Genomic DNA, 56,775 nt, shown 5'->3' with positions numbered 1-56,775 from the left:
CGGCTGCGCTGACCGCCGAACCCACGCGACCATCGAAGGAGCCGCCGGAGATGAGCAGAACCAGAACCAATCACCAGGTGCGCCTGGCCGCACGCCCCGTGGGCGAGCCGCGGCCCACCGACTGGGAGCACGTCGAGGAGCAGAGCGGGCAGCCGGGCGACGGGGAATTCCTGGTGCAGGTGCTCTGTCTGTCGATCGACCCGGCGATGCGCGGCTGGATGAACGCGGGCAGGTCCTACATCCGCCCGGTGGAGATCGGCGAGGTGATGCGCGCCGGCGCGGTGGGAAGGGTCGTCGCCTCCCGGCACTCCGGGTTCGCGGTCGGCGACCATGTGTCGGGCTCGTTCGGCGTGCAGGAGTACTGCGTGTCGGACGGCCGCGGCGTGATCAAGGTGGACCCTGCGGCTGCCCCGTTGCCGACGTATCTCGGCGCTCTCGGCATGTCGGGTCTGACGGCCTACTTCGGCCTGATCGACATCGGGCGTCCCGAGCCCGGTCAGACCGTCGTGGTCTCCGGAGCGGTGGGGGCGGTCGGCAGCGTCGTCGGACAGATCGCCAAGATTCTGGGCTGCCGGGTCATCGGCATCGCCGGCGGCGAGTCCAAGTGCCGCCTGGTGGTCGACGAGTTCGGGTTCGACGCCGCGATCGACTACCAGAAGGACGACGTTCGCAAGGCGCTGCGCGAGCACGCCCCCGACGGCGTCGACGTGTACTTCGACAACGTCGGCGGTGAGGTTCTGGACGCCGTGTTGCTGCGGCTGGCGCGCGGTGCCCGCATCGTCGTCTGCGGAGCGATCTCCCAGTACAACAGCACCAAGCCGCAAGGCCCCGCCAACTACCTGTCGCTGCTGGTGAACCGCGCCTCCATGACGGGCATGGTGGTGTTCGACTACGCCGACCGGTACGCCGAGGGCATCGCACAACTGGCCACGTGGCGGGCGGAGGGCCGGCTGAAGTCTCTGGAGGACGTGGTGTCGGGTCCAGTGGCGGCGTTCCCCGAAACCCTGATGCGGCTCTTCCGTGGTGAGAACCACGGCAAGCTGGTGCTGAAGATCGCGGACTGACCGGGCAGAGGGAGGGAGAAATCCGGTGAAAGCACTGAGCTACCACGGCCGTCACGACATCCGCTACGGGGATGTCCCCGACCCGGCCGTCACCAACCCCACTGATGCGGTCATCCAGGTCACCACGGCCGGCATCTGCGGCAGCGACCTGCACATCTACCACGGCAATCCGTTCAGCCCGGAACTGGGCTACACACCGGGACACGAGGGCGTCGGCGTGGTGGTCGACACCGGCAACCAGGTCACCCGCTTCAAGCCCGGCGACCGGGTTCTGGTGCCCGCATCGGTCGGCTGCGCCCTGTGCCGGTCGTGCGCTGCCGGGTTCACCGCCCGGTGCGAGCGCGCCAAGTCCAGCACAGAGCTCTGTTACGGGGTCAGCCCGCAGCTTCAGGGCAGCCAGGCCCAGACCCTCGCGGTGCCGTACGCCGATGTCAATCTGGTGCACCTGCCCGAGGATGTCTCCGACGAGGCCGCCGTCGTCCTGACCGACAACGCCCCCACGGCCTGGTACGGCTGCCGCCGTGCCCGCATCCGGCCAGGTGAGACCGTCCTGGTCATCGGCCTCGGGCCCGTCGGTCTCATGGCCGCCCAGTCCGCCTTCGCGATGGGCGCCGCGCGGGTGCTGGGCGCGGATCTGGTCGCGGAGCGCCGCGCCTTCGCCGCCACTCTGGGTGTCGAGCCGGTCGAGGGCGAGGACGCGCGAACGGCCATACGGGAGATGACCGGCGGTCGCGGGCCGGACGCCGTGGTGGAGGCCGTGGGCTCGGACGCCACCATCGAACTCGCCCTCAAGTCCGTCCGGCAAGCGGGCCGGGTCAGCGTCATCGGGGTCAGCCAGAACAAGGCGTTCCCCTTCCACATGGGGCTGGCACAGGTCAAGGAACTGGAGTTCGCCATCGGGCTGTGCTCGGTGCACTACGAACTGCCGCCCCTGATCGCCCTCACCCGTGCCGGCCGGATCAAGCCGGAGGTGGTCGTCTCCCACCGCTTCGCCCTCTCCGAAGGCCCGACGGCGTACGAAGTGTTCGCCGACCGCTCCGACGGCGTCCGCAAGATCCTCCTCGACCCCACCCGCTGACCCCGTTCCACGAGGGACGACAAGGTTCCATCCCATAAAGGCACTTCCTGGCGCGGGTGAACTGCCCATGCGCGACTGACGCCGTACGATCGTGTCGCCACGGATCACTGGTCGCTGGTCACTACGAGGAGACAGGAAGGCTGATGATCTTCATCACCGCCAAGTTCCGAGTCCGTCCCGAGCACGCCGACCGGTGGCCGGACATCACCGCCGACTTCACCGAGGCCACGCGCCGGGAGCCCGGATGCCTCTGGTTCGACTGGTCGCGAAGCGTCACGGACCCCACGGAGTACGTCCTGGTCGAGGCCTTCCGCGATGACGAAGCAGGCGCTGCCCACGTGCAGTCGGCGCACTTCAGGGCCGCGCAGCAGACGTTGCCGCCCCATCTGATCGAGACACCCCGCATCGTGAACGCGAACGTTCCGCAGGACGACTGGTCGCTGCTGGGTGAGATGGCAGTTCCCGAGCAGGGGTAGGGCGGGCTCCCCCAGTTTGACCGGCGTTCAGATCCGGGCGGCGGGACGCGGCTTGGCCCGATCAGCCGAGCAGTTGCGCGCTGCTGACCGGTTCGCGCCGCTGTTGTCCATTGATGCGGTGCCGCTCGATGGACGAGCGCCGGTACACCTCCTGCCGCACCCGCTGGATCTCGCCGATGGGCCGGTGCTCCTCTCGTGAACGCCACGGTGTGATCGACGTGGCGTCGGCGGCCGCCACGTTGTCGTCCCCGCCGATGTCCTGCCGCGGGAGGTCCACCCGGGCGACCGTCACCCAGGGAGACAGCTCTTCGGGCCACTTCACAGAGGTGTTGTCCACCGGCATGCGAACCAGATCGGTGTTGAGCTGCACCTGGAGCTCGAAGGAGTGGTCGCGCTCCGTAGCCTCGGCAACCAGGGTGCGACGGAACGCCTCGTTGTCCGCCCGCACGTCCACGATCTGGTGGGTGAGGGCGGCCAGGGACTCGGCCGTCGGCACGGTGCGGATCTTTGCGATGTGGTCGCCGTATCGGAAGGCACCCATGCTGTTGTAGGTGTACGACAGCAGGTTCCTGCGCGGGACGGTGGTGAACGAGAGCATGGCGAACAGTTCGTCCCACAGCCAGCCGTCGGGATCGGTGAGCGTGCCCCGGCGGGTCAGGAACTCCGCCATCCAGGTCTTGCGGCGGGCGGGGTTCGCCAGGCCTTCCGGCAGCTCCGCGAACAACTCCTCGATGACCATGTAGTCATAGGCGGTGTTCGCGAAGAAGACCTCGTTGTTGATCAGGTTGAGGTCGAAGGTACCGGTGTCCGGTTCGTCGGCCAGCAGTGAGGGGCCGGGGACCCCGAACAGCTTGATGCCCATCCCGCACGCCGCGCCGAGCTGGTGGTCGGGACGCTGGTGGCCCAGACCGTTGGAGTAGCGGACGACGGCGTCGTACACGGCGGGCGGGCGAAGATGCCCTGCCCGTGGAAGCCCGGGTTGTCACCGACCGTGACGGTGGCCTTGAGGAGGCCGTAGGTCTTTCCGTGGGCGGTGCGGACGGCGCGGCCGACGGCCTCGCGCTCGACCGAGGCGCCGGTGCGCTGCGCCACCTGGGCGACCACTGCGTCCAACTCCTGTTGATAGGTCGGACGTTCGGCGGGGCGGTAATCCTCGTAGCGGACGGGATCCATGGTGCTGCCTCCCTGTGATGGTGCTGTTGATCCCAAACGCTAGCCAGCAATTAAATTGTGCACAATATAACTTGCTGTGATGAATCACACGCCGGCGTTTCGTCGGCTACGAGCGGGGCGGTCCCGTGTGTCAGGGCATCGGGCTTCAGAAGGCAGAGTTGGTGATCCAGTTGGCCAGCAGGTCCTCGTCTCCGTCGTGAGCGAGGGCCTCTACTTCGTAGGGCAGGCGGCCGTACACGAGCAGGAGCAGGTCGGCCGCGGTTCCCCGGACGGTCGCGTCAGCGGTGTCCGCGGTCGGGTGGGCCGTGTCCAGTCCGAAGCCGTCGGGCCGCAGGCGAACGAGCCAGGCATCGTCTCCGTCGGTCGTGCGGAAGCGGATGGTCTTGTCGGGGCCACGCAGGTTGGCGACCTTGGGGGCGAAGAAGGTGGCGAAGGGCAGGTTGACTAGGAACTCGTCGATCCCGTCGACTGCGAGCGGACCGTCGATGGCGGGACGGAGGCCGAGTGCGAGCTCGGCGTCGGCCCGGTGCAGCAGGGTCTCGAAGAGCATGCGGCGTGCCCAGAAGCGGGCGTGCTGGTCGGCGCCCCACGCCCACATCGGCAGGTCCGGGTCGGTGGCTGCGAAGGCGTCCGCGGCCACGGCCGCGCTCTCGGCCAGCCAGTCGGCGTATCCGTCCTCCCGCTCCGGGAGCCGCAGGTCCACCTCACGCTTGCGTGGGGGTTCCTGGATGCGCGCCCGCAACAGGGCCGAGAACCAGCGCTGGACACTGCCTGTGTGCTTGACCAGGTCGGCGAGCGTCCAGCCGGGACAGCTGGGCACCGCGGTAGCCAGGTCGGCGTCCTTGACCGCTGCGACGAACCGGGCGGTCTCCGCCGCGACCGCGGTGCGGTGATCGACGGGTGTGACAGCGGTTGCGTGGGCGATGTGGTCGGGCGTGTTCATCGTGACATACCTTTCGGAGAAGCTGCGGGGTCAGCCTGACGGCTGACCGAGGACGGCTCGAGAAGGGCTCATGACCTTCGTCGGGACGGGCTTACGAGGTGCATGCGCCGACTTGATTCCGGCGAGCGTAACGGCGACCACCAGGCCGAATCCCACTCCGGCTGAACCCGTCCGGTAGGCAGGACGAGTCAGCGTCATTGCCGTCAGCTGGAGTTAGCAAGATCCTCCTCTTCCCTGCCCATAGGTCCGCCACCGCGGCGATCTCCGCCCGGGGACCACAACAACCCCGAAACGTGACCCACAGCAGACTTACAGGCATCCCAACCAGTCGGTATGGTGCGCCGCCTGAACCATTCTTCCCCATTCACCTGACGGATCCGAGCCGTAGTGGAAGGCCAGGCGATGACATACGCCGACGAGAACAGGCACTACCCACCATCAGCACCTACGGGATGGCCGCTGCCGCACCCCGAGCCCCATGGGGTCCGCCCGCAACAGGAGACGTACGGGCAGAACCCGTGGCCGGAGCCGCAAGGGCACGACGCCCGGCGATACAACTCGTACGTGCGGCAAGCCCCTTGGGACGACCCCTACACACACGAGACTCATCGGCACGACGCCGACCTCGCCGCTCTTCGCTCGGCCTACCGCCTGCTCCGCCGCACCTCCACGCTCACCGCGCTCGGCTCCTTCGTGGTGTATGTCGTGCTGTCCTGCTATGCGCCCGGCCTCATGGGATCCAAGATCGCCGGAGAGCTGAGCCTGGGCATGGCCCTGGGCGTCCTCCAACTCGTCGTCACCTTCGCGGCGGTCTTCTGGTACGGACGCAGCGCACAACGCTCGGTGGATCCGTTGGCCCGCGCCCTCAGGGAGCGGGCGGTCCACGGCGGCCCAACCGCAAGGGTGGCGAGATGAACGACTTCAGCTCCGGGACGCAGGCCATCGTCCTGGTTCTGTTCACCACGCTGGTCACCGTCACGCTGATGATGTGCGTGATGGCGGGGCCGGACCGCGACGACCTGACGAACTTCTACACCGGGTACCTGTCGCTCACCCCGCTCAAGAACGGCCTTGCGATCGCGGGCGACTACATCTCAGCCGCGACGGTGCTGAGTACCACCGGCATCATCGCGCTCGCCGGATACGACGGCTATGTCCTGGCGGTCAGCACCGCTCTGTCCCTGGTGCTGCTGATGTTCCTGCTGGCCGAACCGCTGCGCAACGCGGGCAGGTTCACCATGGGCGACGTCCTGGCCCGCAACATACCTGGACGGGCCGTGCGTGTCGCAGCCTGCGTGGTGACGCTTTCGGCGACCCTGCCCTTCCTGGTCGTCCAGCTCTCCGGAGCCGGGTCGCTGCTCACCTTCATCCTGGACATTCCGCACGTGGCGGGCGTCAGGACGGCATGCATCGTCATCGTCGGCACACTGATGATCATTTATGCGGCGATCGGCGGTATGAGGGGCACCGCGCTCATTCAGATGATCAAGATCGTGATCCTGCTCGGCACCAGCATCGTCGTCGCCGCTCTCGTACTCAACCGCTTCGACTGGAGCCCCGGCGACGTCCTCAGGGCCGCCCAGCACGGCAGCGGCGCGGGCCCCGCCTTCCTCCAGCAGGGCCTTCAGCTGGGTACCTCGGCCGTTGACCGGCTGGACTTCGTCAGTCTCCAGATCACCGTGGTCCTCGGTGTGGCCTGTCTGCCCCACATCACGATGCGTCTGTACTCCGCGCAGGACGTGCCGGCCGTGCGTCGCTCCATGTCGTGGGCGGTCGGCACGGTCACCACGTTCTGCCTGCTCGTGATCATCATGGGTACGGGTGCGGCGGCCCTGGTCGGATCGCGGTACATCACCGCGGCCGACCCGCACGGCAGAACATCGGTGCTCATGCTGTCGCAGGTGCTCGGCGGTACCCCCGACTCCGCGGGCGGGACGATCCTCTACTCGGCCGTGGCGGGCATGGTGTTCATCACCCTGCTGTCGTCGGTCGCGGGTATGACCCTGGCCGCGGCCTCGTCACTCGCCCACGACCTGTTCGCCCATGCGGTACGGCGGGGACAGGCCGAGCCGCGTACCGAGATGACGGTTGCGGCGTGGACGAGCGTGGCCGTGGGAACCGTCGCCATCGGGCTCGCCACCATGGTGCAGAACTGGGACGTCGGCGTGTTGACCACGCTGGCCATCTGCATAGGAGCCTCGGCGGTGGCACCCGCGCTCACCTACTCCCTGTTCTGGCGAGGGTTCACGCGCACCGGCCTGCTCGCCACCCTCTACGGCGGCGCGGCCTGCGCGTTGCTGCTCATGGTCTTCTCGAAGGCCGTTTCAGGCACGCCGTCGGCCGTCTTCCCGGACGCCGACTTCGCCCTGTTCCCCATGCAGTCCACCGGACTTGTCTCCATCCCGTTCGGCTACCTCGCGGGCTGGCTGGGCAGCCGCCTCGACCACTGGCGCCGCGCCGCCGACAGTCGCGAGCACCGGCGGCTGTACGAGGAGAACGAGGCACGGCTGCTCGCCGCAGTCGAATGACCACGGCGGCGCGGGCGGCCGGCTCCAGGCGGCCTCCCGCGTCGGCCGCAGCCTGCGAAGGTCAGCCGGGCGTGCGGCTCAATGGTTTTTCGGTCCACACGGTCTCGCCCTCGCGGGTGTAGCGGGGGCCCCGGCGTTCGGTCATCTGAGCCACCAGAAACAGACCGCGCCCGCCCTCGTCGGTGGTACGGGCACGGCGCAGGTGGATGCGGGTGCGGGTGATCAGCAGTACGACGTCGTCGCTGGGGGGCGGGGCACAAGCGCGTCGACCACCAGGTAGGCCGAAGAGCCCAGCGACACCGCCAGAATCGCCCCAGCGGACCAATCGCCCGCTGGGGCGTCACGGTCTCGCCCGGCAGCCGCGGGTCGCGAGCGTGGCGGCATGTCCCATGGCGTCGGTTCCACGGGACCACCCAAATCCGCAGTGCGTGTGGATGCGGATTCGGCTTACGCCGGAATTAACACTGGAGCAGAGATATCCGCCTCTTCTCGCCCGTTTGTATGCGGAGGTGCTCTGCGTGTTTCGTAGCGATGCGGCCTGCGGTACGCGACCATACGCGGGTCTGAGTGCTCGACACCAGCGAAAGAAAGCCCGGTCAAGAGCAGTAGTCAGTAGAAGGAAACACGGAGACAGGAAGAAGGACGGGCATGTCCGGCAGCGAAAGCGAGAACCCAGCAATCCCCTCCCCTACTCCCACGCCGACTCGGCCCAGGACGAACCGGGACTGGTGGCCGAATCAGCTGGATCTTCAGATTCTCCATCAGCACTCGTCCCGCTCCAATCCGATGGACGAGGACTTCGACTACGCGAAAGAGTTCGCAACCCTCGACCTCGACGCGTTGAAGCGGGACGTCTTCGAGGTGATGACGACGTCTCAGGACTGGTGGCCTGCCGACTACGGTCACTACGGGCCGCTCTTCATCCGGATGAGCTGGCATGCCGCCGGAACGTACCGCATCGCAGACGGCCGGGGTGGCGGCGGCAGCGGAGCGCAGCGCTTTGCCCCGCTCAACAGCTGGCCGGACAACGCGAGCCTCGACAAGGCGCGCCGTTTGCTCTGGCCGGTCAAGCAGAAGTACGGCCGGAAGATCTCGTGGGCCGATCTGCTGGTCTTCGCCGGCAACTGTGCCATGGAATCAATGGGATTCAAGACGTTCGGGTTCGGCTTCGGGCGCGAGGACGTCTGGGAGCCCGAGGAGATCTTCTGGGGTCCCGAGGACACATGGCTCGGGGATGAGCGATACAGCGGCGACAGAGAACTCGCCGGTCCTTTCGGTGCCGTGCAGATGGGGCTGATCTACGTCAATCCTGAGGGGCCCAACGGCAACCCGGATCCGATGGTTGCCGCCAGGGATATTCGCGAGACATTCGGGCGCATGGCGATGAATGACGAGGAGACGGTTGCGCTCATCGTCGGCGGCCACACCTTCGGCAAGTGCCATGGTGCGGTCGACGCCGGATACATCGGCCCGGAACCCGAGGGAGCCCCCATCGAGCAGCAAGGTCTCGGCTGGCGTAACACGTACGGCAGCGGCAAGGGCGCGGACGCGCTCACCAGTGGGCTCGAGGGCGCATGGACCACCGAGCCGACCAAGTGGGACAACGGGTACCTGGACAACCTGTTCAGCTACGACTGGGAGCTGACGACGAGCCCCGCTGGTGCGAAGCAGTGGACTCCCACGGATCCCTCGGCCAGGGGCACCGTGCCCGATGCTCATGATCCGTCGAAGAAGCACGCTCCCATGATGCTGACGACGGACCTCGCGCTGAAGCTGGATCCGGTCTACGGGCCGATCGCGAAGAGCTTCCATGAGAACCCGGACAGGCTGGCGGAGGCGTTCGCCAAGGCGTGGTACAAGCTGCTGCACCGCGACATGGGACCCGTCTCGCGTTACCTCGGCCCGTGGATTGCCGAGCCGCAGCTGTGGCAGGACCCCGTCCCCGAGGTCGATCACGAGTTGATCGGGGACGAGGACATCGCTGCCCTCAAGGCCAGGATCCTCGCCTCGGGGCTGTCCAACTCCCAGCTGGTCACCACCGCTTGGGCGTCGGCGGCGAGCTTCCGCGGCACCGACAAACGCGGCGGGGCGAACGGGGCACGGATTCGACTGGCACCGCAAAAGGACTGGGAGGTCAACAACCTGCCCGAGGTGGCTGAGGTGTTGCAGACCCTGGAGCGGATCCAGCAGGACTTCAACGCCTCACAGACCGGTGGAACGAGGGTCTCACTCGCTGATCTGATTGTCCTGGGCGGTTGCGCGGCCGTCGAGCAGGCCGCGAAGAACGCCGGGCACGACATCACGGTTCCGTTCGCACCGGGGCGCACGGACGCCTCGCAGGAGCAGACCGACGTGGAGTCGTTCGCCGTACTCGAACCCAAGGCAGATGGGTTCCGCAACTACCTCCGTTCGGGAGAGAAGTTGTCGCCGGAGACTCTCCTGCTGGACCGCGCCAACCTGCTGACGCTGACTGCTCCCGAGATGACGGCTCTGATCGGCGGCATGCGGGCCCTGGATACCGGATTCAAGCGAGCCCCGCACGGTGTCCTCACCGACCGGCCGGGGACATTGACCAACGACTTCTTCGTCAACCTGCTCGACATGGGCACGGAGTGGAAGGCGTCCACCTCGGAGGAGAACGTTTTCGAGGGTCGGGATCGCATCACGGGCGAGGTCAAGTGGACCGCCACCGCCGTCGACCTCATCTTCGGTTCGCACTCCCAGCTCCGCGCCGTCTCGGAGGTCTACGCGTCCAAGGACGCGGGAGAGAAGTTCGTGCGTGACTTCGTGGCCGCGTGGGACAAGGTGATGAACCTCGATCGGTTCGACCTCGCCTGAACCGGATGTCCCGGTCGGGGCAGTGACGCGGGGTTGCCCCCTCTCTGGCACGGCTTCAAGCGCCGAGGTCCACCGTCGCGTCGCTGACCCATGCGTCGCCCAAGGCCTGGTCGTCATCGTTGGCCCGCGCCTCGACGATCCGGTCCCAGTGGCGCGCGTTGAGCGTGCGGAGCTCGAGCTCGGCATCCGAACCTGACCGTGGGCGCCGGTGTCGGGGCCACCGGCGCCCACTCACCCCTGCCCGAGGTGGCTGGTGGGCGACTGCTCAGCAGGCGTCAGGGGACCAGGATGAGACGGATCGGGTCGCCGATCTTGTTCTCCAATCGGTTGACCGCGTCGGCGGCGTCGGCCAGCGGGATGTGGTCGGTGATGGACGGGGCCAGGTCGAGGCGGCCGCCCGCGGCCAGCCGCACCAACTCGGTGACGGACTCCGGGGTGCCGCCGTAGTGCCCGCGCACCTGCTTGCCCAGGTAGTTGAAGGTCAGGCCCTCGGTGATAGTGAGCGGCCGCGGCGTGATGCCCACCAGGATCAGGGCGCCGCCCAGACCGAGCACGGACGCGGCCTGCTCGCGAACGGCGGGCACGCCGGCGCAGTCGAAGGCGAAGTCCAGACCCCGTCCGCCGGTGGCCGCGCGGACCTGCTCGGCGAAGTCGGGGGCGGTCGGATCGAGTGCGAGGTCCGCGCCGAAGGCCAGGGCGCGCTCGCGGGCGCCGGGCAGCGGGTCGACGGCGATGACCGGCGCGGCGCCGACCAGGCGGGCGAGGCGCACGTTGTGCGCGCCCACTCCCCCGACGCCCCAGACGCCGACCGCCTGGGCGGGGCGTACGCCTGCGGTGGTCACGACGGCGGCGTAGGGGGTGGAGACCGCGTCGGGGATGATCGCGGCCTGGTCGAAGGGGAGGCTGTCGGGGATGGGGATGAGGGTGTCCTCGCGGGCGAGGGTGTACTGGGCCCAGCCGCCGTCGTAGTCGATGCCGGCGGTGAGCATCTGAGTGCAGGGGCGGCGACGCACGCAGCCGGCGCACTGGCCGCAGGTCTTGCCGGCCTCCAAGGTGACGCGGGTACCGACGGTCAGGCCTCGCCTGAGGTCGGGGCCGAGGGTGTGGATGACACCGGAGACCTCATGGCCGACGGTCACCACATCGGAGGTGGCGAACAGTGGGACGAGAGAGCCGTCGATCAGGTGGACGTCCGAGAGGCAGACGCCGGCGGCCTTGACCTCGACGAGGACCTCGCCCGGGCCGGGTACGGGGACGGGGGCCTCTTCCACCACGAACTTCTTGCTGTCCAGGTGGAAGCGTCCGGCGAGCATGGTGTCCATGAGGATCTGCTTTCTGTGAGCGGCACCCCCGCCGGCGGTTCGCGCCGATGGGTGCCGGGGTGTTCCCTCGTGGGTGTGGGTGTGAGGGTGGTGCCGGGAGGCGTACGGCCAGGGAGGGGTGCCGCACGCCTCCCGGTGTATGGGGGTCAGGCGAAGACGTCCTGCTGGTAGCGCTCGTCGGCCTCCAGCTGGGCCAGCCACTGCTGGGCGGTCTCGTCGTCGCTGCCGGTGTACCGGCGGTGGATGGCGGCGAGGGCCTCGCGCACCGCGGGTGCCATACGGCGGCCGTCACCGCAGACGTAGACGTACGCGCCGTCCTGGAGTGCCTGCCAGACGCGGTCGGATGCGGCGGTGATCGCGTCCTGGACGAACCGGGCGGGGTGGCCGGCCACCGCGGAGAAGGCGGTGTGGACTCGGGCGGTGCCGGACAGCTCCCACATCTCCATCTCGTCGCGGTAGAAGTAGTCGTGCTCCGGGTGTCGGCAGCCGACGAAGACCTCGGACCGGCCCACCTTCGTGCCGTTCTCGTGCTGCCGGGCGCGCTCCTCCAGGAAGCCGCGCAGCGGCGCGATGCCGGTGCCGGGGCCGATGAGGATCAGCGGCGTGGCCGGGTCGGCCGGCGGGGCGAAGGTCGGCGAGGGGACGCGTACGTAGCCGTAGAAGATGTCTCCGGGCTCGAGGCGTGCGACGTAGGAGGAGCAGGTGCCCCGGTACTGGCCGTCGCCGGACAGGGCGGGGCCTTCGAGGAGGCCGACGGTCAGGCGCACCTGGCGCGGGTTGGCCAGCGGGGAGGAGGAGATGGAGTAGAAGCGGGGGCGGATCGGGCCCATCAGGTCCAGGAAGACGGCCAGCGGCAGTTCGATCGCCGGGAAGCGCTCCAGGAGGCCCAGCACCGAGATGCGCTTGCCCAGGATCTCCTTCTGGTACCGCTCCTGGGCCTCTTCACTGTCGGCCGTGTACGCCTCGAGCTGCGGCTTGGTCCAGGGGCACTGGGTGTGCTCGGCCAGGGCGTGGATCTGGGAGCGGGTCGCCACGTCCTGCAGTTCCAGGAACTCGGTGAACAGCAGGCCGGCGGTGACGGGCGTGCCCACCGGCAGATGGGTGCGGCCGCCCGCGGGCTGGTCCAGCCGGAGCGCCTGGTCGCGGTCGACGCCGAGGCGCGCGAGTGCGCGGTCGACGAGGGCGGGCTCGTTCTTGGCGAAGACGGCCAGGTGGTTGCCGGTGTCATAGGTGACGCCCTCCGGCAGCTCGACGGTGAGGGACTTCGCGGACGGGCGCGGCGGTTCGATGCTGAAGTCCCACAGCCCGGTCGCGTCGGCCACGAGTTCCTCGTTGGCGACCACGGTCAGGGGGTAGGCCTGCTCGGAGACGATGGCGGGGCGTACGTCCGCCTCGGTGAGCAGCTGCACCTGGTAGCGCGGGGCGCCGTCGTCGGAGGTGTCGGCGGCGTACTCCTCGGCGAGGGTGGCCCACAGGGTGTCCATCCAGCGGGTGGCCATGCCGTCGAAGTCACCAGCGGCGTCGGCGATGCCGCGCTCGATGACGGGGGTGGCACCGGCGGCCAGCAGACCCTCCTCGATCCGCTTGGGGAAGGCCTGGTAGGTGGCCACCCACTGGGTGTTGCCGGCGCCCAGCAGCGCGAATCGCACGTTGGAGAGTGAGCCCTCGGGCAGTCCGGCGGCGAGCAGGTCGTCGAAACGCTGGGCGCTGTCGGGTGCCTTGCCGTTGTAGCTGGCGGCGACGACGACGAGCAGGCCCTCGGTGGGCAGGTTGTCGCCCAGCTCGTCCAGGCCGACCAGGGTGGTGCCGAAGCCGGAGCGCTCACCGCGGTCGGCGATGGTGCGCGCCAGGTCCTCGCAGGAACCCAGACTTGAGCCGTAGGCGACGGTGAGGTTGACCCCGACACCGCTGACCGCGCTCTGCGCCCGCGCGTCGTCGGTCTGCGGGGCCGCGGCGCCGAAGACGGTCCGCTGGTGCTCCTGACGGCGACGGACGACGAGTTGGAAGTCGCCGGGCTTACGCGTGAGCGCCTCCCGTACGTCCATCTTGTAGTCGTCGGTGTCGGAGAACTTGAACTTCTGCAGCACCAGCGCCAGAGCCAGGCGGGCCTCGGTGAGCGCGAACTGCCGGCCGATGCAGGCACGCACGCCGTTGCCGAACGGCTTGTAGGCGTGCGGGTGTTGCTGGGCCCGGTTCTCCGGCAGCCATCGGTCGATGTCGAACTCCTCCGGCCGCTCCCACGCCTTGGGGTGGGAGTGCAGTGCGCCCATGAGGATGTTCGCCCGCGTTCCCTTCTTCAGCTCATAGCGTCCGCCGATGACGGTGTCCTCCAGCGGAGCCTTGGCGATCAGCGGGATGGGAGCCCACAGGCGCAGGGTCTCCTCCAGGATCCGCGGGATGACGTCCAGCTGCATGATCGTGTCGTAGTCCGGGACGGTGTCGCCGGGCAGCAGCCGGTCCACCTCGGCGTAGGCCTGGGCCAGCACGTGCGGGTTGCGCATGAGCGAGTACGTGGCGAACGACAGCAGGCCGCTGGTGGTTTCGTGGCCGGCGATCAGGAACGTCACCACCTGGTCACGGACGTTGTCGTCCGCCAGCAGCTTGCCGGTCTCCGGGTCGGTGGCCTCCAGCATCAGGCCCAGCAGGTCCTCCTCACCGCTGCCCTTCCCCTCGCGGCGCTCCTTGATCACACTCTCGACCAGGTCCTGCATCAGCTGGATGTTCTCGCGGTACTTCCTGTCGTCCGTCTTGCGGAGCTTGGTCATCATCGGCAACTCCTGCGAGCGCCGCATCGACTCGATCAGCGCTTCCAGCAGCGCGTTGAGGAAGGGGTGCAGCTCCTCCTTGTCGAAGGACCGGAACCGGTAGCCGAACCCCGACAGGGCGATCGTGTCCAGGGTGAGCCGGGTGTAGTCGTCGGTGATGTTGACCGCCTGGCCCTCCCGGCGCTCCCACTTGCCCGCCAGGTTCTGGGCGATCTCCAGCATCTGCCCGTAGTAGGCCTTCATGGCCCGCTGGCTGAAGGCCGGCAGGAGGACACGGTGCGCCATGCCCCATTCCTCTTCGTGCTGGTGGGCCGTGAACAGGCCCGCGCCCGTGAAGTCCCGGACATGGTTCAGCGGCGTCTTCTCGATCTGCTTGAAGAACCGCATCTCGTCGCAGACTTCGGCCACCAGGTCCGGGTCGTAGACGAAGACCTGCTCGATGCCGGCGATGTCCATGCCGTAGATGCCCTCGGGGAACTGCTGGGACAGCTCGCCGAAGTACGCGACCGGGTTGGTGCCGGGGATCTGCGGCGTGTGGCCGAGAAGAGGTATCCCGCGCGGGGACCGGATGGGACGCAGGTCGGTCACGGGTTGCGTGGTCATGACTTGCTCCTTTGTGCGGAGAGAGGCGAAGGGCAAGGGCGCTGTTCGATGCCGGGGAAGCCGCGGATGGGCGGCCCGGGCGGCCCGCTCCCCCGGTTTCCATACACCGTATGGAACTGCCTTCAGTGGTACCATACGGCGTATGGAAACTCCAAGAAAGGCTCCTCGGGGGACGAGGAAGAGGGACGTGCCGCTCACCGAGGACGGCATCTACGCGATGGCGCTGCGGCTCATCGACGCCGACGGGGTCGAGGCGCTGACCATGCGCAAACTCGCGACCGCGCTGGACGCGAACCCGATGTCGCTCTACCACCACGTGCCGAACAAGGACGCCGTGCTGAGCGGCGTGGCGAGAACGGTCGGCGCCCAGTTCCGCACCGCGACCCGGGAGGACGTTGGCTGGCAGGACCGCTTCCGCCAACTCGCCGAGGACTTCCGCACGTTGGTGCACCGCCACCCCGAGCTCATGACCTACTCGTTCGGGCGACCGGAGTTCATCCAGTCCGAAGACCCCTTCTGGATCGGGCTCACCACCGTGCTCGAGGATGCCGGGGTACCGCAGCAGGAGACCCCAGAGGTCGCCGCTCCCGTCTGCGCCGCCGTACTCGGCGTGCTGATCGCCGAAATCAACGGTTCGCTGCACAGGTGGTCGACTCTCCCGCCGGCCGCCCCCGCTGCCCCCGCTGCCGGCGATGGCGAGCGCGCGGACACAGGCCCTGAGGGCAGCCGGATGTTCCAGCTGGCGCTGGAGATGATCATCACGGGACTGGAGAGCCGGCTCGCAGCCGAACGTGCCGACCGGGACAGCGGTGCGGGCCAATGAGCCCGGCGCACCTTCAAGCGGTCGAGGCGCAGGGGGCGAGCGGTGGCAACGAGCCCACCGATGGCGGGACATGGCCGAGCGGAGCCGCAACCGACAAGAGACGGACGACCGAGGGCACGGCCGCTTTCGGCGAGCGGGTGAGCATGCCTGCGGGTGAGGCGTCCGAACGCGTGGAGAGACTGCGGCCGCGGTACAGCCGGTTGACTGCGGACCGGGAGAGGGACATCTACGAGGCTGTCCTGACCCTGCTGCGGGAGGTCGACTACGACGCGCTCACCATGGACGACGTCGCCGCCCGGGCCAGGGCGAGCAAGGCGACGTTCTATCGCCGATGGCAGGGCAAGCCACGGTTGGTGGCAGCGGCATTGCGACACCGCACGCCCATGCAGGGCGACGCCCTCGACACGGGGTCCCTGGCGGGCGATCTGCACGAGGTCGCCAGGAGGGCGAGTGGCGCCGCCCGCCAGGAGGACGTCGCCCTGCTGCGGGCGCTCAGCAGCGCGACGCGTGCCCATCCTGACCTGGCGGACGCCGTGTACGAGAGCAGGATCAAGCCCGAGCTGGAGAGGATGCGCGCGGTGGTCGGCCGCGCCGTCGACCGTGGCGAGGTGGCCGCGAACAATCCGGCGCTCGGTTTCCTGCCTCACCTCATCTGCGGGGCGATCCTCGCCCGACCGGTCGTCGAACGCGCCGAAGCGGACGCCGAGTTCCTCAGCCGCTACGTGGATGCCGTGGTCCTGCCGGCGCTGCTGAGGGCCGACGTCCCCTGAGCCAGTTCTAGGTACCCCGCGCCCTCCTCCCTACCGAGCCGCCCGTGACGGGCGGGCACGGGGCTGCGGCAGCGGCAGCGGCCAGCCGCTTGGCTCGGTCAGACGTCACTTGCAAGGCCCAGGTCGAACGCCTCGGCCTTGTTGCTGTCGGGAGTGACCGTCGCAGACCGCCCCACGGAGGCCCGGAGGAGGCACCGGTCACGGGCGACTCACAGCGACCTGGCTTAGCGGCCACGGCCAGGCACGACCATCGCCCCCCACTGGCAACGCGCAACGCCTGGGCACCAGAATCACGTCATGGACGCGGGACTTGCAGGACTCCTCGGTGGCGTCATCGGCGCCGCGGTCGGCGCAGTGGGCGCTACGGCATCCGCATGGATCACCGGAAGGAAGGCAGAGCAACAGGCCGAGATCCAGGCCGAGACGCAGTTGAGGCAAGCCCGGCTTCAGATCGATACTGAACGGACTCGCGCTCTTCGCGAATCGCGCAAGAGTGCCTACCTGGCCTTCGCCGAATGCTGTCACCTAGTACACGGAACGCTGAGCGAAGCGAGCATCAAACTTGGAGGCATCGAAGCAAGCGACCCTCCCGAGGAACGCGAAGAGCGCCGCCAAGCCGCCCGCCGCCTCTGGAACGAAGCACGAACTCTGCACCGCCAGCTCGACCGCCTTCAGCACATCGTTTTCGTGGAAGGTCCCAGCGAGATGGGCACTGCCGCCCAAGCGGCAACAGGTGCGTTGGTGCCGTATTTCGCCGCAGTCATCGACTGGCTGCACGCGGTTGACAATGAAACAGAAACGACGCAGCACGGGGCAGAGGGGGATCGAGCGCACATCGAGGCATACGACAAGCTCCTGAAGTTCCTTTATGCCGCTGCCGATACCACCTTGCCCGACATCCAGGACCGGTGAGCCTGGGGTATTCCGGCAGTTTCAATAACCGACTGCGGCATTAGCACCAACGGCTCCGGCTTCGGGCCGAAGTCGAAGCAGTCGAAAGCGAACAGGCAGGCCCAGGCGCGCGGCGAACACCTCCTTGCGGTCATCGATGCCGAGCCCCGGACGGAGGGCTCAGCCCGTCACCGTCGGCCTCAGGCTCTCGCGGTGGGCCCGGTTGGTGGCCATCAGAACGTCGAGTGCCTCCCGGGTGCGGACGAGCTCTTCGATGTGCGCGGAGAGCCGTTCGCGCTCCTCGGCCATCCGTTCCAGCGCGGCATCGGACGTGGCCTCGCTGGGTGAGTCGACACATGGCAGGAGTTCGGCGATGGTCCGGCTGGACAGGCCTGCGGCGTACATCCGCTGGAGGAATGTGACCCGCTCGACATGGCCCTCCGTGTAGTGCCGCTGCCCGCTGGTGCTGCGGGTGCTGGTGAGCAGGCCCTGTTCCTCGTAGTAGCGCAGGGACCGGACGCTGACTCCGGCCCGTGCCGCGAGCTCGCCGATTCGCATGCCGCCCTCCCTGTTGTGATCCGGGGCACAACCCTTGCCTCTGACGTCAATGTCAGGTTTTAGCGTAACCGTCGTGCCCGGGACCAGGGCACGACGCATTACGCGGGACAGACGAAGGAGACATGACGTGACGACCCTTTTCACCGGCTATCGGCTCGGCGACCTGGCGCTGCCCAACCGGGTGGTGATGGCCCCGATGAGCCGGGTCCGGGCCGCCGCGGGCGGTCTGGCGACGCCGTCGATGGCGCGCTACTACGCCCAGCGGGCCACGGCCGGCCTGATCGTCACCGAGGGGGTGCAGCCGAGCCTGATCGGCCAGTCCAACCCGGGCACTCCGGGGCTGCACACCGACGACCAGGTGACCGCGTGGCGCACGGTGACCGATGCGGTGCACACCAACGGCGGCCGTATCTTCGCCCAGATCATGCACGGCGGGCGGGTGTCACATCCCGAGACCACCGGGATGCGGCCCGTCGGACCCTCGGCCGTGGCGGCGGTCGGCGAGGTGTTCACCCCCAGCGGGCGGCAGCCGGCGCCGACTCCGCGTGCCCTGGACACGGCCGAAGTGCCCGAGCACGTCCAGTCGTACGCGGATGCCGCGCGCCGGGCCGTGGACGCCGGCTTCGACGGTGTGGAACTCCACGGCGCCAACGGCTATCTGATCTCGCAGTTCCTCTCCTCCAACGCCAACCTGCGCACGGACCGCTACGGCGGCTCGGTGACCAACCGGATCCGGTTCGCCGTCGAGGCGGCCGCCGCGACCGCCGAAGCGGTCGGCGCGGACAGGACCGGGATCCGTCTCTCCCCGGGTGGCCCCTTCTGGGGTATCGAGGAGACCGAGGTCGCCGAGCTCTACGCCGCCCTCCTGACCGAGCTGTCCCGGCTGCGTCTGGCCTACGTCCACCTCGAAGCCACCATCGATGAAGAGACGCTTCTCGGTCTGCGCCGGTCCTGGCCCGGCACCCTCGTGATGAACCCGGTGCTGCCGATGGGCCCCAAGCAGACCGGCCGCGCCGAGGCGGACCACTGGCTCGGCCTGGGAGCCGACCTCATCAGCTTCGGTCGCGCCTTCATCGCCAACCCCGACCTGGTGGAACGGCTGCGCACCGGCCTCCCGATCGCTCCCGCCGACGAGGCGACGTACTTCGAAGGCGGCGACAACGGCTATCTGACCTACTCGGCGTACCAGCACTCGGCGTGACACCGATGAGGCGGTGAGGCTCGTCCGGGAGACCGCTCGGGCCAGCTCGACGAACACCGCCGCCCCGTTGCCTCGCGATGACCGGCTGTCCGTCGGGAGCCGATTCGCGAGGTCACGGGGGCGGAAGTGGCAGACGTGGCGCTTGAGGTGCTGGATGGTATGCCATGGGAACGGCTGGAGTCGGGGCTCAGGCACAGCCCGGTCAAGGAGATTGCTCCGACCCCGAGGGCGGGGCGCTGACCCACTCCCGGAACTTCGGCGACGGCACCACGTCCACGCAGGCCGACCCCAGCCACACGTACACCACCGCGACGGGCGCCACGTCCTCGGTGGGTCATGGTCAGGCGTGGCGGCGTGGGATGCGCTGTCTGCCCCTCCGTTCGGACCACCGCTGGGGGGCTTTTCCAGTGATTTGCAGCGGACTCGCGCAGATCGCGCGGGCTGCGGCGGGTACGCGGTTTGCGCGGAATGCGACCCCACGATCCATGAGGAGATCAGCCATGTACGCAGTGGTTCGGCGGTACGAAGGGGTGACCGATCCGGCTGAGGCGGGACGCCGGGTGAACGACGAGTTCGTGCCGCTCCTGCGCCAGGTCCAAGGGTTCGTGGCCTATTACTGGGTCGATGCCGGGAGCGGGGTGATGCTGTCGACGGGTGTCTTCCAGGACCGGGCCGGCGCCGAGGCGTCGACCGACAGGGCGAAGGAGTTCGTACGGGACCGCCTTGCGGCTCTGCTCCCCAATCCGCCCCAGGTCACGGCCGGGCAGGTAGTGGCGCACTCGTAGGGAGCCACAGCAGTCACGGCACGGGTTTCCCGCCGGCGATGTCCGCACGATCCCCACGACCTGGTGACCGAGACGCTCTGGAGGCGAATGTGGCAGTGAGCCGGTTGGGTCTGGTGGTGCACGGTGGGCGCGCGGAGGCCGTGGACGCGGCCGGTGTGGTCCGGGCCTGGTGCGAGGGGCACGCCGTACGGTGCACGGACATCGACGTGTGGCACGACGGCGGGCGGCACAACGCACGTGAGGAGGTCGAGGCCGCGGGCGATCCCGACCTCATCGTCACCCTGGGCGGAGACGGCACCTTTCTGCGCGGTGCCAGGCTGGCCGCCGAGAACGACGCCCTCGTCCTCGGGGTCGACCTGGGGCGGGTGGGATTCCTGACGGAGGCGTCGGCCACCGAAATGCCGTCCGCGCTGGACGCGGTGCAGGAGGGTCGCTTCCATGTCGACAGCCGCATGCTTCTCGCCTTGCGCGCCTCGCGCCGTCTGGAGGTGCCGCCGGGCATGGAGGCCCTCATGGAATACGGTCGTGGCCCCCTGCTCCCTCCCCCGCGGGTACGCTCCGACTGCCGGATCGACGACGAGTGGGGCGTCCCGCTGGAGGTGACCGCGCTCAACGACGTGGTGTTGGAGAAGCTGGCCAGGGACCGTCAGGTCTCGGTCGGGGTCTACGTCTCCGGCAGACTCCTGGCCTCCTACTCGGCGGACGCGCTGCTGGTCGCCACGCCGACGGGCTCGACCGCCTACAGCTTCGCCGCCGGTGGGCCCGTCGTCTCGCCGCGTGCGGAAGCTCTCGTCTTCACACCGGTCGCCCCGCACATGGCGTTCGACCGGTCCGTCGTCACCGCCCCCGACGAGCCTGTCGGGCTGCGCATCCTGGAACGATCGGGGCAGGCCGCCGTGAGCATCGACGGCCAGCTGCGCGGCGTCCTGGGGCCGGGAGACTGGATCGGCGTGTACGCTGCACCGCGCCGGCTGAGGGCCGTACGGCTGGGGCCGATGGATTTCTACGGCCGGCTGCGTGAGCGGATGAATCTGACCGACGCGCCGGCCGCGGTCGCCGACGGATCGCCCGCACCGCTGTGGTCGGTGACCACAGCTCCGCCCGAAGACCTCGCTCATCTGGCCCTGTTGACGACCCCGGAGGGGCCGTCACCGCTTCGGTGAGCGTTCTGCCGCTCTACTCGGGTCTCTACTCGGGTCCAATACTCGGGTCCCTACTCGAAGAACTTGAGACTCCAACCGGTGTTCGTATTCGAACCCGGGACGTTGGCGCGGCTGTACGTGGTGCCGCCCCACCAGCAGAACGTGCCGGTGTACCAGTACCGGTTCTCCCACGCGTACGGCGTTCCCTTCGGCACCGCGTGGAACATCAGGGGGAACCTCGGCCCGGCGGGCGGACTCGTGGCGATGTCGCCGTCGAGGAGGACGAAGCTGTGGTGGCCGGGGCCGTTGACATACAGGGTCGGGTCCCAACCCGGCATCATCGTGGCGCGGTTGGAGCCGAACAGGCAGCCGTTGGACTTGTACCAGTCCCACACGTACGTCGGGTCGCCTCCGGCGCGCAGTCGCAGGTCGGCCAGGCAGTACTGCTCGCTCCAGCTGCCGTTGGCGGAGTACACGATGTGCAGTTGCCCGTTGGGGTCCTTGATGGCCTCAGGAGCCTCGTTGATGAACGGGTTGCCGACCACCCGCTCCCAGCTCTCCCGAGGCTGCGAGATGACGTGGCGCGCACCGGTCGGCGTGGTCGGGCTGCTCATGCGGGCGATGTAGAGGTTCTGCTCGACGTTGGTGTCGCCGGCCCAGCCGGACCACGCGAACCAGCGCTGCCCGTTGAAGGTGAACAGGGTTCCGTCGATGGCCCACTTGTCGTCCGGGAGGGCGAGCTCGGTCTCGGCCGTGTATCCGCTGTCCGGACTGCCGGAGTTGATGACGTACATACGGTGATCCGGTCCGCGGCCCGCCGAGAAGTAGATGTAGTAGCGGCCACCGTCCCGCACGATCTCGGGGGCCCAGACCTCGCCGAGGTTGCGGGTGTCGGACCAGACCTGCCGGGCGGGAGCCGTGGCCAGAGCGTCCGTTGACGGAGCTTGACGCACGACAATGCCGCCACCGGCCGACTGCGCCGAGACATAGGTGCCACCGACCCGGAGCACGCTCGGGTCCGCGGCCCGCAGACTCGTCTGTCCCGCCTGGGCCGGATCAGCGGAGGTCAGGGACAGCACGGCGGCGAGGATGCCGGACAGCACCAGGGCCGCGGCGCCGGGGACGCGGCGAGAAGGCTTCATGGTCACCTCGACGTGACGCTTTACATCGATGGAATAGCGCTTCACAGCATTGTTCTCGGTCCCGGACATGTCAATGGCGTCGTACCCAGTGCTCCAAGTCGCCGATGAGAGATGCTCGATGAGGTCCACCGACGGAGTGGCGCGTGAGGTCTGGACAGCTGTCGAGGGGCGTGCTGTCATTCCGCTGTCGCAGGATTTCCATCGTTGAAAGAGCCGCCCGACCGCGCCCGTACCGGTGTTCCGGTGTTCGGTGTTCCGGTGTTCCGCCGTACCCGCGGGGCCTGGGTTTCCAGATGACCGGTCCCGGTCCGCGGCCTCCGTGCGAGGAAAGGTTCGATGACAAGACAACAAATCCGCCCACCGCTCAGAGTGTGGGCGCTGCTGGCTGCGGCCGCTCTCGTCGTGCCGCCGAGCGGTCTGGCCGCCACCGCGTCGGCAGCGGAGCCGACCGGCAGCGCCTCACTCCTCTCCACCGAGGCTGCTGACATCGAGGTGCACGGCCTGAAGGGCGAGTACTTCAGCATGTCGGCCCCGGGCGCCCGGGACTTCGCCGACCTCGGTGGCACGTTGCTCGACCCGCAGATCAACTTCTCCGGCCTGACGAGCACCTTCCAGGAGCTGACCGGCAAGTCGGAGCACACGACCGCCCGTTGGACGGGCCGGATCGAGGCTCCGGCCACCGGCGACTACACCTTCTACGCCATCGGTGACAACGGCTTCCGGCTCTACATCGACGGCCGGCCGGTCATCGACCACTGGGAGCCGGACTGGGACAAGGAACAGACCAGCGCCGCGATCCGGCTGACCGCCGGCGAGAAGCACGACTTCCGCCTGGAGATGTTCCAGGACTTCGGCGGTTCCAACATGTTCCTGCGCTGGGCCGGCCCGGACCTGCCCAAGCAGCTGGTGCCGATGTCGGCGTTCACTCCGCCCGAGGGTTTCGAGGTCTACCCGGTGGAGCTGTCCGTGGCCGCGGACGGACGGCGGCTGCGGGCCCGGTTCGAGGGCAGGGTCGGTGACCTCCAGGCGGTCAAGGACCACTTGAAGGTCGAGGCCGACACCACGGCCATGCCCCTGAAGTCGGTCACCGTCGCTCCCGGGGACCGCAACTCCCTGCTCGTGACGCTCGCCGAACCCATTCAGAAGAACCAGCAGGTGAGGGTTGCCTACGACGGCGAGGGCGGCCTGACGTCCGGCGGCGAGACCGTACCGAAGGTCATCCGCTACGCCGACAACGCCTCCGCCCACCGGCTCACCACCAAGTGGGGCGACAGGGTCGACAAGAGGAACCCGCTGCCGGAGTACCCGCGTCCGCAGCAGGTGCGCTCCAAGTGGGCGAACCTCAACGGCTCCTGGCAGTTCAGTGGTGCCGAGGCGGGCGAGCAACCGGCGTTCGGCAAGAACCTCGACGAGAGGATCGTCGTGCCGTACCCGGTGGAGTCGCAGCTCTCCGGGCTGGAGCGGCACGAGGACCACATGTTCTACCGCAAGCTGGTGAACGTCCCCGAGGACTGGAAGGTCGGCAAGGACGGCAAGGGCAACCGGCTGAAGCTCAACTTCGGCGCCGTGGACTACCAGGCACGTGTCTTCGTCAACGGCACGAAGGTCGCCGAACACACCGGCGGTTACGACGCGTTCAGCGCCGACATCACCGACGCCCTGAAGGGCTCCGGGCCGCAGGAGGTCGTGGTCGCGGTCACCGACACCGGGGGCGCCGACCAGCCGATGGGCAAGCAGTCCACCAATCCGGGCGGCATCTTCTACACCCAGTCGTCGGGCATCTGGCAGACCGTCTGGATGGAGCCGGTCGCCAACGCCGCGATCGATAACGTTGTCACGACGCCGGACATCGACACGAGCAGCTTGGCGGTGACGGTGGAGTCGGACAATGCCTCCGCCGGGGCCCGCGTCGAGGCCGTCGCCCGCGACAAGCGCGGCAATGTCGTCGGCAAGGTCAGCGGGCCGGCCAACCAGCAGTTGCGGCTGCCGGTGGCGAACCAGCACCTGTGGAGCCCGGACGACCCCTACCTCTACGACCTCGCCGTCAAGCTCACCGACGGCAGGTCGGCCGACAGGGTCGGCAGCTACTTCGGTATGCGCGAGATGGGCATCGAGAAGGTTGGCGGCTTCCGGAAGTTGGTGCTCAACGGCAAGCCGGTCTTCTCCCTCGCCACCCTCGATCAGGGCTTCTGGCCGGACGGCCTGTACACCGCGCCGAGCGACGAGGCCCTCGCGTTCGACCTGAAGGCGCACAAGGAACTCGGCTTCAACGCCGTACGCAAGCACATCAAGGTGGAGCCCGCGCGCTGGTTCTACCATGCGGACCGGCTCGGCCTGCTGGTCTGGCAGGACTTCGTCTCCGGCAACATCACCAACGAGACCGGGCGGCGCGCCTTCGTCGACCAGGGCCGGGAGATGATGCGGGAGCACCACAACGCGCCCTCCGTGATCGGCTGGACCGTCTTCAACGAGGGCTGGGGCGAGTGGGACCGCACGGAGACCGGCAAGATCGCCGAGGCCGTGAAGGCGGCCGACCCGTCCCGTGTCGTCAACGCCCACAGCGGTGTCAACTGCTGCAATTCCAAGGGTGATTCAGGCAAGGGCGACATCCTCGACCACCACGACTACAACAACGAGGACCCGCCGTTCCCCGACCACCGGGCGGCGATGGACGGCGAGCACGGCGGCTTCACCCTGCGCACCCCCGGGCACATGTGGCCGGGCGCCCCGACGGTGATCTACAGCGGTGTCACCGACAAGGAGGCGCTGACCCGCAAGTACGTCGAGAACACCGAGCAGTTCTATCTCGACCAGGCCGGAGCCGAGCTGTCCGGCTCGGTCTACACCCAGATCTCCGACCTGGAGAACGAGCTCAACGGCCTGTACACATACGACCGTCGGGAGATCAAGGTCGACCCGGTCAGGGTCCGTGAGGTCAACCGCAAGATCATCGCCGCCGGTGCCGCCGCGGGCGAGCGGCAGCCGCTGAAGGGCGGCGGGCACTGGGCCCTCGATGAGGGTAGTGGGACCACGGCGAAGGACGACGGTCCGAACGCCAAGGCCCTGACGCTCAGGGAGGGCACCGCCTGGACTCCCGGTGTCAGCGGCAGCGCGCTGAAGTTCGACGGTCAGGGCCAGTACGCCGAGAGCGACGGGCCGGTGCTCGACACCACTGGAAGCTACTCGGTGTCGGCGTGGGTCCGGCTGGACGAGCTCCCCGGCAACTACGCCACCGCGGTCAGCCAGGACACCCGGCGCCAGGCCAGCCCGTTCTATCTCCAGTACGGGCAGGGCGCGTTCGCCTTCAGCACTCCTGGGGAGAACCGCGCCCGCCTGGTGGCCACACCGGAGAAGGGCCGCTGGTACCACCTGGTCGGCGTCCGCGACGGCGCGAACAACACGATCAAGCTGTACGTCGACGGAAAGCCGGCGGCGACCGCCACCGGCGGAGCGGCCTATCCCAGCACCGGTTCCCTGGCCGTCGGCCGCGCCCAATGGGGCGGCGATGACACCGACTTCTGGAACGGCGCGGTCGACGAGGTCCATGCCTATGACAAGGCGCTCTCCGCAGAGGAGGTGAGCGCGCTCTACACGGACGAGAAGCCATAGCGGCAGCGTCAGCGGCGGCGCGGCGCGCGGGGCCCCGGCGGGACGGTACTCCTCCGCCGGGGCCCACGCGGTTCGCCATCCCCTGGTCACGGTGCAGGTACTCCTACTGACGCGATTCGCGGCGTACTCGCCTACGGCCGAGTCAGCATCGGGCGCCGTTCTTCGCCGCGCCGCGCCCGAGTGTGCTCTCCCGCTCGACCAGGCGATAGTCCGCCCATACACGGCTGGGTTCGGGAGCCTCACCGCCCAGCCGGGCGAGCACCGACTCGACGGCGAGCCGGCCGATGGCTTCCTTGTCCGGTGACACGGAGGTGAGCGTCACCGCGCCGAAGCGTCCTTCGACCACGTCGTCGAAACCGACGACCGCGATGTCCTCGGGGACGCGCAGTCCGTGCTCGCGCAGGACGCGCATCGCGCCGATGGCCACGGGGTCGTTGTAGGCGAAGATCGCGTCGGGGCGCCGCCCGGCCTCGAGGATGCGGGTCATGGCCGCCGCACCGTCCGCGTGCCGCCAGCCGTCGGTGGCGGCCACGAGTCCGTCGTCGGCCGGGAGTCCGGCGGCGGTGAGCTCCTCGCGCCAACCGCGCACACGCAGTTGGGCGGGCTCGCTGCGACCGCGCCGGTCTCCGATGAACGCCACCTCCCGGCGTCCGAGGCCGATCAGATGCCGGACGGCGGTGCGGGCCGCGGCGACGTTGTCGATGGCGATGTGGTCGTACGGCAGGTCGTAGTCACGTTCCCCGAGCAGCACCAGCGGCACGTTCTCCGCCCGGTCGCGCAGGTCTTCGGTCTCCAGCTCGATGGGGCTGAGGATGAGCCCGTCGATGACCCGTGCCCGGAAGCCCTGACTGACCAGGATCTCCTGTTCATGGCGTCCGCCGGTGTGGTCCAGCAGCACGATGTAGTCGTGGGCGGCGGCAGCGTCGATGACGGCGGCGGCCAGTTCGGCGAAGTAGGGGTTGCCGAGTTCGGGCAGGGCGAGCGCGATGATGCCCGTGCGTCCTTTGCGCAGGTGCCGGGCGGCCAGGTTGGGCCGGTAGCCGAGCGCGTCGATGGACCGCTGGACGCGTTCGCGCATGGCGGGGGTGACGTGCTGGTAGTCGTTGACCACGTTGGAGACGGTCTTGATGGAGACCCCCGCATGTGCGGCGACGTCCTTAAGGCTGACCCGCACGGCATCCCCTTCAACGCGGGCATTTACAACGTTATACATTCGTCATCGTCACGCTGACAAGGCGTTGCGCGAGCGTGCGCGAGCGTCGGAGACGCGAGCAGGCGCGGCGTCGGCGACAGACCGCGTAGAAGGTGCGTCTTCCACCGTGAGGCAGACGGGCCTAGCGAACCTGGCGCCTGCCGCTTCGCCGGATCTTCATTCCCACGTAGAGGATGTCGGCGATTGCCACGAACACCCCGATGACCAGCAGGTAGAGCAAACCTTCGGCGAGCACTCCGGTGAATCCGAGTATCACCGCCAGAAGAAGCAGGAACAAGAACAGAGCCATGGCCGCCTCCTGGATCGTCGTTGTTCGTCAGCGGCGCGCCAGCCGCCGCTCGCCTTCCGCACCGGGCTTGTAGGCCAGGTCGTAGTGAGCAAAGACCGCTACTTCGTCCCCGGCCGGCAGGACTCCATCGGTGTCGATGGACGGCGCACCCTTGACCTGGTGTTTTGCGTAGGCGACCTTCAGGTATCCAGGGCCGACCGTCGCTCCGGCGAGAGGAACGAATACCAGGCGGTGCCGAGTCGGCATGCCGATCGTGACGGTCGCGAAAGACGGTGCGTCGGTAGCGGTGTCCACATAGATCGACTCCAGTTTGCCGATCTTGCGTGCGCTGTCGTCGACCACATCGTGACCGCGCCACTCTCGGATGTCACCGGCCTCGAACATCGTGATCCTCCCACTCCTCGTCCCTTTCGGCCGCGTACCCCCTTTTTGGGCTCCTGTGCACGGCGCCTTCCGCGGCGAGCACCGCTGCCGGCAGGTCCGGGCCGAGTGGCAGGCCGTGTAGGTCGCCAATGCATACCCATGCCATCGCCTCCCTCTGGACCATGGGCAGGAGCCCATCGAGCAGGTCAACGCCCGGGATCGCACGCCAACTTCACCCTGTCCTCCCGAGAGTCAGGGGTTGCGGCGCCGAGCCTGGCTGTCCTGGCGTAGCTGCTCGGTGCGGCCGGTGATGGTGTCGAGGCGGGCGGCGAGATCCGGGTGGGCGGTTTTGAGGTGAGGTCGGGCCTCGGTCAGAGGAGTGATGAGACGGGCGGCGTCGTCGGCGGCGAGGGCCTTGTCAATGCGGCGGATGTAGGGGTGGGCCACGTCGGGAAGGTCCGTGAGCGCTGTGATCTGGGCGGCGAGTCGCCGCAGGTCGGCGGCGTTGTCGCGGGCCCAGGTGGTGACGGAACGGTCCGCTGCGCGGCGGTCACGGGTGGCCTTCACACGCTGCTCGCCCGTGGTGCCGGCCGCTCCGGGCCGCAGCCGCAGATAGCGGCGCTCCGCGGCCTGACGGCTGGCGACGCCGAGAGGACCGGCGAGCTCGGCCCAGCTGGCTCCGGCTTCCCGGGCTGACTCGATCAGGTCCGTCTCCCATCCCGCGAGCCGCTCCCGTACCTCGCGCAGCAGCAGGAGCGAGGCGAGGACCTGTTCGGGACCGGGGTCCGCGCCGGGCGGCTCATCGTCCGGCGCGGTGTGGGCGGCGTGCAGCGCCTCGTCGATGGCGCTCAGGGCCGCGGCCGCCGCGAGGAACGAGGCGGCACCGGGCCTTGTGCTGTCGGTCGGGCCGCCTTGAGCGGCGGTCCGGTCGGACTGGTCGAACTGGTCGGCTGCTGCCATGAGACCTCCTCTCGTTCGTGTCATCCTTTCGACGACATCCCGGTTGTCATCGCTTCGATGACATGTTACAAGAGAGTCAGGTGAAAGCGCATTGGCAGTTACTGCCCATAGCACTGGAGGTGTTTCCCGATGTTGATGCGCACCGACCCGTTCCGGGAACTCGACCGTCTCACCCAGCAGCTCCTCGGCACGTCCGGGACCTGGTCGCGGCCGGCGCCGATGCCGATGGACGCCTACCGAGAGGGCGACGAGTACGTGATCGCGCTGGATCTGCCGGGTGTCTCGGCGGACGCGATCGATATCGACGTCGAGCGGAACATGCTGACCGTCAAGGCGGAGCGCCGCCCGGTCGCAAAGGGCGACACCGTGCAGATGGAGCTGTCGGAGCGTCCGCTGGGCGTCTTCTCCCGCCAGGTCATGCTGGCCGACACGCTGGACGTCGACAACATCAAGGCCGACTACGACGCAGGTGTCCTGACCCTGCGGATTCCGATCGCCGAGCGCGCCAAGCCGCGCAAGATCTCGATCAGCGCCGGGAGCACCGGGCACAAGGAGATCAGCGGCTGACCGGCGCCCGCTGATTCCGGACCGTGCGCGGAGGGCCGCAATCCCCCTCCCCTCCGGCCGCCCTCCGCGCACCCGACCGTCCGAAAGGGGGAGCACGGTGGTGCACATGAGATGGGACGCGTTCCTGGACGCGGTCTCAGCGCGCGGCGAGTACCCCTCAGAACGGGAGGCGGACAGGGCGGCCCGCGTCGTCCTCGCCCTGCTCGGCGCTCACGTCGTGGGCGAGGAGCGTGCCGAACTCGCCGCCCGGCTGCCCGAGACCTACGCCATCATCCTGCTCAACCCGCTCCAGGCCGCCGAGCCGCTGACACCCGAGCGGTTCGTCCGGGCCACCGCCGCCTGGATCGAAGGAGCCACCGAAGAGACCGCGAAATGGGACGTCGGTGCCGTCCTCAGCGTGGTCGCCGAGGCCGCGGGCGAGGACCTCCTACGCCGCATCCTGTTCCAGCTCCCCCCGGGATACGACCTGCTGTTCGGGGCGCCTCAGCAGGCATGAGGCCCAGGCACCGGGCGCCCCTCACCTCACCAAAGCACACCATCCACACCATCCACACCGGAAAGGCAACCAGCCCCCGATGTTCCGCGAGTCCGAACCGGCCCGCCCCAGGCCGGCGATGTCGTACAACCAGATGCTGGAGAAGGTGCGGTACGAAGGTGCGTACCCCACCCGCGAACGGGCCGAGGAAGCCGTCCGCCAGGTGCTCGCCGCACTGGGTCGGCAACTCACCGGCGACGAACGCGTCGAGCTCGCCGCCAGGTTGCCCCTCGAAGCAGCCCGGATCTTCACGGCTCAGATTCCCGCCACCGAACAACTCACCGGCTGGGGCTTTGTGAAGGACCTCGCCACCCGAACCGGCGGCACCCCGGCCACCGCCCGCTGGGACGTCGGCGCCGTCCTCGCCTCCGTCGCCCAACTCGCGGGCCCAGCCCTCCTCACCCGCGTCATCACCCAACTCCCGCCGGGCTACGCCCTCCTCTTCGGCCAGGCCGAACTGACCCGAGCAGCCTGAAACGACGAGGGTTCCACGGCGCCGGACCTCGCATGCCCCCCCCCCGAGGCCCGGCGCCCAACGCTGTACGCCCACCGCCTTCGGGCGGCGTGCGACGAGTACCACATGGCGTCGACCTGGCAGGCGCCAACACCGGCGGCGGCAAGTGGAAACGTCCCCGTTCAGTACCACCAGTTCGACATCAGCGACGAGGACGCGCCGACCGGCCCCGACTTGGCCCGCGAGCACAACGGACTCGTGCGGGTCACCGAGGGCGTCACCATCGTCATGACCGGCATCCACACGGGCGACGTCGACGTCACGGTCACCCTCCACGAAACCGAGCCCCAGCCCGACGACGGCAACTGGCCGGAGATCATGGAGATCTCCGCGCACTCCGCCTCGGGCGAGCTCATGGTCCACGGCATGATGGACGACCTGGACGAAGAACTCCCCGTCCTGTCGTTCAACGGTCCCGGCGACTACCGCCTACGCGTTCACGCCCGCGGCAGGGACACGGCCGTTGACCTGGCCCCCGACGAGGTCACCGAGTGGTACCTCATCCAGGCCTGGCCGGCACCCCCCACAGAAGCGACCGTTCTCCGTGTCGTATGACGCTCATATCCCGACGTGGATGTACGCGGCCCAGAACGTGGGAGCTCTGGGGTATTCATCTCGCACACGGCGTATGACCTGGTGGAGGGCCTGGGCGGTCCACTCGGGGCGGACGGCTGCGTTGCCGCTGTCCATGAGGTCGACGTAGAGGCCGTGGGCGACGCGCGCGGAGATGGCATCGCTGATCGGCCACATGGTGCCGACGACGTGCTGGAATCCTGCGAGTTGGAAGGCAGAGGTGATGTGCACGGCCTCGTCGGCGAGAGCCTGGTTGCTCGCGGTCGTGCTGCACGCCGACAGGACGGCGAGGCGGGCGCGGGGAAGGCGCAGTTCCGACAGGGCCGCCACCGTGAGCGGCTCGGTGGTGTGGTCGTGCAGGAGCAGCCTGCTGGCCGCCGGTGTGTCCCAGTCACTGAGCCCGTGGCATGCGAGGTGGACGATCTCATGCCGGGGCAGTGCCGCCAGTACGGCCGGCCGGGTGGCCTGCGGGCCGACCAGGAGCTGCGAGTCGGGCAACAGCCCTGCGAGGCTCTCTGCTTCGGTCCGGGCACCTGGCAACGCGGGCGCCTCTGGTGTCTCTGGCATGGCGACGATCAGCGCTGTACCAGGGGCGCCACGCTCCCCTTCCGCGCCGGCAGCGGTGCGTCTCCTGAGGCCCAGTCCGTAGCGCAGGGCACGGACCGTGGGCGTGTAGGAGGAGACCACGCGGTCAAGCACCGCCCGCCGCGTGCCGTCATGGTGACCGGCCGCGTGCAGGGGGAGGAACGTCATCATGCCGACGGGGCACCACCACACGCGGGGCCAGGCCGCGCCCGCCTCGGGGGGACAGGGCAATCCGAGAGCCTCCAGTACCGGCGCGGCGGCCTCGTCCCACAGCCAGCCCAAGATGTCCAGTACCGCCCGCTGCCCGCGCAGAAGCTCACGGGGCGAGGAGCTTGTGGTGGCTCGGACTGCCAGGAGAAGGAGGTTGGCCTGTTCCCTCACGGCGTCGTCGGTCAGCCCGGGCAGCTCGACCACACGTACGGGCGTCCCGGGATCAGCGGTGAGGATCAGCGCGTCGGCACGGAAGCTGGTGACGTTCACCATGACGACCGGACCGTCGGGCAGCGCCCGTTGGATCTCCTCGACGGGCAGTGGCAGGAGGAACCCGTGAAAGCCGGACAGTCGGCGGATCCGTGCCAGCAGCTCGTCCCACTCACGGGCCAGTCTCTGCCGCCGGTCCGCCGCGTTCCAGGCGTCGCCGTCGCTGCTCGCGCCGTCGGCATCGAGGGAGTACGCCACCGCGCTCACGGCCGATGAGACGCCATCGGTTCCGATCCGGTCCGCCGCGTCCAGGGCCTCACGCAGCCGGACGAACTCGGCAGCCAGATCCGGTGCCGCGGCGGCGAGTTCGCTCAGGTCGCCGTGAGCGTCCATCGCCTCGGCCAACAGCAGTGTCCTGGTCTGGTCGAGCAGTTCGACGGCCCGTTCGGGGCGCCCTGCCTGGACGGCTGCCGCAGCGGCCTCGCTCGCGAGTCCGGCGGTACGCCCTATTCCGTGCTCCCTGTCGGCACGCGCCAGCTCGCGCGGAACGAGCCGGGGCAGCAGGGCGACCGCTGCCTCGTACGCGGCCAACGCCGCCGGCGCATCGCCCGCCGTCATGGCGACCTGGCCCTCCCCGGCCCTGGCGATGATCTGTGCCGCCACGGACGACTCCGGCGACTCGGCGGCCTCGCGGTACGCCTCCCCTGCCCGCCGCAGCGCGTCACTGTCCCCGCTCAGCTCGAACTTCTCCTGCAGTGCGATGCCGTGATTGCACAGGTAGAAGGCGCGGTTGGCGTGGCCGGGCGGGCAGGCGTCGATCGCTTCCCGGCCAATGCGTATCGCCTCATCGAGAGCGTCTCTGTCGCCGGTGCCGGACAGCCAGATCCGGAGCAGGCCTGCGGCGAGATTGGACAGGCTGCTGGCACGCTCCGAGCTGCCGTATACGGCAGCGTCGACCGCCTGCCTGCCGACCCGCACGGCTTCCGTGAGGAGGTCCTCGTCGCCCGCGCGCGCCGCGAGAGCGTGGAGGGCGGCTCCGAAGTTGGACATGAACGACGACCGGCCCGGGGTGCCGAGCGGTTCCGCCTCGACCGACTGGCGACCGAACTCCACGGCTTCGGTGAGCGCACCCGTGTCCCCGGTCACTTCGTAGAGGGACCGCAGGGCCGTCCCCAGACCGCCCAGGTGCAGGCTGTACCCCTCGTGCTCCGGCGGTGTCGCCTCGACCGCCTGCCGACCGAGCCGGACGGCCTCCCTGAGCAGGTCGCCGCTGCCGGTCAGCACCCCAAGATGCTGCACCGCCATCCCGAGGCCGAACAGATAGTGGGGGCGCATGAGATCACGCGGCGAACTCGCCGCGACCGCCTCGCGGCCCATGTCAATTGCTTCCCGGAGCGTGTCGGCGTCCCCGGTCAGATCGAACTCGATCTCCAGGGTGTGGGCGAGATCGGCCAGTCGGGCGGCCCGCTTCGGGTGGTGGTCAAAGATCACCTCCACCGCCTCCCTGCCGGTTTCGACCGCCTCCCGCACGAGGTCGATGCCGCCGGTGAAGGACCACAGGGCCCTGAGGGAGACGTTGAGCAGGGACAGCCGGCTGCTTCTGGCCGGGTGACCCGGCGGTACGACGGCCACCGCGCGGCGGAACGAGTCCACGGCGCCCCTCAGCAGGTCCGGGTCGCCGGTGCGCTCGAACTCCTCGTAGAATTCCACCCCTTGCGCCACGGACCGATCTTCCGCGAATTCGAACACGCGCTGCTCGTCGGCCGGCCGGGCCGACTCCTCGTCGAAGTAGGCGCGCAACCCGGGCGGTACGTCGTCCGGGTACTCCAGGTAGACCTCGTAGAGGAGCGTCAACGCGGCGGCCATGTCGTCCTGCCCCAGCGCATCCGGAAGGTGGTAGTGGCGCGCCCAGCACAGCATGCCCGCGATCTGGAGCGCCTCGAAATCCCGAGACGGCAGACCCACCGTGTTGAGCAGTTGCAGCACCTCGGACTCCGCCGCGTCGGCCAGTACGGGCGCTGGGTCGTCGTGGAGTACCAGCTGTTCCAGACGTGCGGTGATCGCCGCGATGAGATGTTTGCGCCGTGCTCGCCGCAGCAGACCCATATGCACTTCCCCCCAGGCGATGCCGCCGACACAAAGCCTAGTATTCCCGGGCTTGTCCCAACCTCGCCTGGCTACAATCGATTTCGCCTTTTCCAGGACCAGGACGACCTGCCACACACGCGGGGGCCCCGCGGAGGACGAGAGGTGCGCCGATGGCCGGAACCGACGAGCGGGTCGAGCACCTTTGCCTCATGCTGGACGATGGCGAACTCCATGCCTACGCCGAGCAGGCCGGCGCGCACGAGATCCTGCGACGCCTACTGTCGGCAGTTCGGAACAGTGCCTCCGAAGACGATGTGGAGGCCGACCTCGACGCGCTGGACGAAGCGATGGCCAGATTCGGGCTGGGCGCGGTGACCCAACCGGCGCGCGTGTACGAGCCGGTCGCCGGAACCCTGGAAAGCCGGCGGGTCGTCCAGGCCTGGGCATGCCCGGCCCGTCGGCCGTGCAGTCGCGTCGAGTCCGTCGCCCGACACGCGCAAGCTCCTGTCTGCGCGATTTCCGGGCAGGCGCTCGCGCTCGTCCGGGTGCCGGTGTGAGCGGATTCCTGGACGAGCTGGGCAAGCGGTTCGCCGAACGCTGGCTGACCCTGCTCGTCCTGCCCGGGCTGGTCTACCTGGCCTGCGCGGCCATCGCCGTCACACTCGGCCAGTCGCACACCTGGGAGGTCTCGCGGCTCCACGACATCCTCGACCGGCTCGCGGACCGGCCGGCATCATCCAGCCCCGGCGTGATCGTCCTCGTTGCCGCAGGCGTGCTGGCAGTGACCGTCGCGGTCGGCCTTGCCGCCGCCGGGCTGGGATCGACCATCGGACGGCTCTGGGGCGCCGACCTGCGCGGCCGCCCCGCCCAACTGCTGACGAAGCGCCGCCAGGATCGCTGGACCACGGCCAACGACCTGGTGCAGTCCGAGATCGCCAGGTCCGTTCGCACCCGTGGCAACCCCTCCCCCGCGGCGGCGCGCGACCTGTCCGATGCCCTCGCCAAACGCGAGGCGATCAGCCTGATGCCACCCGAACGACCCACATGGATCGGTGACCGACTGCTGGCTCCCGGCCGACGTGTCCACAGGGTCTACGATCTGGATCTCGCCAGTGCCTGGCCCCGCCTGTGGCTGCTCATCCCCGAGACTGCCCGCGCCGAACTCGCGGCCGCCGGCGACGCCTACGCGGCCACGGCGCGCCTGGCCGCCTGGGCCGTTCTGTACCTCCTCCTCACCATCTGGTGGTGGCCGGCATGCGTGATCGGCGCCGCCGTCGCGCTGCTCGCCCGGGCACGCGCCCGCGCCGCCGCAGCTGTCCTTGCCGACCTGATCGAGGCCACCGTCGATCTCTACGCCCGGGATCTGGCAGCCCAGCTGGGACTCCTGGCGGGCGATGCCCTGTCGCGCGAGACAGGGCTGGCCATCACGATCGCACTCCGGAAGGACCTGGAATCCCTGCCGGCATCCCTCCCCCATCAGCCGTAGCGCGCCCTGTACTTCGCGCACCGTGTGCTCGCGCTGCCGCGTGCTCCTCTCGAAACCGACACGGAACGCCTGGAGAAACCCGTAATTCCCCTGTACGGCGCACGCATCGCCCACCGCGTACTCGCGGCGCGAGGCAGTGCGTGAGGGGGGCCGCCGGGGGCATACGCATGAAGCTGCATACGCATGAAACTGCACCATCGGTCGATTCCCCCCATCAAGGAGGCACACCATGCTGGGCATCATCGCGGCGGTCCTGTTCTTCATCGCCTTTCTCATCAACGCGGCGGAGATATCCACCAACGACGCCTTCACGTCGACCAACGTCATGCTGATCGGACTCACCTGTCTCGCCCTGCATGTCGCGGGAATCGGCAGCGGCTGGGCGGCGCGGGGCCGCAGGCGCTGAGCGACCCGCCTGTCGTCGGCCGAAGGCAGCAGCAGGGAACTGTGGTTCTCACTGTTCTGTTCTGCGATCAGGCGTGGTCGTCGTCCTGGTCGTCGTCCTGGTTCTCGATGGCGGCCGGGCGCAGCTGTGCGGTCCGGATGCGGTCGACGTCCAGCTTGAGACCGCGGTCGAAGCGGTAGATGCCGTTCTGTTCCTGGAAGACGTCGGTCAGTTGGGTGTAGCAGTAGCCGAACATGTCACGGTCGCTCAGCAGTACCTCGGTCAGGCCGCTGAAGCGGGCGTGGAACTCCTCCTCGTCGCACACCCGTTCGCCGTAGCCCCAGGAGACGGTGCGGTCGTCGCCGGACTGCGCGGCGACCGCCTCGGGGTCCCACCAGATTCCGCCGAACTCGCTGACGAAGTACGGCTGGCCGCCGTAGGGAAGGGAGTAAGGTGCGCCGCTCTCATGGGAGTTGACGAAGGGGTCGTCTTTGGCGAGTCCCGACATCAGCTGCCGGAAGGCCTGCGGGTCCTGCTCGTAGTGGTGTGCGTCGTAGATGTCGGTCTCGGCCACCCGGTGGGCGTAGCCGGAGGCGTCGAGCACCGGGCGGGTGGTGTCCATCGCCTTCGTGGCCAGGAACATCGCGCGGGTGACGTCGTCGAGCTGGGTGATGCGGTCGTGGAGCTTCTGGTACGTCTCGTTGAGCGGGCACCAGCCGACGATCGAGGGGTGGGAGTAGTCGCGTTCGAGGGCCTCCAGCCACTGGGCGACGTACGAGGCGTCGGGCTGCTGGTTGTCGCCCGAGGAGCCGCCGACCTCGCAGCCCCAGTCGCCGAACTCGCCCCAGACCAGGTAGCCGAGGCGGTCGGCGTGGTGGAGGAAGCGTTCCTCGAACACCTTCTGGTGCAGCCGGGCCCCATTGAACCCGGCCGCCATGGCCAGCTCGATGTCCCGCACCAGGGCCTCGTCGGTCGGGGCTGTCATGAGGCCGTCGGGGTACCAGCCCTGGTCAAGGACGAGGCGCTGGAAGACCGGGGTGCCGTTGAGCAGGACGGCCTTGCCGCGCAGGCCGACGGCGCGTAGGCCCGCGTAGCTCTCGGCGCTGTCGACCGCCTCGCCCGTGGCGTCGAGGAGTTCGAGGCGCAGGTCGTACAGGTGCGGGTCCTGCGGGCTCCACTCGCGGCGCCGGTCGTCGGGCACGGGCAGGTGCAGACGCGGGGCGAGGTCCAGGTCGGCGCGGGCCTCGGCGCGGCTCACCTCGCCGTCGGCGTCGCTGAGGACGGCGCGTACCCGGTGGCCGGGGCGGTTGCCGGACAGGGGGAGTTCAAGGTGGAAGGCGGAGCCGGCGAGGTCGGGGGTGATGCGGGGGCGCCGCAGGTGCGGGTCGGGCACGGGCTCCAGCCAGACGGTCTGCCAGATGCCGGTGACGCGGGTGTAGTTGCAGTCGTGGTTGGCGTACCGGATCGCCTGCTTGCCGCGGGCCTGCGGTCCGGACTTGGGGTCGCGGGCCCGGACGGTGATCACGATCTCCTCGCCGCTGCCCGCGATGTCGCCGAGGTCGGCGGTGAAGGGGGTGAAGCCGCCGCGGTGCCGGGCGACCTCGCGGCCGTCGGCCCATACGGTGGTGTCGTAGTCGACGGCGCCGAAGTGCAGCAGTACGCGGCGTCCGGCCCATTCGGCGGGCAGGGTGAGGGCGCGTCGGTACCAGACGGCCTCCAGGAAGTCGGTGTCGCCGATCCCGGAGAGCTCGGACTCGGGCGGGAAGGGTACGAGGATCTCGTCGCGCAACTCGCGGCCGAGCAGGCCGCGTTCGAGCCCGCTGTCCCCTCGATCGGTCTCGAACTGCCAGGCGCCGTTCAGGTTGAGCCAGTCGCGCCGCACGAACTGCGGTCGCGGATACTCCGGGCGCGGTACGGAGTGAGTGGGCACGCATGCTCCAGTCGATCGGAGGCCGGCAGGATGCCGCCGGCCTGTGAGTACGGCGAGGGGGCGAGGTCAGGAACCGCCGAGTCCGGTGGTGGCGACGGAGTCGACGATGCGGCGCTGGAAGAAGAGGAACACCACGATCAGTGGCAGCGCCGCCAGCAGCGCGGACGCCATGGACTGGGCGTACTGGATGCCGAAGGCGTCCTTGACGGTGGCCAGGCCGACGGGGAGGGTCATCAGGTCCGGGTCGTTGGTGACGATGAACGGCCACATGAAGTTGTTCCACGCCCCGATGAAGACGAAGATCGCCACGGCGGCGACGATCGGCCGCGACAGTGGCAGCACGATCGACAGGAAGACCCGGAACTCGGAGGCCCCGTCCATCCGGGCGGCGTCCTCCAGCTCCCGGGGGATGCCGTCGAAGAAGCGCTTGAGGATGAAGACCATCATGGGCGCGACGACCTGCGGCAGGATGACGGCCGCGTAGGTGTCCACCAGGTTGAAGAGCAGCATCTGCTCGAACAGCGGCACGACGAGCAGCTGCGGCGGCACCAGGATGGCGGCGACGGTGACGGCGAGCAGGGTCCGGCGGCCGCGGAAGGTGCCGCGCGAGAAGCCGTACGCGGCGAGCGTGGAGACGACGACCGTGATCAGCGTGACCAGCCCGGCGATCAGGAAGCTGTTGAAGGCCCAGACGGTGACGTTCCCGCGTTCCAGGATCTGCCGGTAGGCCTCCGTCGTGAAGGCGCCCTTGAACGGGGACAGGCCGGGCGAGGCCACGTCCAGCTCGCTCTGCACCGAGGTGGCCACCGCCCAGCCGAACGGCAGCAGCCAGACAGCGGCCAGGACGGCCAACGCCGTTCCCGCCAGGACACGCGGCAAGCGGCCGTGCCCGAGGAGCAGGGAGGATTCGGCAGCGGCCGAGGGGGGACGGCGCCGCGGGCGAAGGGATGGTGCGGTAGCGGACACGGTCAGTCCTCCTGGCGGAAGAGACGCAGCTGCACGAGCGAGACGACGATGACGAGGGCGAAGAAGAGGTAGGAGACGGCGGAGGCGTAGCCGAGCCGGTAGCCGGTGAACCCGACGTCGTAGACGTATTCCAGAACCGGTCGGGTCGAGCCGTTGGGGCCGCCCTTGGTGAGGATGTAGATCTGGTCGAACACCTTGAGCGAGGCGAGGACCTGGAGCATCGCGACCAGCGTGGTGGTTCTGCGCAGTTGCGGCAGGGTGATGGACCACAGGCGGCGCCAGGCTCCGGCGCCGTCCAGCGCGGCGGCCTCGTAGTAGGTCGAGGGCAGGGACTGGAGCGCGGCGAGGTAGAGCAGGAAGTTGAAGCCGACCGTCCACCAGACGGTGAGGGCGGCGATCGACCACATCGCGACGGATTCGTCGGAGAGCCAGCCGACGGGCTCGATGCCGAGGGTGTCGAGGAACTGGTTCGCCAGGCCGATCTCCGGCTGGTAGAGCCAGGCCCAGATGAGTGTCACCACGGTCACGGGCAGCAGGTAGGGGGCGAAGAAGGCCAGGCGCCACACCCACTGCCCGGCGAGGCCGCTGTGCACCAGCAGGGCCATGGCCAGCGCGATCAGCACCAGCGGCACGCTGGAGATGGCGGTGAAGACGACCGTGTTGCCGAGGCTGCTCCAGACGTCCGGATCGCCGAAGGCCTCGGCGTAGTTGTCGAAGCCGACGAAGGCCGTGTCGCGCAACGCGAGCGAGCTGTCGGTGAAGCTCAGCCACAGCCCATGCATGATGGGCCACACCAGGAACAGGACGAAGACGAGCAGGAACGGCACGACGAAGACGAGGCCGGGGCCGTGCGTGGTACGGCTGCCCTGCGCGCCGATACGGCGGCGGCCGCCGAGGCGTTCGGAGGCCGGGCCGGTCACGGCGTCGGTGCCGGGGGGCACGGTGGTGGTCACGTGGGTCACTCCTTCTGCTCGTCAGGCAACCGGGTTGGGCTGCCGGAGCAGCGCGTCCGCCTCGCGGACCATCTGACGCACCGCTTTCTCGGCGGAGGTGTTGCCCAGCAGCGCCGACTGGAGCGGCTGGCACATCCGGTTCTGGAAGTTGGAACCGGCCCCGGCGAACCAGTTCGGCGGGTCGAGCACCGCCACCTCCGCGGCGTCGGCGTAGGAGGACTGCGGGTCGAGGGCGGCGTACTCCGGTTCCGCGAGCACGGGCTGATAGGCGGGGATATGCCCGGCGCTCGCCCAGGTGAGGCTCTGTTTGACCATCTCCGCGACATACCGGTGGGCCTGGCGGCGTCGGGCCGGGTCGGGGTTCTCCTGATGCGGCAGGACGAAGCTGTGGCTGTCCGTGTAGACGGCCGGCTTGTCGAAGACCTGCGGGAAGGGCGCGGCGCCGAGCGGGATGCCGGACTTCTTCAACGTCGGCAGTTCCCACTCCCCCAGCATGACCATGCCTCCGCGGCCGCCGATGAAGCCGGCCATCGCGCCGTTGTAGTCGAGGTTGTTGGGGTTGATGCGCCCGTCGAAGAGCTGCTGCATGAACGTGACGACGCGTACCGCTGCGTCGACGTCGATCCGCTCGGGCCCGCCGTCCGGCAGGGTGAAGGCGGCACCGGTCTGGGCGTAGAGGGCGGCGAACTGCCGCCAGCTCTGGGCCGTGTCGGTGACGTGCCCGAACAGGATGCCCTTCTGCCCGGTCGCCTCGGCGAGCGCCCGGCCGGCGTCGAGCAGGGCGTCCGGGGAGCCCAGCGGGGCCAGTTCGCCCGAGGAGTCGAGGAGACCCGCCTTGTCCGCGGCTTCCTTGTCGTAGAACACGATGAACGGGTGGACGTCGAGCGGGATGGCGTAGACCGTCTTGTCGTGCTGCGTTCGCGCCCAGACCGCCGGTGCGAAGTCCCTCTGGCTGACGCCGAATTCGGCGAGCAGGTCCAGGTCGAAGGGGTCGAGGAGACCGCCGGGGGCATAGCCGGCCAGCCGGGAGAGGTGCATGATCGCGACGTCGGAGGCCCGGCCGCCGGCGGCCGACATGGCCAGCTTGGTGTAGTACGACGGGCCCCAGTCGAGGATCGTCCGCTCCACCTCGAAGCCCTGCGGGCCTTCGGAGACGGCCTTGATCATGTCGTCCATCAGCATGCCGTCGCCGCCCTGGAACAGGTCCCAGACGCTCAGCGCGGAGGCGTCGGCGGCGGCCGGTGAGGCGCAGCCGGACAGTGGGCCTGCGGCGAGCAGCGCACCTGCGGCGGCTGTGCCGTAGCGCAGCAGCCGGCGGCGGGTGAGACCAGGTGGTGAGACGGGTGCGGCACCTGGTGCGGCACCCGGTGGTGAGACGGAGAAGTGGTTGAACATCGCGTACCTTCCGACGGCCGGACACGCATGCCGGACCGACGGTGGAACACCGTGGGAAGTGGTGTTCCACCGCGTGGGTCCGGCGGGGGCGCACCGGTCGGGCCGGTGCGATGGCTAGTTTTTACATCGATGTACATTGGCTGTAAAGAGCCAGGGAGCAAGGCGGGAAACCGGGAGCCGAGCGGGCCCGGACATCTCGCCGCCGACCAGCGACCTGCCGGGACATAAACTCAGCAGCGCTGAGGAGCAGGGAGGTTCCGGTGGCACGACCCAGGATCAAGGACGTCGCGCGGCTCGCAGGGGTGTCGGAGAAGACGGTGTCCAACGTCATCAACGACTACACCCACGTCTCCGACCGGACCAGGCGCGCCGTCCGCGATGCCATCGAGGAACTCGGCTACAAGGTGAACCTCTCCGGTCGCCATCTGCGCCAGGGCCGCACCGGCATCATCGCTCTCGTCGTTCCCGAACTGGACGTCCCGTACTTCGCCGAGCTCGCCCGGCACGTCATCCGCGAGGCCGAGCGGCGCTCCCTGACGGTGCTGATCCACCAGACCGGAGCGGATCGCGATCACGAGCTGGCGGCGCTGACCGGATTCGGCTCCAGCTTCGTCGACGGAGTCATCCTCAGCCCGCTCGCCCTCACCCCCGACGACCTGCGCGATCGCGCGGGCTCCCCGCCCACCGTGCTGATCGGCGAACTCCTGGAGGAAGGCGCCGACCACGTCGCCATCGACAACGAGAAGGCGGCGCGGGAAGCGACCGAGCACCTGCTCGGGCTAGGCCGTCGCTCCATCCTGGTCATCGGCGGACGCAGCGACACACGCCCGGGCACGGCCGAGGCCCGCACCCGCGGCTTCCGCGCCGCGCTGGCGGAAGCGGGCATCGCCTACGACCCGGCCGCCCTCCTGCCCGTCGCGTCCTTCCGGATGCCCGACGGCGCCGAAGCCGTGGCCCGCGCGCTGCGCGAGGGCACCCGCCCCGACGCTCTGCTGTGCCTCAACGACCAGTTGGCGCTGGGCGCGCTGCGCGCACTGCACGAGCACGGCATCCGGGTTCCCGAGGAGGTCGCGGTCATCGGCTTCGACGACGTCGAGGCCGGACGGTTCAGCGTCCCCACCCTGAGCACCGTGGCCCCCGACAAGGCCGCGGTGGCCCAGGTCGCCGTCGACCTCCTGCAACAACGGATGGACGAGGCCACGGGATCCACGAGTACTGCAGACGCCTCCTCGGCCGGGGTGCGGTCACCTCAGGATCTCGTCGTGGCGCATCGCCTTGTGCTGCGCGAGAGTACGGAGGGTTTCAGTGGGGTGCTGAGTCCGGGCTCCCGGCCGTAGGCATCCTGACCGCGGGGGGGCGCGGTTGGTCCGACGAGGCTGATACGGCGTATCTGCCTGAAGACTCAGCGAGTCGGTTCAGTCCTCTGCTCCGCCCTGCGTGTCGGGCGTGCTGACGGTGTGGCCGGTCGGCTGCGCACGCTGCTGCACCAGCGCCGCCATGGACACGCCATCGGCCCCGGCAGCAGCTTCCCTGGCGACGACTTCGGGGTCGTCCGTTACTCCAACCCGGCCGTGCCGCACCCCGGCACCATCGGAACAGTCGACGTGACCGGGACCGCGTCCGCCGACGTCGGCCAGCGGGTCCGCACCCGGGGCGCGACGACCGGAGTCCGAGGTGCTGAGCGCTTACGGCCTGTCCGTCTACTGACGGCACGCGACACACCCTCTGCAAAGACGTCAGCGACCCGAGTGCCCCGGCTGCCTCACGAGCGGTCATTCGCCCTTTGTGGGTCCGCCGTTCGGGCTGTTGCCATCACCTGGCCACGGCAGGTCAGCACTGTGCCCTCCTACGCCAACTTCCGTGATCTGGAGGGCAGATGAGCACAGCAGAGAACCCGCACCGGCACCGGCTGGACAGACGCGCACTTTTGCAGGCCGCGGTGGTGATACCCGCGGCCGGCGCGGTGGTCACAACGGCCGGTGCGGACCCGGCGCAGGCCGACTCGATGACCGTAAGCGGCAGCGGTCGGTCCCGGTTCGACGCCGCGAGTCCACGGTTCGCGCTGGCCGTGCTTCCCGACACTCAGTATCTCTTCGATGCCGACAGCTCCGATCCGGCGCCTCTGCGTGCCACGTTCCGCTACCTCGTCGCCGAGCGGGAGGAGGCGAACATCGCCTTCATGACGCACCTCGGTGATGTCACGGAGCACGGCACCGAGGAGGAGATCGCGCTCGCCGCCGACACCTTCGGGGGCATCCACGGCAAGGTGCCGTACAGCGTCCTGGCGGGGAACCACGACATCCGCTCGTCCACGGACGACCAGCGCGGCGACTCCGCCTATCTCGCGGCGTTCGGCCCCGAGCGCTACGCGTCGATGCCGACCTTCCGCGGTGCCTCGCCCGACGGCTACAACAGCTACCACGTGCTGCGCGCGGCGGACCGCGAGTGGCTGGTGCTCGCCCTCGACTGGCGGGTGTCGGACAAGGGGCTGCGGTGGGCGCAGGGCGTGCTCGACGCACATCCCACTCTGCCCGCAGTGCTCACCACGCATGACCTCGCCTGGTCGGACGACGAGGGCGCGGCACAACTGTCGGACAACGGGAAGCGGCTGTGGGACGGTCTCATCCGCGGCAACGATCAGATCTTCCTCGCGCTGGGCGGCCACTACTGGCCTCCGGGGCGCACCGTTCTGACCAACGACGCTGACAACGATGTCCACGTCCACATCACCAACTACCAGGACCGCTACTACGGCGGCGCCGGGATGATCCGCCTCTACGGCTTCGACCTGGTACGCGAGGTCATCGACGTCGAGACGTTCTCACCGTGGTTCCTCGCCCGTGACCCCGAGCAGCGTTCACCGCTGGAGGCCGAGACGATCGAACTGACCGGCCCCACCGACCGGTTCAGCCTCAGCATCGACTTCGACGAGCGCTTCAAGGGTTTCGCGCCGGTCCCCGCGCCGAAGCCGCGCCCGGCGTCCGCCGTCATGCCCCGCGGCACGGTCGCCTACTGGCGCTTCGACGCCTCCGGGACGACCGCCGCCGGCACCCCGGGTGCCCCCGTGGCCGACGGAGCGCTTGTCCGCGACCTCACGGGCAACGGCAACGACCTGACGGTGAGCCGACTGCACTCGAGTGGACCAGACGCCCTCACCTGGTCCGCCGACCACCACCCGGGCCAGCCGGCACACGCCAGCCTCCGCTTCGACGGTGGAAAGAGCCCGGACCGCGGCGCCATCCTCACGACCGCCGCGGGCGCCCCGGTCAACAGGGCGAAGTTCACCCGGGCGGCGACGCCGGCAAGACCACGGGCTGGTCCCCGTTGGAGCCCACCTGCAGCCTCAATCTGTCTCCGGAGAGATTCCTCCAGTTCGTCGTCTACCCCTATGCGCAGGACGCCGACCCGACGTCCTGGAGCCACGCCGTGCCGGTCGGCCGCTGGATGCACATCGCGCTCGTCAGCGACGGCCGACGCACCGTGATGTACATCGACGGCTCGAAGATCGCCCGCAATCCGGCACAGCCGTCGACCGGAATCACCACGCTCGGCAAACCCTTCGTCATCGGCGCCACCCAGTTCGACGAGAAGTTCGGGCAGGGCTTCTACGGATGGATCGGCGACACCCGCATCATGAACCGGGCGCTGTCCACGCGCGACTTCCTGACGCCCTTCGAGTGAGTGGCATGCGCCCGCATACGTGACGGCATGGGCCGTGAGCGTCGGCCACCCGGCACCTGAGGCACCGACCGCCGACGACGCCCACGGCTCCGCCGCCTTATGGCATGTGCCGTCACCAGCCTGTCGGCAGACCGGCGATGAACGAGGTGAACCGGTCGGCGATGAGTCGGTCATCGTGGGCCGAGTAGTGCCAGTCGCAGCCGAGGAAGTCCAGGCCCGAGTCGTCGAGCAACCAGTAGCGGACCCCGCTGTCACCGGCGTCGTTGCGTGCCTTGACCACCTGCTGGACGTGGCCGGCGTACTGGCCGGCGCCGACTGCCACGATGGTGGTCGTGGCGCCGTAGCGCGTACGCAGCTTCTGGAGGAAGCCCCCGTAGGCGCTGCGGTAGGCGGCCGCGAGGCTGTCGGGCGTCCACGGCTCACCGGGGTTGACGGCGGTCGAGAAGTCGTTGGTGCCGAGGTTGACCACCACGACCTGGGGGCGCCAGGTGCCCGGGTTCTGCCAGACGTCACAGGACACGTTCAGCAGGGCACGGTCGTAGTAGGTCCGGTACGTGACGTCCGGCTGGCCTCCGTTGTAGTTGCGCACCATGCCGAGGCCCGAGTAGCCGTTGATCTGGTAGTCGGCGTTCAGTTGGCGGGCAGTGAGGGCGCCGTAGCTCACATCGGAGTTGGTGCTCCGCTTGACCTGGTCCCAGGTGCAGGTGCGGGAGTTCGAGAGGTTGCCATAGCCCACCGTGAGGGAGTCGCCGATGAACTCGATCTGGCGGTTGCGGGCCGCCGGTTTGCTCAGTACGGCACCGCCGGGCGCGGCAACGAAGCCTCCGAACGTGCTGGTGTCCCCCGGGCTGTCGTTGCGCTTGACGAGCCGGACGGTGTGCGTGCGGTCCTGTAGGCCGTTGATCCAGTGCGTCGTGTTGCCGGGGGTGACGAGCGTGGCGACGGTGGCTCCGTCGACCTGGACGTCGTAGTCGGCGGCCGAGTCGTTGAGCACTATGCCCACGCCGGTGCCCCTGACGGTGCCCTCGAAGTACACGCCGGGCCAGCTGTATTGCACCGTGTTTCCGGCGTCCTTGACCCGCCCGGCGGTGTGCACCCGCGCCAGCACTCCCGTCGCGCGGACCAGTTGCCACTGCTGGTTGGGCCCACCCCAGTCGGTGTACTGCACGACCTTGGCGCCGTCCGCGGTCGAGGCGTTCTGCACCTCGACGGCCTTGCCGCTGTTGCGGTTGATCAACCGGACATAGCCGTCCGACGAGTCCGCCAACCGGAACTGCTGGTTGGTGCCGCCCGCGTCGCTCCACTGCACGATGTCCGCGTGGTCGGCGGTGGAGTAATTGAGGACGTCCAGCACCTTGCCCGAGTGCTGCGCCTTCAACCGGTAGTAGCCGCCGCCCGAGTCGACGAACTGGAACCGCTGGTTGGCGCCGGCGTGTCGGGTCCACTGCGACAGAGCCGCCCCGTCAGCGGTACTCGCACCCGACACGTCGAGCGCCTTGCCGCTGCCACGATTTACCAGCACATACGACGCGTTCGTATCCACGGTGGCTGCCCGCGCCGTCCCGACGGCGCCCAACCCGGTCAGGAGCGCCGCCGTCAGGGCGGTCACCGCGGTGAGCACCCCAGCGCGCCTCCCGCGTCTCCACCATGACACCCCGCGTGCCCTGCGCATGCCCCTCATCCGTGTCTCCTTCACTGAGTGCGACCGCGGCTGGGCGCATGACATCAACCGAAGGCGGCGCTGAATGGGCCAGCCACCATGCACTCTTGGATAGCCAGTCGTCGAAGCGCATCGACAGTCGCATCGCCCCGACAAGCTGTCAATACACCAGGCAAAGGGAGCGTTTCCTTCGCTCAACACAGCTCGCTTCCTAGGAAACTTGCCCGATCCCTTCCTTGTGGGTGAAGCGCTTCGACATCGATCGACGAGCTGTCCTTCTGTGCGACTTCTTTGAGAACGCGGCAACCTCGTGCCCGTCGGCAGCCACTGGAAGGAGACACGGGCTCGATTTTCCAGAACGGATGAGCAATGAGAGAGCAGCGGGGCCCGCAGCACCGCCGACACAGGCTTCGGCTGGCCGTGGGAGCCCGCTGGGCAACAGGGAGCGGCGCCACCGTGACGTACCACGTGACCAAGTCGGGAAGTACACCGGCACGACGTCCTGACCGAGGCCGCGGCCCGCCCGGGTGGTTTCCGGGCGGGCCCCGCGCTACAGCCGTTCACCGGACGTGGCGCGCGAAGCCGGTCGCCTTCGCCATCTTCGTCATCAGCAATGGGAAGCCGGTGTTGCGGTCAGCCGATCTTGGTCATCGTCCACTTCTGCGGCGATCCACCGTTGTTGGACCACTGGATGACCGGGGTCCCGTCGCCGTCGGTGTTGCCGTTGTCCAGCACCATTCCGCTGTGCCGGTTGGTCAGCCGGTACTGGCCGTTGCCCAACGCGGTGACGGCCCACTGCTGCTGTTGGCTGCCGTTGTCGGTCCGCTGCACCATCGTCGCTCCCTGGGAGGTACTGCCGCCGTCGTCGAGCGCCTTGCCGCTGCGGACGCTGACCAGCCTGTAGTAGCCGTGCTCCAGGCCCGTGACCGTCCACTGCTGCGGAGAGCCGCCGTTCTGCGTCCACTGGATGACCTGGCCGCCCTCGGTGGTGGTGTTGCCGTTGTCGAGGGCCTTGCCGCTGCGGGCGCTGACCAGCCGGTAGACGCCGTTCGCAAGGACGGCCGGCATGCCGTTGACCTCCACGCAGACCACCGAGTCGTTCGCGTTGGGCGCGGTGGTCGGCACGGTGACGTTGATGCTGCCGTCGCTGACGTTGTAGGAGAGCGACGTGGAGGGGTTGTTCATCAGGTAGACACGATTGATGGTGTTGTAGACGGCCGGTATCTGGAGCGTGCCGTTCGTGGGCCAGCTGAAGACGTGGGCGAAGAGCTTGCCGTTCTTCTTGGTGATCTTCCCCCAGGACGGTTCGCTGGCGAAGGGGCTACCGCTGGTGCCATGGATGCTGTCGGCGTGGCCGGCCATCCAGGAGGCCAGCCCGTTCAGAACGTTCACCGTTCCGGCGGTCGGGGTGCCGTCGCCCTTCGGACCGATGTTGAGCAGGTAGTTGCCGTCGCGGGAGACGACCGTGACCATCTCCTGGACGATGTCCTTCACGGACCGGTAGTTGTTCTCGGCCCAGTCGGCGTAGCCCCACGCGCCGTTCATGGTGGCGCAGGTCTCCCAGGGCCGCTCCAGCGGCGCGGCGGGCACCACCTGCTCCGGGCAGAGGAAGTCACCCAGACCGCGCTCCCGCTTGACCCGCTCGTTGACGACGAGGCCGGGCTTGCGGGCGATCAGCCAGTTGTACAGGTCCCGGCCGTCGGCCTCGGTCCACCAGTCGGTGAGCGTGGGGGTGGAGGGGTTGCCGCACCAGTCGCCGTCGAACCACAGGATGGCGGGGTCGTAGCGGTTCAGCAGTTCCTGCAAGTGGCCCTTCATGTCGTTGATGTAGCCGGTGCGGGCGGTCTGCGACGACATGTCGGAGAAGAGGGTGTCGCGGTTGATGGTCTGCGAGGGGTGGCTCCAGTCCAGGATCGAGTAGTAGAGCCCGAACTTGATGCCCCGGTTCTCGCACTCGGTCTTCAACTGGGCGAGCAGGTCGGTCTGGTAGCCGTTGTAGTCGTGCAGGTTGTACTGCTTGGTGCCGGTGGTGTCGGTGAAGCCCGCGACGTTGGAGTCCCACATCGCGTAGCCCTCGTGGTGCTTGGAGGTGATCACGAGGTACTTCATGCCGGCGTTCTTGGCCAGTTCGGCGATGGTGGCGGCGTTGAAGCTGGTCGGGCTGAACGGGGTAGTCACCTGGGCCTGGTAGTTGGCCTTGTTCCAGTTCTCGGAGCTGAAGGCCCACTCACCATGGCCGAGGTAGGAGTAGGACCCGAAGTGGATGAACATTCCGAACCGGGCCTGATACCACCAGTCCATCTTCGAGGAGGGCGAGTACGCCTCGGCGGTGGTGGGCCACAGGGCCTGCGGCAGTCCGAAGGCCACGGTTCCTCCGGCGAGGGCGGCGGCCTTGATGAGGGAGCGTCTACTGAGCGGGGAGGTGGACATGATGCGGCTCCATGGGGGCGTCTGAGGGGCACCGGGGAGGCGAACGGGGAGGTGCCCGGAGGACCTTCGGGGACGGGTGCGGCCAGTACCGAGGGGCAGGGGCAGAGTCGTCTTGCCACCCACGACCACTCGAATGACATCGGATGTATTAAGAAGTATGAAGCCGAGGTGTGTCCAGTGTGCTGACTGAATTTCCAGGTGAGGATGGCCCATTGGGTAGACACTCAGCAAGAAACAAGAAGAGGCATCCCATGTATCCCGGACGAGTTCCTGACCGGGGACCAGCCGCAACACCTCGGCGACCATCCCGCCGAACATCCTGCGCTGCCTCACCCACTCATCGTTGACGCTCACCTGGGCCTGCTCACCGAGCTGTTCCGCTGTCCGGTGCGGTTCGGCGCCGCGAAAAGCCGATTGGTGTTCCCTACGGCGTGGGCCGGGCGGCCGATGATCGACGGGGTGCGCCGCGAGCGGGTCGAGCAGTTGCTACGCCGACCCGAGCTGACCCTGCGTGACATCGCCGGCCAGGCGGGCTTCTCCGACGTGCGAGCACTGCGGCGGGCGGTGCACCGCTGGCACGGGGTAACCCCGGCCCGGCCCGGCTGGGCGGGGAGACCGCGGAACAGTAAGGAAGCGCCGCCGGGCCACCTGGACACCTGGACACCTGGACACCCAGCCACCCGGCCCCCCGTCCCCCGTCCCCCGTCCCCCGTCCCCCGTCAACGCGTGCGGATCCAGACCGTCTTCTCCCTGGTCCACTGCGCGAAGGCGTCGGTGGACTTCTCCGCGCAGCCGAATCCCGACTGCTTCCACCCTCCGAAGGGGGTGGTGATGTCCCCTTCGCTGTACGCGTTGACGGAAACCACCCCGGCTTCGATGCCCCGCGCGAGTCGGAGCGCGGCGTCGAGGTCGCGGGTCCACACCGAGGCGGCGAGCCCGTACTCGGTGGCGTTCGCCATCCGCACCGCCTCGCCCTCAGAGGTGAAGGTCTGGACGGTGACGACCGGGCCGAACAGCTCCTTGGTGAGCACATCGCTGCCCTCCGGGGCCCGGCTGACAACGGTGGGCGGGTAGTAGGCACCGCGCGGCGGCAGACCGTGCGGCAGCCCACCCGTGTGGATATGGGCTCCGGCGGAGCGAGCCGCGTCCACCGCCGCCGCGACCCGGTGGAAGGCCGCACGGCTGATGAGCGGCCCCACCTGGGTCCGCGCGTCGGCGGGATCGCCGATGACAAGGCTTTTCGCGGCGGTGGTGAACCTGTCGAGCACCTCCTCCGCGATGCTGTGGTGGACCAGGACGCGGGAGCCGGCGGTGCAGTTCTGCCCCATGGTCAGGAACGCGGCCTCGATCATGTTGTCGATCAGTTCGTCGCCGTATTCGAGCGCGTCCGGCATCAGGAGCTGGGGGCTCTTGCCGCCCATCTCCAAGGAGACACGTTTGAAGTTGGTCTCCGCCGCGCCGGCCAGCACGCGGCGCCCGGTGGCGGTGGATCCGGTGAACGACAGTGCGCGCACGAGCGGGTTGCGGGCGAGCGCCGTACCGGTGACGGCGCCGTGACCGGGCAGCACGGTGAGCACGCCGTCCGGCAGACCCGCCTCGGCTGCCAGAGCGGCCAGGTACAGGGTGGAGCGCGGGGTGGCCTCGGCGGGCTTGAGCAGCAGGGAGTTGCCCGCGGCGAGCGCGGGGCCGACCTTCCAGGCGGCCATCGCCAGCGGATAGTTCCAGGGCAGGATCGCGGCGGCCACCCCGACCGGTTCCCGGCTCACCAGGCCCAGACTCTCGTGACCCGTGGGGGCGACGCGGCCGAAGACCTTGTCGGCCGCCTCCGCGAACCAGCGCATCGACTCGATCGCCCCGGGCACGTCGCCGGTACGGCACTCCGTGATCGGCTTGCCCGCGTCCTCGCAGTCCAGCCGGGCGAGGAACTCGGCGTCGCGCTCCATGAGGCCGACCAGGCGCAGCAGGACAGCGGCCCGCTCCCGCGGGGACCGACCGGCCCAGACGCCGCTTTCGAAGACCTTGTGCGCCCGCTCGGCGGCCAGCGCGACGTCCTGCTCGCTCGCCGCCGGCACGGTCGTGATCAGCTCACCTGTCGCGGGATTGACGATGTCGAGCGTCCCCTCGACATCCGTGAGGTCCGTCCCGCTCATGCTTCCTCCACCAGTTCCCACCGGCCGCCGCCGACTTGGCGGGCCAGTCCCCTGCGGCGCAGGTCCTCCAGATAGCGGGCCATGCCCCGCTCCCCCCGCTTGCGGAACAGCGGGAAGAGCCTGGGCAGCAGATTCGGCGCCAGCATCGCGAAGCGCACCAGCCGGGACTCGCCGGGCTTGACGTAGGCCTCCAGGCGAGGCTTGTCCAGCAGGCTCACGACCGCCCTGACGACATCGGACGGCTGCTGCGGCGCGTCCTGGAACTGCATGGAGTTCCCGCCCTCGACGGCCTCCTGGCGGAGCATCCGTGTGTCGGTCGCCGACGGCAGCACCGAGCCCGCCTTGATGCCCTTGTCCCGCAGGTCAAGGCCGATGGCGAGCATCGCGCCCCGCAGCCCGAACTTCGCGGCAGTGTAGATGGGCGTCTCGCCCAGCGGGAAGACCCCGCCGAGGGACACCGTCGTGATCACCCGGGGGTCGCCGGAGGCCCGCAGCAGCGGGATGGCGATCCTGGTCGTGACCAGCGGGGAGACCAGGTTGAGCTCGATCTCCCGCTCGATGCTCTCCACGCTGCGCACGTCGAACCGTTCGGCGCTGGTCATGCCCACGTTGTTCACCAGGACGTCGATACGGCCGTGGGTGGCGGCGACGCCGTCGAGCATCTGCTCCACCGCGGCGCGGTCCAGCAGGTCGCAGCCCAGCCCGGCATGCCCGCTCCCGGGCAAGTCCGCGGCGGTCCGCTTGGCCCGCACCTCGTCGATGTCGACCACGACGAGGCGGGCACCGCTTGCGGCGAAGCGGTGACACAGGGCGCTGCCGATGCCTCCGGCGCCGCCTGTCACCAGCATGACCTGGTCATGGAAGTCGTACGTCACGACGCCACCGCCTCCTGTCGTACCGATGTCGCCCGAGGCGGCAGGCCCGCGGTACGCCAGCCCATCCCTTCGGCCACCTTGCCGAGGTACTTCACGAAGGCCTCGCTGTGGACGTAACCGGTGTGGCGGGGCGAGTCGACGAACTTCAGTCCGCCGGACAGGTCCGGCCGGTCGCCCCGGATCAGCCGGGCGAACCGCTCGGCGGTCGGCAGCCCGCCCCTCGCGTCCCGGATATAGGACGCGATCAACTGGGCTTGGCTGTCGAAGAGTTGGTAGGCCCCGGAGTTGGTCTCCACGAAGCCGACGCCGAACAGGCCCTCGTGCTCGCGGGAGAAGGAGGACAGGTAGAGGTCGGGGTGCTGTTCGTCGCCGAAGTACTTCTGCGCGAGGGGGACTTTGTGGACGTATCCCGTGGCCAGCAGGATCAGGTCGAAGTCGTCGCTGGTGCCGTCGGTGAACTGGACCGTCCGGCCCTCGGTGCGCGCGATGCCGGGCCTGGCCGTGATGTCCCCGTGCTGGAGGTGGTGGATCAGCAGCGAGTTGATGGCCGGATGGGTCTCGAACAGCTTGTGGTCGGGCTTTTGCAGACCGAGCCTGCGCGGGTCGCCGTTGAGCAATCGCAGCAGGCCGCCGAACACCTTCTGCTGCAGCCACATCGGCAGGTGCGGTCCGCCCGCGGCGATGGTGTCCACGGGGCGGCCGAACAGGTGCTTGGGTATGAACCAGTAACCGCGGCGCATACTGATCGCCGCATGGTCGGCGGACCGCGCCGCATCGCAGGCGATGTCAAGGCCGGAGTTCCCCGCACCCACCACCAGCACCCGTTTGCCCCGCAGCTCGGCGCTGCTTCGGTAGGTGACCGTGTGGCGGATCTCGCCGGTGAAGTCGCCGGGCAGGTCGGGAACGTTGGGGTGCCACTGCGACCCCGTACACACGACGACCTGCCCGTGTGTGCCGGCCCGGCCGTCGGCCCGGGTGACCCTCCAGGTGCCGTCCGGGTTCCTGTCCACGCTGCGGACCTCGGTGCCGAACTCGATCCGGTCCCTGAGCCCGTACGCCTCGGCGAACGACGTCAGATAGGACAGGATCTGCCCGTGCGGCGGGTAGTCGGCGAAGTGGTCCGGCATCGGATAGCCGCCGAAGCCGGAGAGCGACTTGCTGGAGATGAAGTGGGCCGACTCGTACATCGGACTGCCCGGGTTGTCGATGTCCCACAGCCCGCCCGGTCCCGTGTGGCGCTCGATGTGCGTGTACGGCAGGTCGCGCTCGGCCAGTGCCCTCGCGACCGCCAGCCCTGCGGGTCCCGCGCCGATCACACAGGTGTCGTACTGGTTCTCACTCACCAGTCCGCCTCCTTTCCCTGATGTCTCACGTGTTGTGGGGAACCTATGCACCGGCCGGCCGGCGGGAACTGACCGCCGCGGCCACAGAGGGGACCTCAGCGGCCAGAGACAGGCCGCTGCTGCCGGGCCGCCGGGGCAGGACCGATCGGCCAACTTGTCCGGCAGACGCCAGTTTCGAGGAGACCCTCGCCGCCCTCGCCGCTGTCACCGGGTTCCTCCTTTGATCGGCGGCGCGGGCAGAATGAAGGCGTGCCGCCCTTCGCTCAGGCCCGCTTCCGGTTGCCCCGTGGTGTCCGTGCCGACGCCGTGCCGGCCGTCGGGGTGTTCGTGTTGGTGGCTTTCGCCGAGGGGCAGCGGTTGGGCCATGGCGGGGCTCGATGTTGTCGCTGGCCGCGTCCTGGCTGCTGATGACGGCGGTGTGCGGGGCGTTGCTCTTTCGGCGTCGGTATCCGGTGGCGGTGGGCTGGTTCACGGTGGTGGGCACGGGTGCCCACCACGTGCTGAGCGCCGTCGACGGTCCGTTGGTCCTGGTCCCGATCGTGGCGCTGTACGCCATCGCTGCCCAGGGCCGGACGCGGGCGGCCATCGCCATGGCGGCGGCCATGGTGACCAGCGTGGGTGCGGGCACCCTCGTGACCAAGAGCGATGTCACCGGTACGGCGGTGTTCATGCTCACCGGCTGGCTGGTCGCCGTCGTGGCGCTGGGCGGCGTGCGGCACAGCCGGGTGGCCTATGCCGAGGAGGAGGCGCGGCTGCGGGCCAGCGAGGAGCGGCTGCGCATCGCCCGCGAGGTGCACGATGTGGTCGGGCACAACATCTCGATGATCAATGTGCAGGCGGGTGCGGCACTGCACCGGCTGAAGAAGGACCCTGCCCAGGCCGAGGAGGCGCTCGGCGCGATCAAGGCGGCCGGGAGACCCTTCGGGAGCTTCGGGCCACCCTCGGCGTGCTGCGCCAGGTGGACGAGGAGACATCCACGGCACCCGCGCCGGGGCTGGCCCGGGCGGAGCAACTGGCGGCTTCGGCGGGCCTGTCGGGGCTCCGGGTGCGGATCGAGCGGACTGGCGCCGAGCCTTCGCTGTCCGCTCCGGTCGACCTGGCCGCGTACCGGATCGTGCAGGAGTCGCTGACCAACGCCGCCAGGCACAGCGAAGGCAGCCGAGTCACGATCCGGTTCGTCTACGAGGACGAGGGGCTGACCTTGGCGATCGAGGATGACGGCCGGGGCGCGGCGGCCCGCCCGGCGGTGGTGGGTGGCGGTAGCGGGATCGTCGGCATGACGGAGCGGGCGCGGGCACTGGGTGGCGAGCTGACCGCGGGCCCGGGGGCGGAGGGCGGCTTCGTGGTGCGGGCCCGGCTGCCGTACGGAATCACAGCAGAGCCGATGGAGCGGAGAGACGGATGATCAGGGTTCTGCTGGCGGACGACTGCCCCCAGCCCACCACGCGTACTCAACCCTGGCCCGCGGCCTCGCCCGTGCCCTCAACTCCCTCCCCCGGCCGGCACGTGCCCTGCGCGCCGGCACCTCTCGCAACCGCTGACAGACTTCTTACGCCGTTACGCCCCGGCTGCCTCGATGAACTCGCGCACGGCCTTGCGCGGGTCCCCCGAGCGGACCAGTGCCTCGCCGACCAGTACCACGTCGGCTCCCCAACCGCGGTACTCCGCTACATCCTTCGGGCCCGTCACTCCCGATTCCGCGACCTTGACCGTGCCTTCCGGGATGGCCGTCACAAGGTCGGCGAACACGCTGCGATCCACGTCCAGCGTTGTCAGGTCCCGTGCGTTGATGCCGAGGAGTTCGGCTCCTGCAGCGACAGCGCGCCGCACTTCGTCGGCCGTGTGCGCCTCCACGAGCGGCGTGAGACCCAACTCCTTGCACAGCCCCATCAGTTCGGCGAGCTGGCCGTCGTCCAGCGACACGACCATGAGAAGCGCAAGATCGGCGCCGTGCGCGCGGGCCTCCCACAGCTGATAGGGGTCGACGATGAAATCCTTACGCAGGACAGGCACGTCGACCCGGGCGCGCACGGCGTCCAGATCGGCGAGAGAGCCGCCGAAACGCCTGCTCTCGGTGAGCACGCTGATCGCAGCGGCACCGCCGGCCGCGTACTGGACCGCGAGGGAGGCGGGGTCGGGAATGTCCGCCAGCGCACCCTTGCTGGGGCTCCTTCGCTTCACCTCGGCGATGATGGACACCCCAGGCGCGCGGAAAACGGGCAAGGGGTCAAGCGCCGGTGCCGCGTCCGCTGCCCGGGAGCGCAGCTCCGCCAACGGCGTCGCACGCTTACGCTGCTCCAAGTCCTCGCGAACGCCCGCGAGGATCCCATCAAGAACGCTCATTGTCCTCTCCCTGTCGAATCGTCTGCCACTGCGGACGTCCCCCTGGCTTGAGTGAGGCCGTGCCTCACCCACGTCCAAGTCGTGCTCAGAAGAAGGTTATTCGGATCGATCACGGCCGCTCGGCGGGGCGTGGCCCGTGGCCACCAGCCCAGTAGTCAGACATGGGATGTTAACGAGCCGACACCAGAGAGGAACGGAGCGGCCAACAGACCGCTCGAGCAGCACCTTCGGGACGAAACCGCGCAAGGCTCGCCCCCCTGCTACCGATCTCCAACATCCAGGCATTCATGGGATGTTCCAGTCGAGATCGTGGTATCTATACGGGTGCGCTCGTGAGACCGGCGCCGGGCGGGCTCGGTGTTCTCAACGCTCACAGCGCAGGAAGCTCCCCACCCACGCCGTTCTGCCAGTACGTCAGGCGGCCGCCGACGCCGACGGGAAGGCGCTACGGCCGAGCTGCTGACACGAACGGCGATCAGCCCCGCTGATTCAGCAATCGCTCGCAGAAGAGGACGCTGCATGAGAAAGCCTTGGGTTCTACCCCTGATCACGCTTGTCGCTGTCGCGCTCGGGGTGACAGCGGCAGGTGCGACCCCTGCCTCAGCCGCCTCGAACACGCCCTTGCGGGTCATGCCGTTGGGCGACTCGATCACCTGGGGCGTGGGAAGCAGTACGGGCAACGGCTACCGGGGTCCGTTGTGGGACAAGCTCGCGGCGGACGGCCATCCGCTGGACTTCGTGGGCACGTTGCGGGGCGGTTCGATGTCCGACCCCGACAACGAAGGCCACTCCGGATACCGCATCGACCAGATCGCCGCACTCGCCGACGCCTCGCTGACCCGCTACCGGCCCAACGTCGTGACGCTGCACCTCGGTACCAACGACCTCAACGGGAACTACCAGCCCTCCACCGCCACCGCCCGGCTGAAGTCGCTGGTCAACCAGATCACCGCCGCCGCCGCCCCCGACGCCACCGTCCTCGTGGCGTCCCTGGTCGTGTCCACCAGCGGCACGGAGGAGCAGTACCGTGCCGCGTACAACCAGGCCATCCCCCAGATCGTGAGCGAGGCACAGGCCGCGGGCAAGCATGTCGCATACGTGGACATGAGCAGCCTGACCACGGCCGACCTGGCCGACACCCTGCATCCCAACGACTCGGGCTACCAGAAGATGGCCGACGCCTTCCACCGCGGCATCCGGTCCGCGGACAGCGCCGGGTGGCTGAGGAACCCCGCCCCCGCCCCCGCACGCGTGTCCTCCGGCATCGCCGGCAAGTGCCTGGATGTCAACGGCGCCGGCACCGCCGACGGGACCGCCGTCCAGACTTGGAGCTGCGGCGACAGTGCCAACCAGTTCTGGT

At 69.0% G+C, this 56,775-nt stretch carries 46 protein-coding genes and 4 pseudogenes (1 of these 50 cut by a window edge); 28 read left to right on the top strand and 22 right to left on the bottom strand.

Annotated elements, in window-relative coordinates; all coding sequences use genetic code 11:
* Nucleotides 1-50: 50 nt before the first annotated feature.
* The 3 genes from ACZ7NC_RS24115 to ACZ7NC_RS24105 all read left to right on the top strand — a co-directional run bounded on the left by ACZ7NC_RS24115 (nt 51) and on the right by ACZ7NC_RS24105 (nt 2,618).
* Nucleotides 51-1,064, top strand: a complete 1,014-nt coding sequence (locus ACZ7NC_RS24115) for an NADP-dependent oxidoreductase (RefSeq protein ID WP_471491105.1) — start codon at nt 51-53, stop codon at nt 1,062-1,064.
* A 25-nt stretch (nt 1,065-1,089) separates the two neighbouring features.
* Nucleotides 1,090-2,142, top strand: coding sequence for an alcohol dehydrogenase catalytic domain-containing protein (locus ACZ7NC_RS24110; protein WP_471491103.1), 1,053 nt, complete (start codon nt 1,090-1,092; stop codon nt 2,140-2,142).
* Nucleotides 2,143-2,285: 143 nt separating this feature from the next.
* Nucleotides 2,286-2,618 carry a putative quinol monooxygenase gene (locus ACZ7NC_RS24105; RefSeq protein ID WP_189943121.1) on the top strand — a complete coding sequence of 111 codons (333 nt, stop codon included), beginning with the start codon at nt 2,286-2,288 and terminating at the stop codon, nt 2,616-2,618.
* Nucleotides 2,619-2,679: 61 nt separating this feature from the next.
* On the opposite strand, the gene ACZ7NC_RS24100 is transcribed toward ACZ7NC_RS24105, so the two are convergent.
* On the bottom strand, nt 2,680-3,558 hold the full coding sequence (locus ACZ7NC_RS24100) for a catalase family protein (RefSeq protein ID WP_471491101.1): 879 nt from the start codon (nt 3,556-3,558) through the stop codon (nt 2,680-2,682).
* A 26-nt stretch (nt 3,559-3,584) separates the two neighbouring features.
* Between ACZ7NC_RS24100 and ACZ7NC_RS24095 the strand changes: the two genes are divergently transcribed.
* Nucleotides 3,585-3,809 (top strand): hypothetical protein, encoded by a 225-nt coding sequence (locus tag ACZ7NC_RS24095; protein WP_471491100.1) that lies wholly within the window; start codon nt 3,585-3,587, stop codon nt 3,807-3,809.
* Between the two features lie 127 nt (nt 3,810-3,936).
* On the opposite strand, the gene ACZ7NC_RS24090 is transcribed toward ACZ7NC_RS24095, so the two are convergent.
* Nucleotides 3,937-4,734, bottom strand: a complete 798-nt coding sequence (locus tag ACZ7NC_RS24090; protein WP_471491098.1) for a maleylpyruvate isomerase family mycothiol-dependent enzyme — start codon at nt 4,732-4,734, stop codon at nt 3,937-3,939.
* A gap of 564 nt (nt 4,735-5,298) precedes the next feature.
* Here ACZ7NC_RS24090 and ACZ7NC_RS24085 point away from each other — a divergent pair.
* Both ACZ7NC_RS24085 and ACZ7NC_RS24080 read left to right on the top strand, forming a co-directional pair.
* Nucleotides 5,299-5,649 (top strand): DUF485 domain-containing protein, encoded by a 351-nt coding sequence (locus ACZ7NC_RS24085; RefSeq protein ID WP_471491096.1) that lies wholly within the window; start codon nt 5,299-5,301, stop codon nt 5,647-5,649.
* The gene (locus tag ACZ7NC_RS24080; RefSeq protein WP_471491094.1) at nt 5,646-7,262 is read left to right on the top strand and encodes a sodium/solute symporter; all 1,617 of its coding nucleotides are present in this window, start codon (nt 5,646-5,648) and stop codon (nt 7,260-7,262) included. The genes ACZ7NC_RS24085 and ACZ7NC_RS24080 overlap by 4 nt, the downstream gene beginning before the upstream one ends.
* Nucleotides 7,263-7,323: 61 nt before the next feature.
* On the opposite strand, the pseudogene ACZ7NC_RS24075 reads toward ACZ7NC_RS24080, so the two are convergent.
* A pseudogene (locus ACZ7NC_RS24075) lies at nt 7,324-7,476 on the bottom strand (ATP-binding protein); the annotation flags it as partial.
* Between the two features lie 434 nt (nt 7,477-7,910).
* On the opposite strand from ACZ7NC_RS24075, the gene katG reads away from it, so the two are divergent.
* Nucleotides 7,911-10,100 carry a catalase/peroxidase HPI gene (gene katG, locus ACZ7NC_RS24070; RefSeq protein WP_471491092.1) on the top strand — a complete coding sequence of 730 codons (2,190 nt, stop codon included), beginning with the start codon at nt 7,911-7,913 and terminating at the stop codon, nt 10,098-10,100.
* A 275-nt stretch (nt 10,101-10,375) separates the two neighbouring features.
* On the opposite strand, the gene ACZ7NC_RS24065 is transcribed toward katG, so the two are convergent.
* Together ACZ7NC_RS24065 and ACZ7NC_RS24060 are read right to left on the bottom strand one after the other, a co-directional pair.
* On the bottom strand, nt 10,376-11,422 hold the full coding sequence (locus tag ACZ7NC_RS24065; RefSeq protein ID WP_471491091.1) for a zinc-binding dehydrogenase: 1,047 nt from the start codon (nt 11,420-11,422) through the stop codon (nt 10,376-10,378).
* Nucleotides 11,423-11,568: 146 nt separating this feature from the next.
* Nucleotides 11,569-14,790: a bifunctional cytochrome P450/NADPH--P450 reductase gene (locus ACZ7NC_RS24060; RefSeq protein ID WP_471491089.1), complete on the bottom strand. Its 3,222-nt coding sequence runs from the start codon at nt 14,788-14,790 to the stop codon at nt 11,569-11,571.
* Nucleotides 14,791-14,977: 187 nt separating this feature from the next.
* Here ACZ7NC_RS24060 and ACZ7NC_RS24055 point away from each other — a divergent pair, with 187 nt between their 5' ends.
* The 3 genes from ACZ7NC_RS24055 (at nt 14,978) to ACZ7NC_RS24045 (ending at nt 17,295) form a co-directional block, all read left to right on the top strand.
* Nucleotides 14,978-15,613: a TetR/AcrR family transcriptional regulator gene (locus ACZ7NC_RS24055; protein WP_471491088.1), complete on the top strand. Its 636-nt coding sequence runs from the start codon at nt 14,978-14,980 to the stop codon at nt 15,611-15,613.
* A gap of 143 nt (nt 15,614-15,756) precedes the next feature.
* Nucleotides 15,757-16,383: a TetR/AcrR family transcriptional regulator gene (locus ACZ7NC_RS24050; RefSeq protein WP_471491121.1), complete on the top strand. Its 627-nt coding sequence runs from the start codon at nt 15,757-15,759 to the stop codon at nt 16,381-16,383.
* Between the two features lie 297 nt (nt 16,384-16,680).
* Complete coding sequence (locus ACZ7NC_RS24045) at nt 16,681-17,295, top strand: hypothetical protein (protein ID WP_471491086.1); 615 nt, start codon at nt 16,681-16,683, stop codon at nt 17,293-17,295.
* 159 nt (nt 17,296-17,454) lie between these two features.
* Here the strand turns inward: ACZ7NC_RS24045 and ACZ7NC_RS24040 are convergent, their stop codons facing one another.
* Nucleotides 17,455-17,832, bottom strand: a complete 378-nt coding sequence (locus tag ACZ7NC_RS24040) for a MerR family transcriptional regulator (RefSeq protein ID WP_471491085.1) — start codon at nt 17,830-17,832, stop codon at nt 17,455-17,457.
* A gap of 127 nt (nt 17,833-17,959) precedes the next feature.
* Here ACZ7NC_RS24040 and ACZ7NC_RS24035 point away from each other — a divergent pair, with 127 nt between their 5' ends.
* The 3 genes from ACZ7NC_RS24035 (at nt 17,960) to ACZ7NC_RS24025 (ending at nt 20,981) form a co-directional block, all read left to right on the top strand.
* The gene (locus ACZ7NC_RS24035) at nt 17,960-19,033 is read left to right on the top strand and encodes an alkene reductase (protein WP_471491083.1); all 1,074 of its coding nucleotides are present in this window, start codon (nt 17,960-17,962) and stop codon (nt 19,031-19,033) included.
* A gap of 500 nt (nt 19,034-19,533) precedes the next feature.
* Entirely contained in the window at nt 19,534-19,818 is a 285-nt protein-coding gene (locus ACZ7NC_RS24030) for a hypothetical protein (RefSeq protein WP_471491082.1), read from the top strand.
* Between the two features lie 38 nt (nt 19,819-19,856).
* Nucleotides 19,857-20,981 (top strand): NAD(+)/NADH kinase, encoded by a 1,125-nt coding sequence (locus tag ACZ7NC_RS24025; RefSeq protein WP_471491081.1) that lies wholly within the window; start codon nt 19,857-19,859, stop codon nt 20,979-20,981.
* Between the two features lie 50 nt (nt 20,982-21,031).
* On the opposite strand, the gene ACZ7NC_RS24020 is transcribed toward ACZ7NC_RS24025, so the two are convergent.
* Nucleotides 21,032-22,102, bottom strand: coding sequence for a glycoside hydrolase family 43 protein (locus ACZ7NC_RS24020; RefSeq protein ID WP_471491079.1), 1,071 nt, complete (start codon nt 22,100-22,102; stop codon nt 21,032-21,034).
* A 336-nt stretch (nt 22,103-22,438) separates the two neighbouring features.
* Here ACZ7NC_RS24020 and ACZ7NC_RS24015 point away from each other — a divergent pair, with 336 nt between their 5' ends.
* On the top strand, nt 22,439-25,711 hold the full coding sequence (locus ACZ7NC_RS24015) for a LamG-like jellyroll fold domain-containing protein (protein WP_471491078.1): 3,273 nt from the start codon (nt 22,439-22,441) through the stop codon (nt 25,709-25,711).
* A 142-nt stretch (nt 25,712-25,853) separates the two neighbouring features.
* Here the strand turns inward: ACZ7NC_RS24015 and ACZ7NC_RS24010 are convergent, their stop codons facing one another.
* From ACZ7NC_RS24010 to ACZ7NC_RS23995, 4 genes are all read right to left on the bottom strand, one after another.
* On the bottom strand, nt 25,854-26,885 hold the full coding sequence (locus ACZ7NC_RS24010; protein WP_471491077.1) for a LacI family DNA-binding transcriptional regulator: 1,032 nt from the start codon (nt 26,883-26,885) through the stop codon (nt 25,854-25,856).
* A gap of 160 nt (nt 26,886-27,045) precedes the next feature.
* Nucleotides 27,046-27,213 carry a hypothetical protein gene (locus ACZ7NC_RS24005; RefSeq protein WP_471491075.1) on the bottom strand — a complete coding sequence of 56 codons (168 nt, stop codon included), beginning with the start codon at nt 27,211-27,213 and terminating at the stop codon, nt 27,046-27,048.
* Between the two features lie 27 nt (nt 27,214-27,240).
* The gene (locus ACZ7NC_RS24000) at nt 27,241-27,597 is read right to left on the bottom strand and encodes a PRC-barrel domain-containing protein (protein ID WP_471491074.1); all 357 of its coding nucleotides are present in this window, start codon (nt 27,595-27,597) and stop codon (nt 27,241-27,243) included.
* Between the two features lie 231 nt (nt 27,598-27,828).
* The gene (locus ACZ7NC_RS23995) at nt 27,829-28,536 is read right to left on the bottom strand and encodes a type III effector protein (RefSeq protein ID WP_471491073.1); all 708 of its coding nucleotides are present in this window, start codon (nt 28,534-28,536) and stop codon (nt 27,829-27,831) included.
* 129 nt (nt 28,537-28,665) lie between these two features.
* On the opposite strand from ACZ7NC_RS23995, the gene ACZ7NC_RS23990 reads away from it, so the two are divergent.
* The 4 genes from ACZ7NC_RS23990 (at nt 28,666) to ACZ7NC_RS23975 (ending at nt 30,707) form a co-directional block, all read left to right on the top strand.
* Nucleotides 28,666-29,103 (top strand): Hsp20/alpha crystallin family protein, encoded by a 438-nt coding sequence (locus ACZ7NC_RS23990; protein ID WP_471491072.1) that lies wholly within the window; start codon nt 28,666-28,668, stop codon nt 29,101-29,103.
* Nucleotides 29,104-29,209: 106 nt separating this feature from the next.
* Nucleotides 29,210-29,599 (top strand): DUF2267 domain-containing protein, encoded by a 390-nt coding sequence (locus ACZ7NC_RS23985; RefSeq protein WP_471491070.1) that lies wholly within the window; start codon nt 29,210-29,212, stop codon nt 29,597-29,599.
* Nucleotides 29,600-29,678: 79 nt separating this feature from the next.
* A complete protein-coding gene (locus ACZ7NC_RS23980) occupies nt 29,679-30,113 on the top strand; it encodes a DUF2267 domain-containing protein (protein WP_471491068.1) in 435 nt (144 codons plus the stop codon).
* A gap of 105 nt (nt 30,114-30,218) precedes the next feature.
* Nucleotides 30,219-30,707: a hypothetical protein gene (locus ACZ7NC_RS23975; RefSeq protein WP_471491067.1), complete on the top strand. Its 489-nt coding sequence runs from the start codon at nt 30,219-30,221 to the stop codon at nt 30,705-30,707.
* 3 nt (nt 30,708-30,710) lie between these two features.
* Here ACZ7NC_RS23975 and ACZ7NC_RS23970 read toward each other — a convergent pair whose 3' ends face one another.
* Nucleotides 30,711-33,836: a CHAT domain-containing protein gene (locus ACZ7NC_RS23970; protein WP_471491065.1), complete on the bottom strand. Its 3,126-nt coding sequence runs from the start codon at nt 33,834-33,836 to the stop codon at nt 30,711-30,713.
* Nucleotides 33,837-33,988: 152 nt separating this feature from the next.
* Between ACZ7NC_RS23970 and ACZ7NC_RS23965 the strand changes: the two genes are divergently transcribed.
* The 3 genes from ACZ7NC_RS23965 to ACZ7NC_RS23955 all read left to right on the top strand — a co-directional run bounded on the left by ACZ7NC_RS23965 (nt 33,989) and on the right by ACZ7NC_RS23955 (nt 35,710).
* Nucleotides 33,989-34,375 carry a hypothetical protein gene (locus tag ACZ7NC_RS23965; protein ID WP_471491064.1) on the top strand — a complete coding sequence of 129 codons (387 nt, stop codon included), beginning with the start codon at nt 33,989-33,991 and terminating at the stop codon, nt 34,373-34,375.
* Nucleotides 34,372-35,304, top strand: coding sequence for a hypothetical protein (locus ACZ7NC_RS23960; RefSeq protein WP_471491063.1), 933 nt, complete (start codon nt 34,372-34,374; stop codon nt 35,302-35,304). Before ACZ7NC_RS23965 ends, ACZ7NC_RS23960 begins: the two co-directional genes overlap by 4 nt.
* A 229-nt stretch (nt 35,305-35,533) precedes the next feature.
* The gene (locus ACZ7NC_RS23955) at nt 35,534-35,710 is read left to right on the top strand and encodes a hypothetical protein (protein ID WP_471491061.1); all 177 of its coding nucleotides are present in this window, start codon (nt 35,534-35,536) and stop codon (nt 35,708-35,710) included.
* Nucleotides 35,711-35,777: 67 nt separating this feature from the next.
* On the opposite strand, the gene ACZ7NC_RS23950 is transcribed toward ACZ7NC_RS23955, so the two are convergent.
* The 4 genes from ACZ7NC_RS23950 to ACZ7NC_RS23935 form a co-directional block, all read right to left on the bottom strand.
* Nucleotides 35,778-37,619 carry a glycoside hydrolase family 2 protein gene (locus tag ACZ7NC_RS23950; RefSeq protein WP_471491060.1) on the bottom strand — a complete coding sequence of 614 codons (1,842 nt, stop codon included), beginning with the start codon at nt 37,617-37,619 and terminating at the stop codon, nt 35,778-35,780.
* 66 nt (nt 37,620-37,685) lie between these two features.
* Complete coding sequence (locus ACZ7NC_RS23945; RefSeq protein ID WP_471491058.1) at nt 37,686-38,585, bottom strand: carbohydrate ABC transporter permease; 900 nt, start codon at nt 38,583-38,585, stop codon at nt 37,686-37,688.
* A 2-nt stretch (nt 38,586-38,587) separates the two neighbouring features.
* Nucleotides 38,588-39,538: a carbohydrate ABC transporter permease gene (locus ACZ7NC_RS23940; RefSeq protein ID WP_471491057.1), complete on the bottom strand. Its 951-nt coding sequence runs from the start codon at nt 39,536-39,538 to the stop codon at nt 38,588-38,590.
* Nucleotides 39,539-39,559: 21 nt separating this feature from the next.
* Nucleotides 39,560-40,933, bottom strand: a complete 1,374-nt coding sequence (locus ACZ7NC_RS23935) for an extracellular solute-binding protein (RefSeq protein WP_471491055.1) — start codon at nt 40,931-40,933, stop codon at nt 39,560-39,562.
* A gap of 260 nt (nt 40,934-41,193) precedes the next feature.
* Between ACZ7NC_RS23935 and ACZ7NC_RS23930 the strand changes: the two genes are divergently transcribed.
* The 3 genes and pseudogenes from ACZ7NC_RS23930 to ACZ7NC_RS23920 all read left to right on the top strand — a co-directional run bounded on the left by ACZ7NC_RS23930 (nt 41,194) and on the right by ACZ7NC_RS23920 (nt 44,614).
* Nucleotides 41,194-42,270 carry a LacI family DNA-binding transcriptional regulator gene (locus ACZ7NC_RS23930; protein ID WP_471491054.1) on the top strand — a complete coding sequence of 359 codons (1,077 nt, stop codon included), beginning with the start codon at nt 41,194-41,196 and terminating at the stop codon, nt 42,268-42,270.
* Nucleotides 42,271-42,441: 171 nt separating this feature from the next.
* A pseudogene (locus ACZ7NC_RS23925) lies at nt 42,442-42,606 on the top strand (serine protease); the annotation flags it as partial.
* 203 nt (nt 42,607-42,809) lie between these two features.
* Nucleotides 42,810-44,614, top strand: a pseudogene (locus ACZ7NC_RS23920) (LamG-like jellyroll fold domain-containing protein).
* A gap of 112 nt (nt 44,615-44,726) precedes the next feature.
* Here the strand turns inward: ACZ7NC_RS23920 and ACZ7NC_RS23915 are convergent.
* Nucleotides 44,727-46,286: an RICIN domain-containing protein gene (locus ACZ7NC_RS23915; RefSeq protein WP_471491120.1), complete on the bottom strand. Its 1,560-nt coding sequence runs from the start codon at nt 46,284-46,286 to the stop codon at nt 44,727-44,729.
* Between the two features lie 621 nt (nt 46,287-46,907).
* Nucleotides 46,908-48,704 (bottom strand): alpha-L-fucosidase, encoded by a 1,797-nt coding sequence (locus ACZ7NC_RS23910; RefSeq protein WP_471491052.1) that lies wholly within the window; start codon nt 48,702-48,704, stop codon nt 46,908-46,910.
* Nucleotides 48,705-49,061: 357 nt separating this feature from the next.
* On the opposite strand from ACZ7NC_RS23910, the pseudogene ACZ7NC_RS23905 reads away from it, so the two are divergent.
* Nucleotides 49,062-49,301: pseudogene (locus ACZ7NC_RS23905) on the top strand (helix-turn-helix domain-containing protein); the annotation flags it as partial.
* A 122-nt stretch (nt 49,302-49,423) separates the two neighbouring features.
* On the opposite strand, the gene ACZ7NC_RS23900 reads toward ACZ7NC_RS23905, so the two are convergent.
* From ACZ7NC_RS23900 to ACZ7NC_RS23890, 3 genes are read right to left on the bottom strand one after another with little or no spacing between them, the layout of a single operon-like run.
* Entirely contained in the window at nt 49,424-50,854 is a 1,431-nt protein-coding gene (locus ACZ7NC_RS23900; protein WP_471491051.1) for an aldehyde dehydrogenase family protein, read from the bottom strand.
* The gene (locus ACZ7NC_RS23895) at nt 50,851-51,729 is read right to left on the bottom strand and encodes an SDR family NAD(P)-dependent oxidoreductase (protein WP_471491050.1); all 879 of its coding nucleotides are present in this window, start codon (nt 51,727-51,729) and stop codon (nt 50,851-50,853) included. The genes ACZ7NC_RS23900 and ACZ7NC_RS23895 overlap by 4 nt, the downstream gene beginning before the upstream one ends.
* Nucleotides 51,726-53,072, bottom strand: coding sequence for a flavin-containing monooxygenase (locus tag ACZ7NC_RS23890; protein ID WP_471491048.1), 1,347 nt, complete (start codon nt 53,070-53,072; stop codon nt 51,726-51,728). Before ACZ7NC_RS23890 ends, ACZ7NC_RS23895 begins: the two co-directional genes overlap by 4 nt.
* Nucleotides 53,073-53,449: 377 nt before the next feature.
* On the opposite strand from ACZ7NC_RS23890, the gene ACZ7NC_RS23885 reads away from it, so the two are divergent.
* Both ACZ7NC_RS23885 and ACZ7NC_RS23880 read left to right on the top strand, forming a co-directional pair.
* Complete coding sequence (locus tag ACZ7NC_RS23885; RefSeq protein WP_471491046.1) at nt 53,450-54,202, top strand: sensor histidine kinase; 753 nt, start codon at nt 53,450-53,452, stop codon at nt 54,200-54,202.
* The gene (locus tag ACZ7NC_RS23880) at nt 54,187-54,477 is read left to right on the top strand and encodes an ATP-binding protein (RefSeq protein WP_471491045.1); all 291 of its coding nucleotides are present in this window, start codon (nt 54,187-54,189) and stop codon (nt 54,475-54,477) included. The genes ACZ7NC_RS23885 and ACZ7NC_RS23880 overlap by 16 nt, the downstream gene beginning before the upstream one ends.
* 152 nt (nt 54,478-54,629) lie before the next feature.
* On the opposite strand, the gene trpC is transcribed toward ACZ7NC_RS23880, so the two are convergent.
* On the bottom strand, nt 54,630-55,415 hold the full coding sequence (gene trpC, locus ACZ7NC_RS23875; RefSeq protein WP_471491044.1) for an indole-3-glycerol phosphate synthase TrpC: 786 nt from the start codon (nt 55,413-55,415) through the stop codon (nt 54,630-54,632).
* Between the two features lie 519 nt (nt 55,416-55,934).
* Between trpC and ACZ7NC_RS23870 the strand changes: the two genes are divergently transcribed.
* Nucleotides 55,935-56,775: the 5' portion of a ricin-type beta-trefoil lectin domain protein gene (locus tag ACZ7NC_RS23870; RefSeq protein WP_471491042.1), read on the top strand. 269 nt of this gene lie beyond the right edge of the window; 841 of the gene's 1,110 nt are visible here — the first part of the coding sequence; the start codon lies at nt 55,935-55,937; its stop codon lies beyond the right edge, outside the window.

This window comes from Streptomyces sp. NPDC111802, assembly GCF_055634335.1.
This window is presented reverse-complemented; position numbering and strand designations above follow the sequence as displayed.

Coding starts and splice junctions, on each gene's coding strand:
- ACZ7NC_RS24040 (WP_471491085.1), bottom strand. CDS start 17,832: ATGCGAATCGGCGAGCTCGCGGCACGGGCCGGAGTCAGCGTCCGGTCC.
- ACZ7NC_RS24000 (WP_471491074.1), bottom strand. CDS start 27,597: ATGTTCGAGGCCGGTGACATCCGAGAGTGGCGCGGTCACGATGTGGTC.
- ACZ7NC_RS23980 (WP_471491068.1), top strand. CDS start 29,679: ATGTTCCGCGAGTCCGAACCGGCCCGCCCCAGGCCGGCGATGTCGTAC.
- ACZ7NC_RS24015 (WP_471491078.1), top strand. CDS start 22,439: ATGACAAGACAACAAATCCGCCCACCGCTCAGAGTGTGGGCGCTGCTG.
- katG (WP_471491092.1), top strand. CDS start 7,911: ATGTCCGGCAGCGAAAGCGAGAACCCAGCAATCCCCTCCCCTACTCCC.
- ACZ7NC_RS24030 (WP_471491082.1), top strand. CDS start 19,534: ATGTACGCAGTGGTTCGGCGGTACGAAGGGGTGACCGATCCGGCTGAG.
- ACZ7NC_RS24105 (WP_189943121.1), top strand. CDS start 2,286: ATGATCTTCATCACCGCCAAGTTCCGAGTCCGTCCCGAGCACGCCGAC.
- ACZ7NC_RS24005 (WP_471491075.1), bottom strand. CDS start 27,213: ATGGCTCTGTTCTTGTTCCTGCTTCTTCTGGCGGTGATACTCGGATTC.
- ACZ7NC_RS23915 (WP_471491120.1), bottom strand. CDS start 46,286: ATGCGCAGGGCACGCGGGGTGTCATGGTGGAGACGCGGGAGGCGCGCT.
- ACZ7NC_RS23900 (WP_471491051.1), bottom strand. CDS start 50,854: ATGAGCGGGACGGACCTCACGGATGTCGAGGGGACGCTCGACATCGTC.
- ACZ7NC_RS24090 (WP_471491098.1), bottom strand. CDS start 4,734: ATGAACACGCCCGACCACATCGCCCACGCAACCGCTGTCACACCCGTC.
- ACZ7NC_RS23935 (WP_471491055.1), bottom strand. CDS start 40,933: ATGTTCAACCACTTCTCCGTCTCACCACCGGGTGCCGCACCAGGTGCC.
- ACZ7NC_RS23965 (WP_471491064.1), top strand. CDS start 33,989: ATGGCCGGAACCGACGAGCGGGTCGAGCACCTTTGCCTCATGCTGGAC.
- ACZ7NC_RS23985 (WP_471491070.1), top strand. CDS start 29,210: ATGAGATGGGACGCGTTCCTGGACGCGGTCTCAGCGCGCGGCGAGTAC.
- ACZ7NC_RS23910 (WP_471491052.1), bottom strand. CDS start 48,704: ATGTCCACCTCCCCGCTCAGTAGACGCTCCCTCATCAAGGCCGCCGCC.
- trpC (WP_471491044.1), bottom strand. CDS start 55,415: ATGAGCGTTCTTGATGGGATCCTCGCGGGCGTTCGCGAGGACTTGGAG.
- ACZ7NC_RS24020 (WP_471491079.1), bottom strand. CDS start 22,102: ATGAAGCCTTCTCGCCGCGTCCCCGGCGCCGCGGCCCTGGTGCTGTCC.
- ACZ7NC_RS24065 (WP_471491091.1), bottom strand. CDS start 11,422: ATGGACACCATGCTCGCCGGACGCTTCCACCTGGACAGCAAGAAGTTC.
- ACZ7NC_RS23990 (WP_471491072.1), top strand. CDS start 28,666: ATGTTGATGCGCACCGACCCGTTCCGGGAACTCGACCGTCTCACCCAG.
- ACZ7NC_RS24080 (WP_471491094.1), top strand. CDS start 5,646: ATGAACGACTTCAGCTCCGGGACGCAGGCCATCGTCCTGGTTCTGTTC.
- ACZ7NC_RS24050 (WP_471491121.1), top strand. CDS start 15,757: ATGCCTGCGGGTGAGGCGTCCGAACGCGTGGAGAGACTGCGGCCGCGG.
- ACZ7NC_RS23975 (WP_471491067.1), top strand. CDS start 30,219: ATGGCGTCGACCTGGCAGGCGCCAACACCGGCGGCGGCAAGTGGAAAC.
- ACZ7NC_RS23885 (WP_471491046.1), top strand. CDS start 53,450: ATGTTGTCGCTGGCCGCGTCCTGGCTGCTGATGACGGCGGTGTGCGGG.
- ACZ7NC_RS23970 (WP_471491065.1), bottom strand. CDS start 33,836: ATGGGTCTGCTGCGGCGAGCACGGCGCAAACATCTCATCGCGGCGATC.
- ACZ7NC_RS24060 (WP_471491089.1), bottom strand. CDS start 14,790: ATGACCACGCAACCCGTGACCGACCTGCGTCCCATCCGGTCCCCGCGC.
- ACZ7NC_RS24115 (WP_471491105.1), top strand. CDS start 51: ATGAGCAGAACCAGAACCAATCACCAGGTGCGCCTGGCCGCACGCCCC.
- ACZ7NC_RS24045 (WP_471491086.1), top strand. CDS start 16,681: ATGGACGCGGGACTTGCAGGACTCCTCGGTGGCGTCATCGGCGCCGCG.
- ACZ7NC_RS23995 (WP_471491073.1), bottom strand. CDS start 28,536: ATGGCAGCAGCCGACCAGTTCGACCAGTCCGACCGGACCGCCGCTCAA.
- ACZ7NC_RS24025 (WP_471491081.1), top strand. CDS start 19,857: ATGTCCGCACGATCCCCACGACCTGGTGACCGAGACGCTCTGGAGGCG.
- ACZ7NC_RS23955 (WP_471491061.1), top strand. CDS start 35,534: ATGCTGGGCATCATCGCGGCGGTCCTGTTCTTCATCGCCTTTCTCATC.